The sequence below is a fragment of the Leucobacter komagatae genome, assembly GCF_000834055.1.
In the GTDB taxonomy this organism is placed as follows: domain Bacteria; phylum Actinomycetota; class Actinomycetes; order Actinomycetales; family Microbacteriaceae; genus Leucobacter; species Leucobacter komagatae_A.
Genome location: NZ_JXSQ01000017.1, coordinates 1 through 57,671, shown reverse-complemented (window position 1 = coordinate 57,671; position 57,671 = coordinate 1). Strand labels below are relative to the sequence as shown.

At 65.4% G+C, this 57,671-nt stretch carries 49 protein-coding genes and 2 tRNA genes (1 of these 51 running past the window's edge); 32 read left to right on the top strand and 19 right to left on the bottom strand.

The window, feature by feature from the left end; genetic code table 11:
* Both SD72_RS17995 and SD72_RS11890 read right to left on the bottom strand, forming a co-directional pair.
* A protein-coding gene (locus tag SD72_RS17995; protein WP_198141955.1) for a hypothetical protein crosses the window boundary here: on the bottom strand, positions 1-127 show its 5' portion. It extends 20 nt beyond the left edge of the window; 127 of the gene's 147 nt are visible here — the first part of the coding sequence; it begins with the start codon at positions 125-127; its stop codon lies off the left edge, out of view.
* Positions 128-353: 226 nt separating this feature from the next.
* Positions 354-2,324: a DUF7507 domain-containing protein gene (locus tag SD72_RS11890; RefSeq protein ID WP_042544681.1), complete on the bottom strand. Its 1,971-nt coding sequence runs from the start codon at positions 2,322-2,324 to the stop codon at positions 354-356.
* A gap of 532 nt (positions 2,325-2,856) precedes the next feature.
* On the opposite strand from SD72_RS11890, the gene SD72_RS11885 reads away from it, so the two are divergent.
* The gene (locus tag SD72_RS11885) at positions 2,857-4,023 is read left to right on the top strand and encodes an acyl-CoA dehydrogenase family protein (RefSeq protein ID WP_042544680.1); all 1,167 of its coding nucleotides are present in this window, start codon (positions 2,857-2,859) and stop codon (positions 4,021-4,023) included.
* 70 nt (positions 4,024-4,093) lie between these two features.
* Complete coding sequence (locus SD72_RS11880) at positions 4,094-5,785, top strand: amidase (RefSeq protein WP_042544679.1); 1,692 nt, start codon at positions 4,094-4,096, stop codon at positions 5,783-5,785.
* A 50-nt stretch (positions 5,786-5,835) separates the two neighbouring features.
* Here the strand turns inward: SD72_RS11880 and SD72_RS11875 are convergent, their stop codons facing one another.
* On the bottom strand, positions 5,836-6,384 hold the full coding sequence (locus tag SD72_RS11875) for a MarR family winged helix-turn-helix transcriptional regulator (protein WP_042544678.1): 549 nt from the start codon (positions 6,382-6,384) through the stop codon (positions 5,836-5,838).
* A gap of 128 nt (positions 6,385-6,512) precedes the next feature.
* Between SD72_RS11875 and SD72_RS11870 the strand changes: the two genes are divergently transcribed.
* The 3 genes from SD72_RS11870 (at position 6,513) to SD72_RS11860 (ending at position 9,210) form a co-directional block, all read left to right on the top strand.
* Positions 6,513-6,584 (top strand) — tRNA-Gln (locus SD72_RS11870).
* Positions 6,585-6,740: 156 nt separating this feature from the next.
* Positions 6,741-8,204: a bifunctional UDP-N-acetylglucosamine diphosphorylase/glucosamine-1-phosphate N-acetyltransferase GlmU gene (gene glmU / locus SD72_RS11865; protein ID WP_042544696.1), complete on the top strand. Its 1,464-nt coding sequence runs from the start codon at positions 6,741-6,743 to the stop codon at positions 8,202-8,204.
* A 28-nt stretch (positions 8,205-8,232) separates the two neighbouring features.
* Positions 8,233-9,210: a ribose-phosphate diphosphokinase gene (locus SD72_RS11860; RefSeq protein ID WP_042544677.1), complete on the top strand. Its 978-nt coding sequence runs from the start codon at positions 8,233-8,235 to the stop codon at positions 9,208-9,210.
* A gap of 226 nt (positions 9,211-9,436) precedes the next feature.
* On the opposite strand, the gene SD72_RS17020 is transcribed toward SD72_RS11860, so the two are convergent.
* Positions 9,437-11,368, bottom strand: a complete 1,932-nt coding sequence (locus SD72_RS17020) for a sensor histidine kinase (RefSeq protein ID WP_052492649.1) — start codon at positions 11,366-11,368, stop codon at positions 9,437-9,439.
* A gap of 175 nt (positions 11,369-11,543) precedes the next feature.
* On the opposite strand from SD72_RS17020, the gene SD72_RS11850 reads away from it, so the two are divergent.
* From SD72_RS11850 to mfd, 6 genes are all read left to right on the top strand, one after another.
* Positions 11,544-12,227, top strand: a complete 684-nt coding sequence (locus SD72_RS11850; protein ID WP_042544676.1) for a response regulator — start codon at positions 11,544-11,546, stop codon at positions 12,225-12,227.
* 153 nt (positions 12,228-12,380) lie between these two features.
* Positions 12,381-12,857, top strand: coding sequence for an aminoacyl-tRNA deacylase (locus tag SD72_RS11845; RefSeq protein WP_042544675.1), 477 nt, complete (start codon positions 12,381-12,383; stop codon positions 12,855-12,857).
* 66 nt (positions 12,858-12,923) lie between these two features.
* Positions 12,924-13,595 carry an NAD(P)H-binding protein gene (locus tag SD72_RS11840; protein WP_232299752.1) on the top strand — a complete coding sequence of 224 codons (672 nt, stop codon included), beginning with the start codon at positions 12,924-12,926 and terminating at the stop codon, positions 13,593-13,595.
* A 179-nt stretch (positions 13,596-13,774) separates the two neighbouring features.
* Positions 13,775-14,368, top strand: a complete 594-nt coding sequence (locus SD72_RS11835; protein WP_042544674.1) for a 50S ribosomal protein L25/general stress protein Ctc — start codon at positions 13,775-13,777, stop codon at positions 14,366-14,368.
* Positions 14,369-14,531: 163 nt separating this feature from the next.
* On the top strand, positions 14,532-15,119 hold the full coding sequence (pth, locus tag SD72_RS11830; RefSeq protein WP_042544693.1) for an aminoacyl-tRNA hydrolase: 588 nt from the start codon (positions 14,532-14,534) through the stop codon (positions 15,117-15,119).
* Positions 15,116-18,835 (top strand): transcription-repair coupling factor, encoded by a 3,720-nt coding sequence (mfd, locus tag SD72_RS11825; protein ID WP_042544673.1) that lies wholly within the window; start codon positions 15,116-15,118, stop codon positions 18,833-18,835. Before pth ends, mfd begins: the two co-directional genes overlap by 4 nt.
* Here mfd and SD72_RS11820 read toward each other — a convergent pair.
* On the bottom strand, positions 18,832-19,314 hold the full coding sequence (locus SD72_RS11820) for a hypothetical protein (RefSeq protein WP_042544672.1): 483 nt from the start codon (positions 19,312-19,314) through the stop codon (positions 18,832-18,834). The two genes, mfd and SD72_RS11820, sit on opposite strands and share 4 nt — an antisense overlap.
* Before the next feature lie 112 nt (positions 19,315-19,426).
* On the opposite strand from SD72_RS11820, the gene SD72_RS11815 reads away from it, so the two are divergent.
* Entirely contained in the window at positions 19,427-20,143 is a 717-nt protein-coding gene (locus SD72_RS11815; RefSeq protein WP_042544671.1) for a MazG nucleotide pyrophosphohydrolase domain-containing protein, read from the top strand.
* Positions 20,144-20,207: 64 nt separating this feature from the next.
* On the opposite strand, the gene SD72_RS11810 is transcribed toward SD72_RS11815, so the two are convergent.
* Positions 20,208-21,080: a LuxR C-terminal-related transcriptional regulator gene (locus SD72_RS11810; protein WP_042544670.1), complete on the bottom strand. Its 873-nt coding sequence runs from the start codon at positions 21,078-21,080 to the stop codon at positions 20,208-20,210.
* A gap of 110 nt (positions 21,081-21,190) precedes the next feature.
* Here SD72_RS11810 and SD72_RS11805 point away from each other — a divergent pair, with 110 nt between their 5' ends.
* The 3 genes from SD72_RS11805 (at position 21,191) to SD72_RS11795 (ending at position 25,311) form a co-directional block, all read left to right on the top strand.
* Positions 21,191-23,170 (top strand): AMP-binding protein, encoded by a 1,980-nt coding sequence (locus tag SD72_RS11805; RefSeq protein ID WP_232299750.1) that lies wholly within the window; start codon positions 21,191-21,193, stop codon positions 23,168-23,170.
* 126 nt (positions 23,171-23,296) lie between these two features.
* Positions 23,297-23,695 carry a DUF485 domain-containing protein gene (locus SD72_RS11800; RefSeq protein WP_042544669.1) on the top strand — a complete coding sequence of 133 codons (399 nt, stop codon included), beginning with the start codon at positions 23,297-23,299 and terminating at the stop codon, positions 23,693-23,695.
* The gene (locus SD72_RS11795; protein ID WP_042544668.1) at positions 23,692-25,311 is read left to right on the top strand and encodes a solute symporter family protein; all 1,620 of its coding nucleotides are present in this window, start codon (positions 23,692-23,694) and stop codon (positions 25,309-25,311) included. The genes SD72_RS11800 and SD72_RS11795 overlap by 4 nt, the downstream gene beginning before the upstream one ends.
* An 80-nt stretch (positions 25,312-25,391) precedes the next feature.
* Here the strand turns inward: SD72_RS11795 and SD72_RS11790 are convergent, their stop codons facing one another.
* Positions 25,392-26,117 carry a helix-turn-helix transcriptional regulator gene (locus SD72_RS11790; RefSeq protein WP_232299753.1) on the bottom strand — a complete coding sequence of 242 codons (726 nt, stop codon included), beginning with the start codon at positions 26,115-26,117 and terminating at the stop codon, positions 25,392-25,394.
* Positions 26,118-26,399: 282 nt separating this feature from the next.
* Between SD72_RS11790 and SD72_RS11785 the strand changes: the two genes are divergently transcribed.
* Positions 26,400-26,768, top strand: a complete 369-nt coding sequence (locus tag SD72_RS11785; protein ID WP_042544691.1) for a DUF485 domain-containing protein — start codon at positions 26,400-26,402, stop codon at positions 26,766-26,768.
* Positions 26,765-28,408 (top strand): solute symporter family protein, encoded by a 1,644-nt coding sequence (locus SD72_RS11780; RefSeq protein WP_042544666.1) that lies wholly within the window; start codon positions 26,765-26,767, stop codon positions 28,406-28,408. The genes SD72_RS11785 and SD72_RS11780 overlap by 4 nt, the downstream gene beginning before the upstream one ends.
* Positions 28,409-28,561: 153 nt before the next feature.
* On the opposite strand, the gene SD72_RS11775 is transcribed toward SD72_RS11780, so the two are convergent.
* From SD72_RS11775 to SD72_RS11760, 4 genes are all read right to left on the bottom strand, one after another.
* Positions 28,562-30,199 (bottom strand): OPT/YSL family transporter, encoded by a 1,638-nt coding sequence (locus SD72_RS11775; protein WP_084767173.1) that lies wholly within the window; start codon positions 30,197-30,199, stop codon positions 28,562-28,564.
* 83 nt (positions 30,200-30,282) lie between these two features.
* Positions 30,283-31,227, bottom strand: coding sequence for a DUF1177 domain-containing protein (locus tag SD72_RS11770; RefSeq protein WP_042544665.1), 945 nt, complete (start codon positions 31,225-31,227; stop codon positions 30,283-30,285).
* Positions 31,227-31,985: a dipeptidase PepE gene (gene pepE / locus SD72_RS11765; protein ID WP_042544664.1), complete on the bottom strand. Its 759-nt coding sequence runs from the start codon at positions 31,983-31,985 to the stop codon at positions 31,227-31,229. The genes SD72_RS11770 and pepE overlap by 1 nt, the downstream gene beginning before the upstream one ends.
* Entirely contained in the window at positions 31,982-33,184 is a 1,203-nt protein-coding gene (locus SD72_RS11760; protein WP_042544663.1) for an aminotransferase class V-fold PLP-dependent enzyme, read from the bottom strand. The genes pepE and SD72_RS11760 overlap by 4 nt, the downstream gene beginning before the upstream one ends.
* Positions 33,185-33,298: 114 nt before the next feature.
* Here SD72_RS11760 and SD72_RS11755 point away from each other — a divergent pair, with 114 nt between their 5' ends.
* The gene (locus SD72_RS11755) at positions 33,299-34,051 is read left to right on the top strand and encodes an IclR family transcriptional regulator (RefSeq protein WP_052492646.1); all 753 of its coding nucleotides are present in this window, start codon (positions 33,299-33,301) and stop codon (positions 34,049-34,051) included.
* A 19-nt stretch (positions 34,052-34,070) separates the two neighbouring features.
* On the opposite strand, the gene SD72_RS11750 is transcribed toward SD72_RS11755, so the two are convergent.
* Genes SD72_RS11750 through SD72_RS11740 form a run of 3 tightly spaced genes read right to left on the bottom strand, consistent with a single transcriptional unit; the run spans position 34,071 to position 37,564 of the window.
* Positions 34,071-34,973: an enoyl-CoA hydratase/isomerase family protein gene (locus SD72_RS11750; protein WP_042544661.1), complete on the bottom strand. Its 903-nt coding sequence runs from the start codon at positions 34,971-34,973 to the stop codon at positions 34,071-34,073.
* Positions 34,970-36,211: a CaiB/BaiF CoA transferase family protein gene (locus SD72_RS11745; RefSeq protein ID WP_042544660.1), complete on the bottom strand. Its 1,242-nt coding sequence runs from the start codon at positions 36,209-36,211 to the stop codon at positions 34,970-34,972. The genes SD72_RS11750 and SD72_RS11745 overlap by 4 nt, the downstream gene beginning before the upstream one ends.
* 27 nt (positions 36,212-36,238) lie before the next feature.
* Entirely contained in the window at positions 36,239-37,564 is a 1,326-nt protein-coding gene (locus SD72_RS11740; RefSeq protein ID WP_232299749.1) for an SLC13 family permease, read from the bottom strand.
* Positions 37,565-37,759: 195 nt separating this feature from the next.
* Between SD72_RS11740 and SD72_RS11735 the strand changes: the two genes are divergently transcribed.
* From SD72_RS11735 to SD72_RS11710, 6 genes are all read left to right on the top strand, one after another.
* Positions 37,760-38,512: an IclR family transcriptional regulator gene (locus SD72_RS11735; RefSeq protein WP_042544659.1), complete on the top strand. Its 753-nt coding sequence runs from the start codon at positions 37,760-37,762 to the stop codon at positions 38,510-38,512.
* Between the two features lie 45 nt (positions 38,513-38,557).
* Positions 38,558-39,853 carry a histidine--tRNA ligase gene (gene hisS, locus SD72_RS11730; protein WP_042544658.1) on the top strand — a complete coding sequence of 432 codons (1,296 nt, stop codon included), beginning with the start codon at positions 38,558-38,560 and terminating at the stop codon, positions 39,851-39,853.
* 95 nt (positions 39,854-39,948) lie between these two features.
* Positions 39,949-41,229, top strand: a complete 1,281-nt coding sequence (gene eno / locus SD72_RS11725; RefSeq protein ID WP_042544657.1) for a phosphopyruvate hydratase — start codon at positions 39,949-39,951, stop codon at positions 41,227-41,229.
* Between the two features lie 27 nt (positions 41,230-41,256).
* On the top strand, positions 41,257-41,718 hold the full coding sequence (locus SD72_RS11720; protein WP_042544656.1) for a septum formation initiator family protein: 462 nt from the start codon (positions 41,257-41,259) through the stop codon (positions 41,716-41,718).
* The gene (locus tag SD72_RS11715) at positions 41,715-42,197 is read left to right on the top strand and encodes a DUF501 domain-containing protein (RefSeq protein ID WP_042544655.1); all 483 of its coding nucleotides are present in this window, start codon (positions 41,715-41,717) and stop codon (positions 42,195-42,197) included. Before SD72_RS11720 ends, SD72_RS11715 begins: the two co-directional genes overlap by 4 nt.
* Before the next feature lie 208 nt (positions 42,198-42,405).
* Positions 42,406-43,746, top strand: a complete 1,341-nt coding sequence (locus SD72_RS11710; protein ID WP_042544654.1) for an NAD(P)/FAD-dependent oxidoreductase — start codon at positions 42,406-42,408, stop codon at positions 43,744-43,746.
* Positions 43,747-43,952: 206 nt separating this feature from the next.
* Here the strand turns inward: SD72_RS11710 and SD72_RS11705 are convergent, their stop codons facing one another.
* Positions 43,953-45,422, bottom strand: coding sequence for a helix-turn-helix domain-containing protein (locus tag SD72_RS11705; protein ID WP_042544653.1), 1,470 nt, complete (start codon positions 45,420-45,422; stop codon positions 43,953-43,955).
* 125 nt (positions 45,423-45,547) lie between these two features.
* On the opposite strand from SD72_RS11705, the gene SD72_RS11700 reads away from it, so the two are divergent.
* Positions 45,548-47,383, top strand: coding sequence for a phosphoenolpyruvate carboxykinase (GTP) (locus SD72_RS11700; RefSeq protein ID WP_052492645.1), 1,836 nt, complete (start codon positions 45,548-45,550; stop codon positions 47,381-47,383).
* Positions 47,384-47,525: 142 nt separating this feature from the next.
* Here the strand turns inward: SD72_RS11700 and SD72_RS11695 are convergent.
* Together SD72_RS11695 and SD72_RS11690 are read right to left on the bottom strand one after the other, a co-directional pair.
* Positions 47,526-47,602, bottom strand: a tRNA-Leu gene (locus SD72_RS11695).
* 151 nt (positions 47,603-47,753) lie between these two features.
* Positions 47,754-48,530: an IclR family transcriptional regulator gene (locus tag SD72_RS11690; protein WP_042544652.1), complete on the bottom strand. Its 777-nt coding sequence runs from the start codon at positions 48,528-48,530 to the stop codon at positions 47,754-47,756.
* Between the two features lie 145 nt (positions 48,531-48,675).
* On the opposite strand from SD72_RS11690, the gene SD72_RS11685 reads away from it, so the two are divergent.
* Both SD72_RS11685 and SD72_RS11680 read left to right on the top strand, forming a co-directional pair.
* Positions 48,676-49,383, top strand: coding sequence for a CoA transferase subunit A (locus SD72_RS11685; RefSeq protein ID WP_042544651.1), 708 nt, complete (start codon positions 48,676-48,678; stop codon positions 49,381-49,383).
* Positions 49,384-49,385: 2 nt separating this feature from the next.
* Positions 49,386-50,036 carry a CoA transferase subunit B gene (locus SD72_RS11680; RefSeq protein WP_042544650.1) on the top strand — a complete coding sequence of 217 codons (651 nt, stop codon included), beginning with the start codon at positions 49,386-49,388 and terminating at the stop codon, positions 50,034-50,036.
* A gap of 14 nt (positions 50,037-50,050) precedes the next feature.
* Here the strand turns inward: SD72_RS11680 and SD72_RS11675 are convergent, their stop codons facing one another.
* Both SD72_RS11675 and SD72_RS11670 read right to left on the bottom strand, forming a co-directional pair.
* A complete protein-coding gene (locus SD72_RS11675; protein ID WP_157000561.1) occupies positions 50,051-51,001 on the bottom strand; it encodes a helix-turn-helix domain-containing protein in 951 nt (316 codons plus the stop codon).
* Between the two features lie 34 nt (positions 51,002-51,035).
* The gene (locus SD72_RS11670) at positions 51,036-51,716 is read right to left on the bottom strand and encodes a HEAT repeat domain-containing protein (RefSeq protein WP_042544648.1); all 681 of its coding nucleotides are present in this window, start codon (positions 51,714-51,716) and stop codon (positions 51,036-51,038) included.
* A 252-nt stretch (positions 51,717-51,968) separates the two neighbouring features.
* Here SD72_RS11670 and SD72_RS11665 point away from each other — a divergent pair, with 252 nt between their 5' ends.
* The 5 genes from SD72_RS11665 (at position 51,969) to SD72_RS11645 (ending at position 57,634) form a co-directional block, all read left to right on the top strand.
* On the top strand, positions 51,969-53,219 hold the full coding sequence (locus tag SD72_RS11665; protein ID WP_042544647.1) for an alanine racemase: 1,251 nt from the start codon (positions 51,969-51,971) through the stop codon (positions 53,217-53,219).
* Complete coding sequence (locus SD72_RS11660; RefSeq protein ID WP_042544646.1) at positions 53,216-54,541, top strand: D-arabinono-1,4-lactone oxidase; 1,326 nt, start codon at positions 53,216-53,218, stop codon at positions 54,539-54,541. The genes SD72_RS11665 and SD72_RS11660 overlap by 4 nt, the downstream gene beginning before the upstream one ends.
* A 52-nt stretch (positions 54,542-54,593) precedes the next feature.
* A complete protein-coding gene (locus SD72_RS11655; RefSeq protein ID WP_042544645.1) occupies positions 54,594-55,163 on the top strand; it encodes a LemA family protein in 570 nt (189 codons plus the stop codon).
* Positions 55,164-55,189: 26 nt separating this feature from the next.
* The gene (locus tag SD72_RS11650; protein WP_042544644.1) at positions 55,190-56,062 is read left to right on the top strand and encodes a M48 family metalloprotease; all 873 of its coding nucleotides are present in this window, start codon (positions 55,190-55,192) and stop codon (positions 56,060-56,062) included.
* A gap of 114 nt (positions 56,063-56,176) precedes the next feature.
* Positions 56,177-57,634, top strand: a complete 1,458-nt coding sequence (locus tag SD72_RS11645; protein WP_042544643.1) for an MFS transporter — start codon at positions 56,177-56,179, stop codon at positions 57,632-57,634.
* Positions 57,635-57,671: the final 37 nt, after the last annotated feature.

The following is a 57,671-nucleotide window of genomic DNA, read 5'->3' as shown; positions in this document are numbered from 1 at the left end:
TGGCCAGCAGGCCGATGAGGGCGAAGAGCGCGATCACGCCGAACGCGAAGACGACATCGAGCACGATGAGCTCCGTTCTAGAACTGCCGGCCAGCGGGAGCTGGTGCCGGGCGCCGCGGTGGCGCATGCCCTGATTCAACACCCGTATTGGGGCGAAAAGTGGGGTCCTAACGGAATCCATACGGTCGCTGCGCGGTCCCTAACGGGAACCGAACGCCGCAAGCGGAGCGTGCGAGGCGATCGCCGAACGCGTGGCGAACCCCGCCCAATGACGACTGGGTCGTTTCACCCGCCAACAAGCGGGTGAACGACCCAGTCACGTTCCCCTCAGCGGGGCTGCCGAGTGCGCCTCGCTAGGCGAGCCGCCGCGTCCGCGCGAACATCCCGGCAGCTCCTGCCGCGATCAGCACAGCGGCGAGCACCAGCCACTCAAGCAACGATCCGCCTCCCGTGCGCGCCAGGGGCTCTGCCGGCGCTGGCTCCGGTGTCTTCCCGCCCGGCGGAGCAGGCGTGGTCACGGCGTGCTCGGTGAGCGCCACGCTCGCCTCAGCGGCGTCGACGACGGACGTTCCGAGAACGTCAACCGCGATTGTGTACGCGCTCGCCTCCGCGCTCGCCGCCGCGAGCTGCTCGGGGGTGATGGGCGAGGCGGCAGTGACGGTGACGCTTTCCCCTGCCTCGAGGGTGCCCTCGAGGTCGTTCTCCGCGAAGTCGCCTGGACCGAGTTCGAAGTCAACGATGACGTCGCTCAACGGTGCGTTGCCCGTGTTGGTGACGGTCGCGGTCCACGTGACGGTATTGCCCTCGACGATCTCGGCTGGGGCCGCCCCAACGAGCTCAATGCTGATATCGGACTCCACGGGTTCGGGGTCGACCCCCTCGATCACGGCAGAATCGCCCCGCCCCGCCTCGCTGTAGCCGGTGACACGGAAGCTGTATGCCTCCCCGCCCAAGCCCGTGAGGGTGCGGCTGTGTTCGGTGCTCGCTTCGCGCTGCACTATCTGCCATGTCTCGCCGTCATCCGTGGACTGTTCGACGACATAGTCGAGCAGTGGCGCCTGCCCTGATCGGTGCTCGGGTTCGTCCCACGAGAGCACGATGCTGCCCGGCTGGCTGCCATGCTCCGCGGAGAGGCCGGTTACCGGCGAGGGGCTCTCCGCAAGCAGTCGCACGCTGCTTCCGGTCTTCGCGGTCATCACGAGCCACCCCTCCTTGGTGATAGCGAGGTCGCGGGCTTCGTCGTAGGGGAGCCCAGCTGTCGTCACGGAGCCGAGGTGATCGCCCGTCGACGTGTAGTGCTCAATGTTGCCCGTTTTGGGGATCACGTAGAGGGTCGAGTCCGGCGCGACGATCGTCTGGTAGATCCGCTTGCCCGGGAAGGTCAGCGCGCCGTCGACGCCGAAATCGGTGTCGAGTGTCCAGCTCTCCGAAGCATCATCGATGAACCATCGTTGCACCATGCCGGCCTGCGGGCTCCGGGTATCGCCGAGGTCGGACGTGTAAAACGCCTCCCCGTCGGTTGAAACGCCGTAGACGTGGCTCAGGTTGCCGGGCCCGCTGGGGACTGGGCCGTTCGCAGTCTGCCCAACGGTCTGCCCTTCGCCCGTGAGCCGATACAGCGGCTCGCCACCAGGGACGCCGAAGACACTCACGACGTTGCAGTTCTCGTACGGGGCGAAGAGCCGGTCGCCGCGGACCGCGACGTACGGGCCCCAAGCGAGTTCGCCCTCCGCAAGCGTGGAGCAGGCGTTGTCGCCCGCGACGCCGGCGCTACCGATGCGTTCCTGCTGATCGTTGAAGAAGAAGACGGTTCCCGGGGGCACGGAGACGTTCCCGTTCGTATCGTTTACGGCGATGCCCCCGCCTTCCAACGCTTCGATGCCACGCGGCTCAGCCCATGGCTCGGTGCCACCGGCAGGGTTCTTGATCGTGCTGTCGCGGTTGGCGAAGCGGATCGGGTCGTGCCAGGCGGAGCCGAGGTATCCGGTGCCCTCAGCGTAGTCACCGTTTCCGCGGTAGTCCCCACCGTCTGGCGCGAACGTGCCGGGCCTGTAGACGTTCACGCCGTGTGCGCTCCCACCTGTCGCGGTGTACCAAATGGCGCCGTCGGAGTCTACGGTTACGCCGTACGTGGCGCTGTCGACCGCCGGATTCTCTCCGATGAGCCCGTACTGAGAACTTCCCGTCGCCTTTCCCGCTGGCAGAGCTGCGATTGCGTGGTCCGCTGTTTCTGCGGGGAGCTCGTGCTGCGGTATCGGCAGCGTGACGGACGAAGCAAGCAGCGATGCCGCCGCGAGTCCGCTGATTTTGGTCGTTAGGAACATGGTTTCCTTTCGGGAATGACCGAGGTGTCAGCGCGTGCGTAGGCTACGGGCGTTGCCTAATGCGCAGGAACCAAAGTATGCCCAGGCGCTCGGGGAGCAGGCCTTCGGAGTACGCCTCGCTCATGTTTGGGGGAGGTGGCCCGGGGATTTGAGTAGTCGGCACCCGCAGTGCGCGGGTGCGGCTGCCGCGGTCCGTGGGCCGGCACTACTTGCCGGTGCCACGGGCGCCCGTTGGTGGTCGGTTCGGGTTCGGCGGGACAGCTGATCGCAGCAGCGCCGGTATCGGCGTCAGCGGCCACCACACGCTGGCGGGGAAAAGGCGCGCGCGTTGTGGAGTTGTTACGCATGCCGCGCGGGCTTGGGGAGGGCAAACCTGGAGCTACGCAACAAATCGCTTGACGTTGCATTGGGGCGTCGTTCATGCTTGGGAGTACCCAATGCCTTCGATTAGCACGCCCTGAGCGCAGGACGCTGCGGACGGGGCGCCACTCACCACAACCGCTCAACGCGACGACGCGAAGGGAATACGCACATGGAACGCGATATTTACGAAGAGATCCACGACGATTTTCGCGAGCTGGTGAAGGAATTCATCAAGCGTTACGTCACCCAGGAAAAGATGGAGCAGTGGGAGGCAGACGGTGAGGTCGACCGCGCCACCATGCTCGCCGCAGCCGAACAGGGCCTCGTTGGTCTCTCCGTTCCCGAGGAATTCGGCGGAGCTGGCATGCTCGAGGACTACCGCTTCCGCTCAATCGTGAACGAGGAGCTCATCAAGTCGGGCACCGGCGCATCGCTCGCCGGGGCCGCAGGCATCCAGGACGACCTCGCGGTTCCCTACCTCGCTCGCTTTGGCACCGACGCGCAGAAGCAGAAGTGGCTGCCGAAGATGGCCACCTGCGAGGTGCTCGGCGCGCTCGCAATGACCGAACCAGGCACCGGCAGCGACCTCCGCGGCGTCACCACGACAGCGAAGAAGACCGACGGCGGCTACATCGTCAACGGCGCAAAGACCTTCATCTCGAGCGGCAAGACCGCAGACATGGTCGTCACCTTCGTGAAGACTGGTGAGGGGAACCGACCAGACGCGTTCAGCCTCATCATCATCGAGTCGGGCATGGAGGGCTTCGACCACGGCCGCAAGCTCAACAAGATGGGAGCGCACGGTCACGACACCGCCGAGCTCAGCTTCGTCGACGTATTCGTGCCAGACGAGAACCTCATCGGCGGCGTTGAGGGGCACGGCTTCGTGCAGCTCATGGAGAACCTGCCGCTCGAGCGCCTCTCCATCGGCGTCGTCGCAGCCGCGATCTCCGAGGCAGCGCTCGGCTGGACCCTTGAGTACACGAAGAGCCGCGAGGCCTTCGGTAAGCCGGTCGCCGACTTCCAGAACAGCCGCTTCCGCCTCGCCGAGATGGCGACGACTGTCGACGTCATGTGGGCGTTCATCGACCGCGCGATGCGACTCTTCCAGAAGGGCGAGCTCAGCGCAGACGAGGCAGCCAAGGTGAAGTTCTGGTGCACCGAGCGCGAGTGGGAGATCCTCGACCAGGGCGTCCAGCTGCACGGCGGCTACGGCTACATCACCGAGTACCCCATCACCCGCGCGTTCCTCGACGCGCGCGTACACCGCATCTACGGCGGCACCAACGAGGTCATGCGCGAGATCGTCGCGCGCGCCGTCACCGGCCGCAAGTAGGCGTCTCCCGCCGGCACGGCGGGACGATCCACCGCTCTCGACTCGCGCATGCCCCCACTAACATGGGGGCATGCGCGAGTCTTTTGATCTCATCGAAGCGAGCATTTCCGACGTGCTCGCAGCCTTCAGCTCCGGAGCGACAACCCCGACCGGCCTCACCGAGGAGTTCCTCGCCAGGATCGATGCCTACGACTCGGGCGATGCCGGGCTGCACGCGGTCGTCGTGCGCAACCCCGAAGCGCTCGCCCAGGCAGCCGAGTCCGACGCGCGGTGGGCCGCCGGAACGCAGCGACCGCTCGAGGGCGTGCCGTTCACGGTGAAGGACTCCTACATGGTGCGCGGGCTCACCGTCGCGTCGGGGTCTCCCGCTTTCCGCGACCTCGTCGCGCAGTGGGACGCGTTCTCTGTCGCGAAGCTGCGTGAGGCAGGCGCAGTGCTGCTCGGCAAGACGAACATGCCGCCAATGGCAGACGGCGGCATGCAGCGCGGGGTCTACGGCCGCGCGGAATCGCCCTACAACCGCGACTACCTCGCTGCCGCCTACGCCTCAGGCTCCTCGAATGGCTCCGCCGTCGCGACAGCCGCGAACCTCGCCGTATTCGGCATGGGGGAGGAGACCGTGTCGAGCGGCCGAAGCCCCGCCTCAAACAACGCCCTCTGCGCCTACACGCCGTCGTGGGGCGTGCTCTCGATCCGCGGCAATTGGCCGCTGTTCCCCGCCCGCGACGTCGTCGTGCCGCACACCCGCTCGATGCCAGACATGCTGCGGCTGCTCGACGTGCTCGTGCAGGACGACGCGGTCACCCGCGGCGACTTCTGGCGAGCGCAGCAGGTTGTCCAGGTGCCCGCGCCGAGCGAGCACCGGCCAGCCTCGTACCTCGCGCTCGCCGGCGACGGGGCGAGCGTCGGCGCGAACCCCACGCCGCTCGCTGGCAAGCGCTTCGCCGTGCCGAAAATGTACCTCGGGCTCGACCCCGCGTTCCCGATCACGGTGCGGCCCTCAGTGCTCGCGCTGTGGGAGCAGGCACGCGCCCGGCTCGAGGCGCTCGGCGCGGAGATCGTCGAGACCGGCTTCCCGCTCATCGAGCAGTACGAGGGCGACCGGCCGGGCCAGGAAAACGTCGGCGCACTCGGTGTGCTGCCCGACGGCTGGATGGACACCGAGTTCAACCACTTCCTCGCCTTTGGGTGGGACGACTTCCTGCGCGCGAACGGCGACCCGGCGATCCCGAGTCTCGGCACCGTCGATCCCGACACGATCTTCCCGCAGCCGCCCGGCACGCTGCCCGATCGCTACGAGGAGGTCGAGGACTACGAGAACCGTTACCGCGCCGTCGTCGCGTTCGCGCGGGAAGGCATCCCCGACCCGCGGGAGCTACCCGAGTTCGCGGACGGGCTCAGGGCCCTCGTACAGCTCCGTGAGCAGCTGTTCGAGTCCTGGCTCGCTGCCGAGGGCTTCGACGGAATCGTGTTCCCCGCGAACGCCGATGTCGGCCGGGAGGACGCCGAGCGCGACGTTGCCGCGGCGGATCACGCGTGGTCAAACGGGGTGTTCTTCTCGAACGGGAACTACGCGCTCCGCCATCTCGGCATCCCGACCGTGACGGTCGCGATGGGGGTTATGGCGGACATCGGCATGCCGGTCGGGCTCACCTTTGCCGGGGCAGCCTACGCCGACCCGGAACTACTCCGCACCGCGGCCGCGTTCGAGGCTGGCGCGGGGGAAGGGTCGCTCCGCGTCGCACCCGGTGGGCTCGCATAGCTTGACCCGGGGCGCGCCGCAAGAACGGCCGCCCCGGAACTGAGCGACAGCTACATCTCGACGATTTCGATCGCTTCCGAGACCGGTTCGAACCGGTCGACGCTCTTTGCGAGCTTGCGCAACAGAACAGCGAGGCGTTCGCGTTCAGGCTTGCTGATGGCGCCAAGGAGACGCTCCTCCGCGTCGGTGAGTCGCGTCATCGCCGCGTCGACAAGCGTTTGCCCGAGGGGCGTCATCTCGACGAGGACACCCCGGCCGTCGTTTGGGTCGGTGAGTCGTCGAACGAGCTCCCGCTCGACGAGTCGGTCAATTCGGTTGGTCATCGTGCCGCTCGACACCATCGTCTGCTGCACGAGCACCTTTGGGCTCTGCCGGTACGGAGCGCCACCGCGCCTGAGTACCGCGAGCACATCAAATTCCCACGACGTCAGGCCCGAACGCTCGAAGGCGTGCGAGCGGGCGCGGTCGAGGTGTTTCGCGATGCGCGAGAGCCGTGAGAACACGGTCAGGGGGGCGAAATCTAGGTCAGGGCGTGCCGCGCTCCATGACGCAATGATCCCGTCAACCTCGTCAAACGTGTCTTGGGTGCGGTCTTCCATTCACCTATTATCACGCGCGGGGACCAATTTTTCCCCGTGAACCCGCCGCAGTTTGGCCCGTTCGCCCGAAGAGGTGCGTAGAAGGCCCCGACGTCTGGCAGACTATATCCGTGCCGGTTTCGGCGCGGTCCGCCTTGGTGTAATGGCAGCACGACAGCCTTTGGAGCTGTTAAGTCTAGGTTCGAATCCTAGGGGCGGAGCGACCATCGGCGAAGCAACGCTTCGCTGAGTCGCTCCGAAACGGCGCCCACGGCGCCGCGTAGGGTGGGGGAGCAACTGTGCGCCGGGTCGCATCAGTCCTTGGTGCAGCTCCGCGCAGCGGTCGTTCGCTCGCGAACAGGAAGGGATACCCGATCATGACAGAGCGTTCACTCGCCGTCGTTATCCTGGCCGCGGGCCAGGGAACCCGCATGAAGTCCTCGCTGCCGAAGGTGCTGCACCGCATCGGTGGTCGCTCACTCATCGAGCATGTGCTCGATACGGCTGCCGCGCTGTCGCCCGAGCGGGTGGTCGCAGTGGTGCGCCACGAGCGCGAGCAGGTTTCCGCGGCCATCCTCGAGCACGCGCCAGACACCATCATCGTCGACCAGGACGAGGTTCCGGGGACCGGCCGCGCCGTTGAGCTCGCGCTCGCCGCGCTTCCGGCCGACTTCGACGGCTCCGTCGTGGTGCTCTCCGGAGACGCACCGCTCGTGGACGGCGCCTCCGTAACGCGACTCCTCGAAGGGCACTTCGCGCAGTCGCGCGACATGACCCTGCTCTCCGCGCTGCTCGACAACCCAACGGGTCTCGGGCGGATCCTCAGGGACACTGACGGCGGCATGACCGGCATCGTCGAGGAGAAAGACGCAACCGATGCGCAGCGTCGCATCGCTGAGATCAACGGCGGCGTCTACGTCTTCGCGCACCGCGCGCTCGCGCGTGCGCTCGCCGAGATCGACACGAACAACGCGCAGGGCGAGAAGTACCTCACCGACGCTGCGGCGCGGATCCTCGCGAGCGGCGGCGGCGTTGAGGCTGTTGCGACGAGCGACCCGTGGGTCGTCGCCGGTGTGAACGACCGCGCCCAGCTCGCAGACGCCGGCCGTGAGCTCAACGCCCGCATCATTCGCGAGCACCAGCGCAACGGCGTCACGATTGTCGACCCGGCTACGACGTGGATCGATGCCGACGTGTCGATCGAGGCAGACGTCGATATCCTCCCGGGCACCTTCCTGCACGGCGCAACGTCGATTGCGACGGGTGCTGTCATCGGACCGGATACGACGCTCACCGACTGCGAGGTCGGCGAGGGCGTGCGCGTACGGCGCTCAGAGGCGACGCTCGCGGCATTCCAGAAGGGCGCCGAGATTGGCCCCTTCGCATACATCCGCCCTGGCACCGAGCTCGGTGAGGGCGGCAAGATTGGTGCCTTCGTCGAGGCGAAGAACGCGCAGATCGGCGACGGGTCGAAGGTACCGCACCTGAGCTACGTCGGTGACGTCACCATTGGCAGGGATTCGAACATCGGCGCGGGTACGATCGTCGCCAATTACGACGGAGTGAACAAGCACCAGACCGTTGTCGGCGACGCCGTTCGCGTCGGCTCGAAGAATGTTCTCATTGCTCCGGTTACCATTGGTGATGGAACGTACACTGCTGCGGGAACGGTTGTGCGAAAGAACGTGCCAGCTGGCGCGCTCGCGATGACCGTAGCCCCCCAGCGCAACCTGGAGGGATGGGTCGAAACGAACCGCAAGGGGACGACCTCAGCCGCCGCAGCGGAGCGGGCTGCACAGCCCGCAACAGACTCACTCAACGACACACCTCACACAACGTAATTACCGAAGGGCAAGTGGGAAAGCACTGATGAGCAAAATCGAGATGACCGGGCAGAAAAAGCTCGTTCTCATTACCGGACGGGCCTACCCAGAGCTCGCCGAACAGGTCGCCGCTGAACTCGGCGCCGAACTCGTTCCCACCGATGCCCGCACCTTCGCGAACGGCGAACTGTACGCGCGCTTCGACGAGAGCGTCCGCGGATCCGACGCGTTCGTGATCCAGTCGCACACCAACCCCATCAATGAGTGGCTCATGGAGCAGCTCATCATGGTCGACGCGCTCAAGCGCGCTTCAGCGAAGCGCATCACGGTCGTCGCACCGTTCTACCCTTACTCGCGCCAGGACAAGAAGGGTCGTGGCCGCGAGCCGATCTCGGCACGCCTCGTCGCCGATCTGTTCAAGACAGCTGGCGCAGATCGCATCATGTCGGTCGATCTGCACGCCTCGCAGATTCAGGGCTTCTTCGACGGCCCTGTCGATCACCTGTTCGCGATGCCCGTGCTGCTTGAGCACTTCCAGAAGACGATCAACCGTGACGACCTCGTCGTCGTCTCTCCCGACATGGGCCGCGTGCGCGTTGCCGATGTTTGGAGCGACAAGCTCGGCGCACCGCTCGCGATCATCCACAAGCGCCGCGACCCGCTCGTGCCGAACCAGGTGAGTGTGCACGAGATCGTCGGTGACGTGAAGGATCGCTGGTGCGTCGTGGTCGACGACATGATCGACACCGGCGGGACGATCGCCAAGGCTGCTGAGGCACTCAAGGCAAACGGCGCGCGCGGCGTCACCATTGCGTGCACCCACGCGATCTTCTCTGGTCGTGCTATCGAGCACCTCTCACAGGACTTCATTGACCAGGTGGTGGTAACCGACACGCTGCCCGTTCCCGAAGAGAAGCGTTTCGAGAAGCTGACGGTGCTGCCGATCGCTCCGCTGCTCGCGAAGGCGATCCACGAGGTCTTCGAAGACGGATCGGTGACCTCGCTGTTCGAGGGCGCCGCCTAAACTCAACGCATCAGGTTGTTGCGCGGAGGTCATTCTCCGGCGTTAACTCAGGGATCTGCACAAGTCATGTCCGCATTCGCGGAAAACTCCATGACTTCTGCAGATCCCTGAGTTATTGCAGCTAGCGCAGGCCCGATTCAGCACAGGCCCGATTCAGCGCAGGCCCGAAGCCCGGATAGACCCTTGCAGCCCTTGCAGTCCCCGCACCCCCCCCGGAGACTGCAGCCTAGAGCGGCAGCACCGCGCGCACGGCGAAACCGCCGTCATCAGTGGGGCCGGCGTCGATGCTTCCGCCGAGCGCTGACACGCGCTCGCTGATCCCCGCGATCCCCATTCCTGATCCGGCCGACGCCCCGGGCGGCGTGCTCGCTGGTCCGTTCACCACAGACACGCTCAGCCCCGCACTGGATGCGGCGACGGTGACGTTGATCTCCGCGCCGGGGGAGTGTCGCATCGCGTTTGCGAGTGCTTCCTGCGCGACGCGGTACGTGGTGAGCGCTGTCGACGCCGGCACGGTCGTATTCTCGCCTGCCCCGAGCTCGTCGAGCCCGTCGTGTGCGTAGGTGATCGTCGCACCAGACTGCCTGCTCGCCTCGATGAGGGCGGGCAGATCGGCGAGCGTCGGCTGCGGCACGAGTGGGGCCGAGCCGTCCGGCGCGCGCAGCGTTGCGAGGAGGCTGCGCATCTCTGTGAGGGCCTGCCTTGAGGATTCGGCGATCGCGGCGAACTCGGCCTCAGCGGCGTCACCGAGCCCTGGTATGCGGTATTTCGCCGTGTTTGCTTGGATGCTGACAACTGACATGCTGTGGGCGACGACATCGTGGAGCTCCCTGGCAATGAGGTTGCGCTCAGCGAGCTCCTTCTGTTTCGCGTCAAGCTCCGCATTCGCGCGGCGCTCCTTCACGAGTTCGCCGCGATCCTCGGCGAAGGCCTGGATGACGATGCCGAGCAGCGCGATCCCGAGTGTGACCGACGACGTGACCACCATGTTCGTGACCGACGCAGACGTGAAGCCGCTTGCGCCCGGCTGCGAGATGAGTACGGCTGCGATCACGGCTGCCTGGGGGAGGCACCAGGCAGCAAGCACCCACTGCCATCCGCGCCGCAGCGCGATGATGAGCACGATTCCGGCCTGGGTGATGAGCATGCTCACTGGCCATGGCCAGGGCACCCCTGGGTCGAGCGATGAGATGAGCGTCGCCACGGCAGGGGCTGCCGCAGCGACCGCGATCGCGACCGCCGGGAGTCGGATCGCGAGCAGCAGCGCCGCGGCCTGCGCAATGACCAACACCATCGCGATTGCGACGTGAACCGAGTAGAGGTTCGCAAGGAGCGGCCAGCCGATCGCGACGAGGACGACGGCGGAGTAGCCAGCGAGGATCCACACCCATCCCCCATCTGCTCCGAAGCGTCGGGGCTTGGGCCAACCAGCCCGCGCTGTGATTGCGGTGGGCTGCGCAGGCGATTCGCTCGGGCTGCTTGTCGCATCGGGGCAGAGCGCAAGGCGAGCCACGGTTGCGTCGAGCACGGCTAAGCCGCGCAACACAGGGGGAAGAGATGCGATGGCGACAACACCAAACAGTGTGTAGAAGATTGCCTCAACCCAGTACGAGTGCGCGACCGTCTCGGGGATTGCGCCGTCGCTTATCGCAAGAAGGAGGTTCGCCGGAAATGTGTTGTCTTCTCTGGGGAGGAAGTAGCCCCACAGCACCCAGGTGATGCCGCCGATTGCCATGGAGAGCCAGGTGAGGGTGAAGACAAACGTAAAGATCCGCAGCGGAAAAGCGACGAGCATCTCAAATGCGAGGTCGAACCAACGGCGTGGATCGCGGAGCGCACGCAGCATGCCGAACGCGCCCGTGCCCTTGGGAAGATATCGCGGGGTGGCGCCGTCGCCGTCCCACCAGCGCAGGCGGGCGCGCGAGAGCTCGGCGAAGGTCGTCGCGAGCACCAGGGTGACGGCAAGCAGCGGAAGGCCAACCCACAGAATAAGCGTGCTGATTGATGCCGTCGCGAGCGTGAGCAGCAGTGAGAACGAGACGATCGCGATGGGAAACCCGGGGAGGATGTAGCCGAGATCCCTGCCGACCATGGCGGGCGAGTACAGGCCGCCCGTCTCGCGCACTACCGAGGCGGTCGTCGGAGTCTGTGTGTCCATACTGAGAGTGTTCCCTATCTGTCGGCCGTTGCCCCACTGTAAGCCTGGCATGGCCACCGCGACATCCCCCGCCAGAGTGAACGACGGTGCCGCTCGTGTAGCTCGCTGGAGTGAAGCTGCCGAGATCCGCCTGGCGCCTGTGCGCGCGCCGCCACCGCACGCCTATGATCGACGGATGAGCATGTCAGAGGCCGAAGAGCAACCTATTCGCGTGGCGATCATTGACGACCAGGAGATGGTGCGCCAAGGGTTCGGTGCGCTGCTGGGCGCTCAGCCTGACATCACGGTTGTCGGTGACGCTGCCGACGGCGACGCCGCGGTCGAGCTTGTGAGACGCACGCGACCGCACGTGCTGCTCATGGATATCCGCATGCCGCGGATGAACGGCCTCGATGCGACGCGCGCCGTGCTCGCTCGCCAAGGCGATGACAACCCGCGCGTGATCATGCTCACGACGTTCGACGCGGACGAGTACGTGTTCGCTGCGCTACGAGCCGGCGCAAGCGGGTTTCTGCTGAAGGACGCGAGCGCGGAAGACCTCGTGCAGGCGGTGCGGATCGTCGCAGCAGGCGAAGCGTTGCTCGCACCCTCAGTGACACGGCGTCTCATAGCTGACTACGCAGCGCGCCCCGAGCCGAAGCGGCGGGCGACGCTATCGCAGCTCACCGAACGCGAACTCGAGGTGATGCGCCTCGTCGCCTCCGGGCGCACGAACGCCGAGCTCGCCACCGCGTTGTTCCTGTCGGAGCAGACCGTGAAGACACACGTCTCACGGATACTCTCGAAGCTCGGGCTGCGCGACCGCACCCAGATCGTCGTTGCCGCGTATGAGTCTGGTCTCGTCACGGTTGCTGACTGACGCCAACGAAATAGTTTCCCCGGCTGCGGTGTTTCACGAAGAGGAACGTCGAGAGGAAGCGAGGCGACTGTGCAATCGGACAGTGCGACACATGCGCAGAGCGGGACTGCACCACACACCGAGGAGGAAGCAGACGCGCCTCGGCGGTCGGGCGTGACCGGCGCGCACCCTCCAGCCGCCGTCGCACGCGCTGCGGCGGACGCTGCGGCGCGCGGCCTAGCGGTTGAGTTCGTGGCACGCGAGGGCGCTGGGCGGCCGACGTCGCCGAGGGCTGACGGTGCGCTCATCGTGAAAAGTATCGTCGTGCAGCGCGGAACGTCGTATGTGTTTGTGCTCGCGCCACTCGACTCGCAATTCAGCTGGGCGAAGCTCCGTGCGCACCTCGGGGTAAACCGGCTGTCGCTGCCAGATGCCGCCGCCGCGTTCGCGGCCACGGGGTATGAGCGGGGCACGATCACGCCGCTCGGCTCAGCAACAGCCTGGCCTGTCATCCTTGACGCGAGCCTCGTTGGCGAGGAAATCCTGCTTGGGGCAGGAAGCCACGGGATCGGCGCTCGCGTGCTGGCAGACGAGCTCGCACAGGCCTTCGGGGCAGAAATCGTCGACCTGGCTGGCGAACAGGCCGCTTAATCTGGCCGCTGCGACACCGCAGGCTAGGCCACACACCGTATCGAAAGCACCACACTGGAGGACACCGTGACACAGGCAGAAGCACCCAAGACCATCGCGATTATCGGCGGGCACGGACAGATTGCGCTGCGCACCACCGCACTGCTCAGTGCAGCGGGGCACCGCGTACTCGGGGTGATCCGCAACCCCGATCACGCCGCCGACGTCGAGCGCGCCGGTGGCGAAGCGGTGCTCGCCGACATTGAGCAGGCAACGGCGGAACAGCTCGCGGCCGCGATTGGGGCCGCCGATGCGCTGCTCTTCGCTGCTGGAGCCGGGCCAGGGTCGGGCCCGGCCAGGAAGGAAACGGTGGATCACCAGGGGGCCCTCACAACGATGGGGGCAGCCAAGGCGCTCTCCGCTGCTGTCGTACAGATCTCGTACATCGGCGTTGCAAACACGCCGCCGGCCAGCGTTGGCGACGACTTTCTCGCGTACCAGGGCGCAAAGTACGCGGCTGACCTTGCGCTCGCCGCAAGCACGCTCGACTGGGTCATCGTGCGACCCGGCACGCTCACCGACGAACCAGGAACTGGGCGAGTTACTGTCGGAGAACTGGAACGCGGCCCGGTGAGCCGCGACAACGTCGCCGAGGTACTCGCACAGGTGCTCGTGCGCCCCGAGCTGAGTGGCTCGTCGTTCGATCTGCTCGACGGTGAGACGCCAGTGAGTGACGCCGTGAACGCGCTGGCGAAGTAGCTGCCCCGTATCGTGTAATATTAGAGGCTGTACTTCGGCGAGGGGTGCGCAAGCACCCGTTATCGACGCGGAACGACCTGCCTTTTGGGGCATCGCTGCGTCGCACGTTTAGAGTGCGAGACACCACGCCGGTGGAGAAATCCACCCGACACGGGGCGAGAGCCCGCAAGGAGAAACACATGAGCAAGATCGATAACCAGCTCGACGCAACCGTCCGCGAGAGCTTCGGCAAGGGCGCAGCCCGCAAGCTTCGCGCTGCTGGCAAGACCCCCGCAGTGGTCTACGGTCACGGCACCGAGCCCAAGCACGTCACCGTTGAGACTCACCCGCTGAGCCTCATCGTTCGTTACGCGAACCCGCTTGTTGAGGTCACCCTCGACGGCAAGAAGGACCTCGTCCTGATCAAGGATGTGCAGAAGGATCCGGTACGCCAGATCATCGAGCACGTCGACATGCTCATCGTGAAGAAGGGCGAAAAGGTCGAGGTTGAGGTCCCGATCCACATCATCGGCGAGTCCTTCTCGGGCACCACGCCGATCCAGGAGCTCAACACGATCCGCCTGCTCGTTCCCGCAACGTCGATCCCCGAGTCGGTTGAGGTGAACATCGAGGGCGCTGAAGAGGGCACTCAGGTGCTCGCTGACCAGCTCGATCTGCCGAAGGGCGCTGAGCTCGTCGACGAAGAGTCGCACCTCGTTGTGCAGGTCATCGTGCCGCGCGGATCCGCTGCTGACGATGAGGCAGATGCTGCCGCTGAGGCAGCTGCAGAGTAACCAAACGGTTTCTCGAAACCCGTCGGGCGGCGAATCACCGCCCGACGGGTTTCGTGCTGTGTGGGGCCGGGTTCAGCCGAGAGCAATTTCGGTGTGTTTCGTCCGGAATCACGCATAGGCTTAAGGGGTGTTCTGGTGGCGAAAGAAAAAGGACGAAGAGACCGTGGCGAGTGACAACTGGCTGGTCGTGGGTCTCGGCAACCCTGGCCCCAAGTACGAGACGACGCGGCACAACGTAGGGCAGATGGCCCTTGATGTGCTTGCGGACCGGATGGGCGCGAAGTTTTCGCCGCACAAGACGAACTCTCGTGTCGCCGAGGGCCGCACCGCCCCTGGCGGCCCCAAGCTGATTCTTGCGAAGTCGAACGGCTTCATGAACACCTCCGGCGGCCCGGTCTCAGCGCTCGCGAAGTACTTCGGCGTCGAGCCGGAACGCGTCATCGTGCTGCATGACGAACTCGACCTGCCGTTCGACTCGCTCAAGCTCAAGCAGGGCGGCGGGCACGGTGGCCACAACGGCCTGCGCGACATCGCCAAGGCGCTTGGCACCCCAGACTTCCTGCGCGTCCGCATCGGAATCGGGCGGCCGCCCGGCCAGCAAGACCCAGCAGACTTCGTGCTCAAGCCGTTTGGTTCCGCCGAGCGCGACACCCTGGCAGTGCTGCTTGAGGACGCGGCTGACGCGAGCGAAATGCTTGTCACCGACGGTCTCACCGCGACGCAGCAGCGCTTCCACGGGGGAGCTCGGTGAGCCTGAAAGGGCTCGACGGCCTCCTCGCACAAGCCCCTTCGTTCGCGCGAGCTCTCGATGCGGCTTCGGGGGACTCGGAGTTTTCGGTCGCCGACGGGTTGCGTGCCCCGCTGATCGCCGGCCTCATTCATCGCCGCCGCGCTGGCGGCGATCGCGGTGCGTACTTGCTCATTGCCGCGACGAGCCGCGAGGCTGACGCCATCCGCCAGGCTGTTGCCTCGCTCATTCCCGAGGCTCTCACCACCGAGTTCCCCGCATGGGAAACGCTCCCGCACGAGCGACTGAGCCCGAGCCCGGAAACGGTTGGGCGGCGGGCCGAGGCCCTGCGGATGCTTCGCGACTATGGCCAGAACCCGGAGCAGGCCGAGCGCGGACCGCTCGTGGTTGTCGCTTCGGTGCGCGCGGCCCTGCAGCCGGTCTCCCCGCACGCCGCGTACGCCGAACCTGTGGTGCTGCGCGCGGGAGAAGAGCCAACGGTCGGCGCTGCCGGACACGGCCTTGACGCGCTCTCACGCAGGCTCGTCGAGTTCGCGTATACGCGCGTTGATATGGTGACCAGGCGCGGCGAGTTCGCGGTGCGCGGCGGTATCCTCGACGTCTTCCCCCCGGCTGCCGAACAGGCAATGCGCGTTGACTTCTTTGGTGATGAGGTTGATCAGATCCGCCGCTTCTCGGTGTCTGACCAGCGAAGCGCAGGCGACCCGGTCGACGCGCTTGAGCTGTGGCCAGCGCGCGAGCTGCTACTCACGGACGACGTTCGCATGCGTGCGGCCGATTTGCTGCCGCAGTTCCCAGCGCTGTCGACGATGCTCGAGAAAATGGCCGAGGGCATTGCCGTTGAGGGGATGGAGAGCCTGCTGCCGCAGCTCATCCCCGATCTCGCACCGCTCACGGCACTCCTGCCTGCAGGCGGCGCCGTGCTCGTCGTCTCGCCCGAGCGAGTGGCTGGCCGTGCGGTCAGCCTCTCGGATACGAACAACGAATTCCGCGAGGCGGCCTGGCACGCGGCAACGGTCGGCGCAGAAACCCCGATTCCGACCGGTGACAGCGGCATGCTCACCGTAGCCGAGCTCAGGCGTGCCTCCCCGGCTCGGCCGTGGTGGAGCATGACGGGCTTCGTGCGTGACGCGGCGGACACCCCCGTGCCAGACCCTCAGAGCGCGGGTGAGAGCGGCGCTGACGAGCCGCGCGGCCTCACCGTGATCGACGGCGTCGACGACGCGATCGTTACCGTGCACGGCGGATCCGTGCGCAGAAGCGCCGGCGACGGCGATGCGACCGCGCACGCCCTCACCTACCTGAGCAAGCGCGTGAGCGAGGGGTGGCGGACGGTCGTCACCGCGCAGGGCGCCGGGCTCGTTGAGCGCGCCCGCGACCTGCTCGCAGAGGTGGGGGCCGCGGCGCGCATTGTCGATGAGCTCCCCGAGAAGCTCGAGGCCGGTGTGATCTACCTCGTCACCGGCATCGCCTGGCAGGGTTTCGAGAGCGAAGAAGCGAAGCTGCTGCTCGAGACGGAGACCGAGTTCTTCGGGCGGACGGTCACCTCGCAGGGGGCGACAGGGCAGAAGCTTGCGCGCCGACGCGGCAAGAACGTCGTTGACCCGCTCAAACTCGTCGCGGGCGACCACGTCGTGCACGAGACCCACGGCATCGGCCAGTTCGTTGAGCTCACCCAGCGGATGGTGCCGACCGGCATCGGCCGTGACGCAGGCAAGGCGCTGCGTGAGTACCTCGTGATTGAATACGCGTCGACGAAGCGCGGCATGCCACGCGACAAGCTGTACGTGCCGACCGATCAGCTCGACCAGCTCTCGCGCTATGTCGGCGGCGAGGCGCCGCCACTGTCGAAGATGGGCGGCAGCGACTGGTCAACCGCGAAGAAGAAGGCCCGCAAGGCCGTCCGCGACATCGCCGTTGAACTCGTGAAGCTCTATTCGGCACGGATGGCTTCCCCCGGCTTTGCCTTCTCGGACGACACCCCGTGGCAGCGCGAGCTTGAAGAGGCGTTCCCGTTCGCGGAGACCCTTGACCAGCTCACCACGATCGACGAGGTCAAGCGCGACATGGAGCGCCCCGTTCCGATGGACAGGCTGCTCGCTGGCGACGTCGGCTTCGGCAAGACCGAGGTTGCGATCCGCGCTGCGTTCAAGGCCGTGCAGGACGGCAAACAGGTTGCGATGCTCGTGCCGACGACGCTGCTCGCAAACCAGCACTTCGAGACGTTCCAGAACCGCTTCGCGGGTTTCCCCGTGCAGCTGCGCGCGCTGAGTCGCTTCCAAACCGACAAGGAAGCGAAGGAGACGCTCGAGGGGCTCGCCGCTGGCACCGTCGACGTCGTAATCGGCACGCACAGGCTCCTCGCCGACAGTGTGATCTACAAGGATCTCGGCCTGCTCATCATCGACGAGGAGCAGCGCTTCGGCGTCGAGCACAAGGATAAGCTCAAGGCACTCAAGACCGGCGTCGACATCCTCGCGATGAGCGCGACGCCGATTCCGCGCACACTCGAGATGGCGGTCACCGGCATCCGCGAGATGTCGACGCTTGCGACGCCGCCAGAGGATCGCCACCCGATCCTCACCTTCGTTGGGCCCCGAAGCGACCGCCAGATTTCGGCAGCGATCCGCCGCGAACTGCTCCGCGAGGGGCAGGTGTTCTTCGTGCACAACCGGGTGAGTTCGATCGCGCGCACCGCCGCGAAGATCGCGGAGCTCGTGCCGGAGGCGCGTGTCGCCGTCGCGCACGGCAAGCTGTCCGAGCACCAGCTCGAGCAGGTCGTGCAGGACTTTTGGGAGCGCAAGTTTGACGTGCTCGTGTCGACGACGATCATCGAGACCGGGCTAGACATCGCGAACGCGAACACCATCATCATCGATCAGGCAGACAAGTACGGCCTGAGCCAGTTGCACCAGCTTCGCGGACGCGTTGGGCGGAGCCGGGAGCGCGCATACGCGTACTTCCTGTACGACCCTGACAAGCCGCTCACCGAGCACGCAAACGAGCGGCTCGAGACTCTTGCGGCGAACAACGAGCTCGGCTCCGGCATGCAGGTCGCGCTGAAGGATCTCGAGCTGCGCGGCGCAGGCAACCTGCTCGGAGGGGAACAGTCGGGGCACATCGCCGGAGTGGGTTTCGACCTCTACCTGCGCATGATCGGGGAGGCCGTGAGCACGTTCAAGGGGGAGGACGTTCAGGCGAACCACGAACTCATCCTCGAGCTTCCGGTCGACGCGCACATCCCGGAGGAGTACGTCGAGAGTGAGCGGCTGCGCCTCGAGGCGTACCAGAAGTTCTCCGCTGCCTCGCACCCGCAGGCACCGGAAGAGAACGTCGGGCTCGTACTCGAGGAGCTCACCGACCGCTACGGCGAGCCGCCGGCCGAGGTGCTGCGTCTCGCAGGGGTCTCGGCGCTGCGGCGCCGCGCCTCGCTGCTCGGGCTGTCGAAGGTCGTCGCGCTCGGCCCGACCCTGCGCCTCGAACCGGTCACGCTGTTGGACTCGCGCCGCATGCGGATGAACCGCATGTACCCAGGCGGCAAGTACACGGAGACGACGAAGACGCTGCAGATTCCGTTGCCTGGCGGCACGGCGTCGGCCAAGAGCCCACTCGCCGGCGTCGGCCAGCGCGCGACACCGGACGACGGCGATATCGTCGCCTGGACGTCGAGCGTGATCGCGGCCCTACTCGAGCCGGATCCTTCGACCAACGCGGGTTAGGGCGCAGAGCAGAGCTGCTGCAGCGCCGTGCCAGCGTCGCGCAGCTGCGCGATCTGGCCGGTGATCTCCTGCACGTATCCGGGCGCCTCGAGCACGTTTCCTGGTGCGGGGATGTCACCGAACCCCGTGAGCGCGGTCTGCACGGCTTCGAGGGCGGCGAGCGCCTGTGGATCGGTGACCTCCTGCGTGAGCGACGCCAGGTCGCCCTCGAACGGGGCGACGAGTGCGGCGAGATCGGGAACCTCTCCGGCGAGGACAGACTCCTGCACGGTGCCAAGTTGGGCGGTTGCGCTGTCGAGAAGGCTTGTGATCCGCTCGGAGCTGATTCCGCAGCCCTCTGGGCCAATACGGTTGGGTACCTGCACACTGCCACTGGAGGCTGAGGGACCCAGCGGGATCGCCGAGCAGCCGGTGAGGGTGATGAGCAGCGCGGCAACGGCGACAGTCGCGGATGTGCGTCGATTCGTCAGGGGGCTCATGCGTGAGAGCTTAACGGCGGAAGGTGCTTGCCGGCTGGGATTCGGCCGGTGGTGGATGCGCAACACCGGAGCCTGTCAGCGAGCTGATCGGCTCACCCGTTAGGCTCAGACTATGGACGCTGGCTCTGACAGACCCAAACCGACACCCGCGAGCGAAGCAGTGCAGGGGGTGCTTGACACAGTGCGCCGCATGGTTGCGGACGGAGGCTGTGCCTGGCACGCTGCCCAAACGCACGAGACGCTCGCACCGTTCCTCATCGAAGAGACGGCGGAGTTTATCGACGCGATCGAACGCGATCTACCAGCGGAGGAGGTGCGTGGCGAGCTCGGTGATGTGCTCTACCAGGTACTGTTCCACGCGGTCATCGCCGAGCGTGACGGCGAGGGTTACGACCTCGCCTCGATAGCGGAGGCGCTCAACGCGAAGCTCGTTGCGCGGCACCCGCACGTCTTTGGAGATCGCGGGCACATGACTGTTGAGGAGCTCAACGCGGAGTGGGAGCAGCTCAAGGAAGATGCTGCGGGGGAGCAGCGTGGTTCGCGCTCCCCACTAGAAGGAATCCCTGCTGGGATGCCGACGCTTGCGCGGGCCGCGAAGGTCGTCGAGCGGTTGAAGCGGGCCCGCCTTGTCGATCCCTCCGCGGCTGAGCGATCTGCTGAGGATCCGCTATCTGCAGCCATCGGGCCGACCGAGACTGCGATGGCTGAGGTCGGCATTGGTGATGCGATGCTCGCGCTCATCATTCGCGCGAATGCGGCGGGCGTTGATCCCGACCGCTCCCTTCGGCTGGCAACGACACGCCTCGCTGAGCGGGTCGGCTGCGTGTAGCGACGCGATCCACGCACGCGGCCGCGCGGGCGGATCGTGCTGCCGCAATCGCGATCGCTGCGCGCTACGGAATGAGGCCGTGTGCGCGTGCGGTGGCCACCGCCGCGTGTCGCGTTGATGCCTCAAGTTTGCCCATCGCGGTCTTCATGTAGCTCTTCACGGTGCTCTCGGTGAGCTGGAGTGCGAGCCCGATTTCGACGTTGGTGTTGCCCCTGGCCACGAGCACGAGCACATCGATTTCGCGTCGCGACAGGTGCACGGGTGGGGCGGAGACGGCGCTTGCTGTGCCGATGCGGGCGAACCGATTGCCGAGCTCAGTGAGGCGCTCGCGCACCCGCGTGTCCGTCACCTCTGCTGTGAGGGCGCGAAGTTCGGCGTGTCCGCGGCGAAGTTCCTCAAGAATATCGCTCGGGATCTCGCCAATTCCGCCGCGCTCGGGCACACCAGCGACCGTATTCGCTTCGCGTGCGGCGACGCGGCGTTCGACCTCGTCCTGGATGCGGATCTCCTGCGCGAGCTCCTGCGCGATGGCTATTCCGGCGGGCATAGAGGCGCGCTTCGAGAGCGAATCGGTGCGGTTGCCGCCGTACAGGACGGCGCGGACGCGCCCGTCGAGGATCACGGGGACTGCGAGGAGCGTGACGATGTCTTCGGCGCCGATCTCGACGTCGTAGTCGTGCGTAATGAGCTGTGAGCGGGCGTAATCGGGCGTGAGCCGTGGCCGGCCCTCGCTCATGGCGCGGCCGCCGAGGCCTCGCGCGCGCTGCACCCGCAGGCCGAAAAGGCTGCGGGTGCGATTGCCAGAGACGGCGCTTACGGTCGTGGTGCCGTTGGACTCGAGACCGCCGAACGCGAGTGGAAACGAGGTTGCGCGCGCGAATTCGGACACAGCGTCGTCAACAACTGTGCTGAGGTTTGACTGGGTGAGTTTCATCATTGAAGCTACCAACTTTCGGGGGTATATCCATCGTATACGCGCTACATAGCATCAGTGAAACACATCGCAACGACGCAATGTGTATTGAGAGATCGCACAGGAGACACATCGTGAGAGAAGATTTGTCAGTTGTTCCTCGCGCGGGTTACCGGGAAGTCTGGGACCGCAGTCACTCGCAGCGAGACGAGTTTTGGCTCGAGGCAGCCGAACGCATCCACTGGGACACCGCACCGCGCACCGCGCTCGAACAGCGCAGCGAAACCGAATGGCGCTGGTTCCCTGACGGCACCCTCAACGTCTGCGAAAACGCACTCGACCGCCACGTTGCGGCAGGCCGCGGCGACACCACCGCGCTGATCGCCGACTCGGCAATGACCGGCACGCAGATCCGCCTCACGTACACGGAACTGCGCGACAAAGTCGCACTGTTCGCCGGGGTGCTCAGCGGCCTCGGCGTGACGCGAGGCGACCGTGTGCTCATCTACTGCCCCATGACGTCGGAAGCCGTCATCGCCATGCTCGCGTGCGCCAGGATCGGCGCGATCCACTCCGTCGTGTTCGGCGGGTTTGCGGCCAACGAGCTCGCCACCCGCATCGACGATGCAAAGCCCAGCGTCATTGTTACCTCCTCTGGTGGGCTCGAGCCAGGCAGGCAGGTTCGCTACCTCCCCCTCGTCCACCGCGCACTCGAGATCTGCGGCGAGTCAGCCTCGGGCGTGCGCGCCGTCGTCGTCGCAGACCGCGAGCATGTCCCCGGCTCCGCAGCCGACTACGCCGAGGACGGTGCGGGCGCGACCTGGTACGACTGGGAGACGCTCGTCGCAGGCGCGACGCCAGCAGCCCCCGTCCCGATGCGCGCAAACGATCCGCTCTACATCCTCTACACCTCAGGAACAACGGGAAGCCCGAAGGGCATCGTGCGCGACAGCGGCGGCTACGCCGTCGCACTGAGCTGGGTGATGCGCGGCATCTACGACTTCGGCCCTGGCGACACCATCTTCACGGCGTCAGACGTCGGCTGGGTCGTTGGCCACTCCTTCATTGTCTACGGCCCGCTCATCGCCGGCGGCACCACCGTGCTCTATGAGGGGAAGCCGGTCGGCACCCCCGACGCTGGCGCGTTCTGGCGCGTGCTCGCCGAGACCGGCGCGAAGATCCTCTCGACCGCGCCGACGGCGCTCAGAGCGATCCGCCGCGAAGACCCAGAACTCACCGAGCTCGCGAAGTACGATCTGAAAAACCTGCGAGCCATCTATCTCGCTGGCGAGCGGATGGATCCGGAGACCTGGCACTGGCTGCGCGACGGACTCGGCGTTCCCGTCGTCGACCACTGGTGGCAGACGGAGACCGGATGGCCCATCTGCGCGAATCCGCTCGGCATCGAAGAGCTGCAGGTGAAGGCCGGATCCACAACCGTGCCGATGCCCGGTTACGACGTGCGCATCGTCGACGCCGCCGGTGCCGACATCACCGCACCAGATGTCGAGGGCAACATCGCGATCAAGCTGCCGCTCCCACCCGGTGGAATGCTCGAGATCTGGGGGAGCAAGCAACGCTTCATCGACTCCTACCTCGCCGCGTTCCCCGGCTACTACGCGAGCGGCGACGCCGGCCACTTCGACGAAGACGGGCATCTGTTCGTGATGGGCCGCACCGACGACGTGATCAATGTCGCGGGGCACCGCCTCTCGACGGGGTCCCTTGAAGAGGTCCTCACACAGCACCACGCGGTCGCGGAGTGCGCGGTGATCGGCATCGCCGATGCCCTCAAGGGGCAGCGGGCGGCGGGTTTTGTCACCGTCGCGCGCGGCAACGACATCTCGAGCGAAGCGCTCGCCGCCGAACTCGTCGCCCTCATTCGTGAGCGGGTCGGGCCCGTCGCTTCGTTCCGCGACGTCACCGTGCTCAACCGGCTCCCGAAGACCCGCTCGGGCAAGATCCTCCGAAAAACGATGCGGCAGATTGTGGACGGTGAGACCTACACGGTGCCCGCGACGATCGAGGATCCCGGGGTGATCGACGAGTTCATCGCTGCGCTGTCGACCACGGTCTCAGCTCCGGCAACGAACGTGGTGACGCTGCCCCGATAGCGCGAGAGCGCAGTAGTACCCGGTGACCCAACGAACTGCTGAGGTCGCTGCCTGGCCGTGCCGAAGCGGCCAAGGCACACAAGTTTCGCAATGAAGAGAACCATCCCCGTGTGGCAAGGAGGCCCCATGAATGCTGTTCCCCCAGGTGTCGAAGGGAGCGCAGACGCGCGCCAAGACACCCCAATCGATTACGAAGCGTTTCAAGCGCAACCCGAGTTCCAAGAACTCAAATCCCGGTTCCGCCGGTTCACGTTCCCGCTCGCGGTCGCGTTCATCCTCTGGTTCCTCGCCTTCGTGCTGCTCGGCGCCTACAACCACGAGTTCATGGCCCGCCCCTTCCTCGGCATGAACGTCGGGCTCTGGCTCGGCCTCGCCCAATTCATCACCACGTTCGGGATCACCATGTGGTACGTCGCATTTGCGAATCGACGACTCGATCCGGCCAGTACGGCGCTCCGTGCTGAGCTCGAGGAGCTCGCAGCGCCTCACGACGCACCGAACACCACCGATGGGGGAATCCGATGAACCGCGCAGTCATGTTCGCCGCCGAAGCTTCGGCGGCGCAAAACCCCGTCCTCAACATCGCCATCTTCCTCGCGTTTGTCGCGGTGACGATGGTGATCGTGATCCGCGCTAGCCGCAGTAACAACAGCGCCGCGGATTTCTACGCGGGTGGGCGGTCGTTCACCGGGCGTCAAAACGGCGTCGCGATTGCTGGCGACTACCTGTCGGCAGCGTCGTTCCTCGGCATCTGTGGCGCAATCGCGATCTACGGCTACGACGGATTCCTGTACTCCATCGGCTTCCTCGTTGCGTGGCTCGTCGCGCTGCTGCTCGTCGCGGAGCTTATGCGCAACACGGCAAAGTTCACGATGGCGGACGTGCTCTCGTTCCGTCTCCGCCAGCGCCCGGTGCGGATGGCCGCGGCGCTCACTACGCTTGCCGTCTCATTCTTCTACCTCCTCGCACAGATGGCGGGTGCTGGTGGACTCGTGTCGCTGCTGCTCGGTGTCGAGGACAAGCTTGGTCAGTCGCTTGTGGTTGCGGTTGTCGGCGTCGTCATGATCCTGTACGTACTCATCGGTGGCATGAAGGGCACGACGTGGGTGCAGATCATCAAGGCCGTGTTGCTCATCGCCGGCGCCGGAGCAATGAGCATCTGGGTGCTCGCGCTCAAGGGATTCAACTTCGCAGCAGTGCTCGATGCCGCCGTGAACAACCCAGAGAACGTCAACGGGGACGCGATCCTCTCACCAGGCCTGCAGTACGGTGCGAATCCGCTTGACTTCGTATCGCTCGCCCTTGCGCTGGTGCTTGGCACCGCGGGTCTGCCGCACGTGCTCATGCGTTTCTACACCGTGCCGACCGCAAAGGAAGCCCGCCGCTCGGTGGTGTGGGCCATCTGGCTCATCGGTATTTTCTACCTCTTCACGCTGGTCCTTGGTTACGGCGCAGCTGCCGTGGTTGGTCCGGAGACGATTGCGAATGCTCCCGGCGGCCAGAACTCCGCTGCGCCACTGCTCGCCGCTGAGCTCGGCGGTCCGCTGCTGCTCGGGTTTATCTCGGCGGTTGCGTTCGCGACGATCCTCGCGGTGGTCGCTGGCCTCACCATCACGGCCTCGGCATCGTTCGCACACGACATCTACAACAGCGTGATCAAGAAGGGCAAAGCGACCGCGAAGCAGGAAGTGCGTGTTGCGAAGATCACCACAATCGTGATCGGCGCTGCCGCGATCCTCGGCGGTATCGGCGTGCAGGGGCAGAACGTTGCGTTCCTCGTTGCGCTCGCGTTCGCTGTCGCTGCGTCGGCGAACCTTCCGACAATTCTGTACTCGCTGTTCTGGTCGAAGTTCACGACCCGCGGCGCGGTGTGGTCAATGGTCGGCGGCCTGCTCGCTGCAGTGCTGCTCATCACCTTCTCGCCCGTCGTTTCGGGGAACGAGACGGCGATGCTCGGCGCCGGTGTCGACTTTGCGATCTTCCCGCTGAAGAACCCTGGCATCGTGTCGATCCCGCTCGGCTTCTTCCTTGGTTGGATCGGGTCGGTCACGGATCCGAAGCGTGAGTCGAAGAAGCTCGCAGCTGAGATGGAGGTACGCGCGCTTACGGGGTACGGGGCAGAACCGCCCGTCAACCACTAAGCACCGTCTGTTTCGCACGCACTCGCCGGCCCTTTGGGTCGGCGAGTGCGTTTGTGTGTGGCCTGCCGCGTGCGCCACGCCTAGGGAATGAGGCCACGCCCGCGCGCAGCTGCGACTGCCGCATGGCGGGTCGACGACTCGAGCTTTCCCATTGCGGTCTTCAGGTAGCTCTTCACCGTGCTCTCAGCGATGCCGAACGTGGCTCCGATCTCGGCGTTCGTCGCCCCGATTGCGGCTTGGCTGAGCACGTCGACCTCGCGTGCGGTGAGGTGCACGTCTACCTGGGGGAGCGGATCGTGGCCGATTCCGGCGAGGCGGGCTTCGAGCGCAGCGAGTCGTGCGCGTGCGACTGGGTCAGTGGTTTCTGCCGCGATGCGCCGCACCTCGGCGTGGCTGCTGCGCAACTCCTCGAGGACGGGGCCGGGGAGAACTGAGGGGTGGAGCTCGGTATCGAGCTGCTGGGAGCGTTCCCCGAGGAGGTCGCCTTCGTCGGCCGCAAGGATCTCACGCACGAGGTCGCGCCGCACGGCGGCTGCCGCGCGCATGAAGGTGCCGTCTGGGGAGAAGCCGCCGCGCGTTCCCCCGTAGAGCACTGCCCGCGTTTCGTCATTGACGACGACGGGGACCGCGACGAGCATCACGATGCTCTCGCTCCCGATTTCCGCGTCGTAGTCGTGGCTAATGTTGCGCGAGGCCATGTAGTCCCTTGTGAAGCGCGGGCGGTGCTCGACCATGGCCCTGCCACCGAGGCCACGGCTGTTCGCGACGCGAAGGCGCAGCAGGCCTTCTCCATGGGCGCCGCTCATCGCAGTCACAGCGGTTACGCCCTCGGATGCATAGCCTCCAAAGGTGACTGGGAACCCCGTCGCACGCGAAAACTCGGTCACGGCTTCTTGAAGGAGCCGCTGTCTCGGGTCAATTGCAGAAGACATCACCGGCTTCCCAACTTTTGGGGGTACTACATGCATACCACGGTTTCTAGCATCGGAGCCAGACCGCACAGTTGCGGTTCTCAAGGTTCGTGGAGAGCCGGGTTGCAGCTCTCGTTGGCGAGCCTTGAAATCTCGAGGCAGGGCAAGGAGGCCCAAATGTCCGATGCAGCATCCGAAGCGGTGGAAGGTATTTCCCCTTCCATCGACTACGTGGAATTCCAAGCCAGGCCGGAATTCCGTGAATTGAAGCGACGGCTGCGGCGGTTCGTATTTCCGCTCGCCGCGGCCTTTCTCGCCTGGTTTTTATTGTTCGTGGTTCTCGGCGCCTTTGCGCACGATTTTATGGCGAGGCCACTGCTCGGCATGAACGTCGGGATTTGGTTTGGGCTATCGCAGTTTGTCACCACATTCGCAATCACCACCGCCTACGTCATGTACACCAACCGTCGGATTGACCCGATTGCTGAGTCCCTGCGCGCCGAGCTGGAAACTATGGTCCCTAGGGCCGAAGGAGGCACATCATGAGCGCAGCTGAGTTGCCAAGTCTGGCGGCGAACGGGATAGTGAAGGCTGTCGATGCTGCGGATCAAAACCCGATCCTCAACATCTCAATATTCCTTGCGTTCGTCGCCGTGACCATGGTCATTGTGATCCGCGCAAGCCGCAACACGCGAACGGCCGCCGACTTCTATGCGGGCGGCCGCTCCTTTACCGGCAGACAAAACGGGCTCGCGATCGCAGGTGACTATCTTTCGGCGGCCTCGTTCCTCGGTATTTGCGGCGCCATCGCCGTGAACGGGTACGACGGGTTCCTCTACTCGATCGGGTTCCTGGTTGCGTGGCTCGTCGCACTGCTCCTCGTCGCCGAGCTCATGCGCAACACGGCGAAGTTCACGATGGCCGACGTGCTGTCGTTCCGGTTGAAGGAGCGCCCCGTTCGCATGGCGGCATCGCTCACGACGCTTGCCGTCACGTTCTTCTACCTGCTCGCTCAGATGGCGGGAGCCGGCGGGCTCGTCTCGCTGCTCCTCGGCGTCGACACGAGCCTTGGCCAGTCGCTCGTTGTCGCCATCGTCGGGCTCGTCATGATCCTCTACGTGCTCATTGGCGGAATGAAGGGGACCACCTGGGTGCAGATCATCAAGGCAGCGCTGCTCATCCTCGGCGCCGGCGCGATGACAATCTGGGTGCTCGCGCTCAAGGGCTTCAACTTTGCCGCAGTGCTCGAGGCCGCGGTGTCGAACCCGGAGAACACGAACGGTGATGCGATCCTCGCACCCGGAATCCAGTACGGTGCGCTCCCGATCGACTTCGTGTCCCTCGCGCTAGCTCTCGTACTGGGAACCGCGGGGCTGCCACACGTGCTCATGCGCTTCTACACCGTACCGACGGCAAAGGCAGCGCGGCAGTCAGTGGTCTGGGCGATCTGGCTGATCGGCATCTTCTACCTGTTCACGCTCGTGCTCGGGTACGGGGCAGCAGCGTTCGTTGGGCCGGACACCATTGTCTCCTCACCAGGCGGGGTGAACTCCGCGGCGCCACTGCTCGCAGCAGAGCTCGGCGGGCCTGTGCTGCTCGGCTTCATCTCCGCGGTCGCGTTCGCGACGATCCTCGCGGTCGTCGCCGGGCTCACCATCACGGCTTCCGCAGCGTTCGCACACGACATCTACTCGAACGTGATCAAGAAGGGCAGAGTGACCCAGAAACAGGAGGTGCGTGTTGCGCGGTACACCACCGTGGTCATCGGCATCGTTGCGATTGCAGGCGGCATCGGGGTGCAGGGCCAAAACGTCGCGTTCCTCGTGGCGCTCGCCTTCGCCGTCGCGGCGTCGGCGAACCTGCCAACAATCCTCTTCTCGTTGTTCTGGAAGCGGTTTACGACGCGCGGCGCGGTAGCGTCGATGATCGGCGGCCTCGTGACGGCTGTAGGTCTCATCGCGCTCTCGCCCGTTGTCTCGGGATCGCCAAACTCGATGTTTGGCGAAAACGTCGACTTTGCGATCTTCCCGCTGTCCAACCCGGGCATCATCTCGATCCCGGTTGGCTTCTTCCTCGCCTGGCTGTTCTCGGTCACCGACAAGACAGTCGAGTCGAAGAAGCTCGCAGCCGAGATGGAGGTGCGCGAGCTGACCGGTTACGGTGCTGAGCCACCCGTGAAGCACTGAGCGCGCGGCGAGCGGTTCAGTCAGAAACCAAACCTGAACCGCCGTTCCCCCAAACGCGAGGGCCCCGCCACCCAACAGGTGACGGGGCCCTCGCTACGTGCAAGCCGCGCAGCTGATGGCGCGGGTGCTGGCGGGGCGTGCGCCCCTACCGCGTCAGAACTTGATGACCTTGCCGACGTTCATGATGGAGTCGGCTGCGATGACACCCGCGCCGACGAGCGACAGCTCCTGCTCGCCCTGTTCGCCGCGGACCTTCGTCCAGACGATGCGGATGATGAGCGCGACGAGCACGAGCCAGCCGGCGTTCGGCGTTGCGACGAGCAGCCCCGTCGCGAACAGCACGCCCATCTGGCGCTTTGACCCGCCGAAGAACTGGATAAGCGCGCCTGGGATTGCCCACAGCGCCATCGTGAGCATGATCTTCGGGTCGGTCACGCCTGCCATGATCGTGTCGGCGAAGACCTTCGACGACGGGGGAAGCTTGCCGTCCGCGAAGAGCCCCTCCCAGGAAACGGCGACGACGCCGATTGCGACGGCGATCGCGATGATCGCTGCCTTGAGCTGCTCACGGCGGCCGATGAGTTCGGCAGCCTTCCACGGCTTGAGCTCTCGACGGAGGATCCACCCGGTCTTGTAGTCGTACCCCATGTCGGCGAACGCGGGGCCGGTTGCAGAGCAGTACGCCACGAGCATGACGAGCGGAACGGTGGGGATGTTCAGCATGAGGCCGAAGATCAGGAAGATGAGTGTCACCGCGAACGCGGGGAACCAACCAGCGTGCATCGCGGCGAGGCCGACGATGAGTTCGTGCACGATCGCGGCCACACCGGCGAACAGCACGAACCCGATGAGTCCCCACATGGTGAGGTCGTTCATCGCACCACCAATAAGCGCGATGAGTAGCGCCCCGGCAACGAACAGGATGTAGCCGAGACCGAGGGACTTCCCGAGCCTGGTACTGTCGATCGTGTACTGCAGCGTCTCGTCTTCTGCGACGGCCTGGATGCGCGCTGTCTCTGTGAGCTTCGCCTTCTTGGTGCGCGTACCGAGGATGAGCCAGATGACCTGGAGCAGTGCAACGATGCCTGCGCCGATCATCACGCCGTGCGCGACGTACATCTCGCCGAGGTTGACGTTCCAGAGCGCGGGTGCGTACTGCGACAAAAGCAGCCCGATGCCGAACATGAGGAGCGCCCAGAAGTTTCCGATAAGGGCGACGCCACCCGCAGCCATTGGCAGCGAGAACAGTGATCCGACGACGCCCACTCCCGCCCCGCCGAGCAGGATAAGCGCGCGCTTGCCACCCGATGCGCCGGCGCGGATGGTCTCTGCTGCAGCGACGCCTGGAGGCCACGGGGCTGAGGCGGGCATGAAGCGCGAACCGAAGGCTCGGTAGAGGATGAAGACGTCGATGATGATGCCGAGCGAGCAGCCGATGAGCATGGGCCATACGAGTTCGGGCATGCCCAGTGCGTATGGGATCGCGATCGGCGCAAGTAGACCGTTTGCCGCGGCGAATGTTGCCGTGGAGATCGCGGTCTGGATGATGTTTTGGCGGTGCGGGTCGCGGAACTTGCTGAGCCCAAGGAACGAGAAGCGGCCGATGAGCATCGCAATCACGGCCCCGATGACGCTCGTGTTCGCCGAGATGCCGAGCGTGGTGATCAGGTGGACGCCGATGACGGCACCGAGGAGACTGAGGAGTACGGAGACGAGGAGGGTGCCGACCTCGAAGGCTCGGGGATGCGCTGCGGCAACGTTGCCGATCCGCGCACCGGTTGGTGAATTCATGTTCTGTCTTTTCTCATGGAGGGATTCTCTCACCGCGCACCAGGCATGTCTGTTGGCTACGTGCGCGGTGAGAGCAAGGGGAGTTATTGCTGGAAAGTGGTCAATTCGCCGTACTGTGCGATGAGTGCAGCGTGTTCAGTCGTCTCGTAGAACGCGACCTCACCGCGCGCGAAGGTCTTCGCCACCTCGACTGCGAAGCGCGTCGCGTCGAGGAGCGGGCCCTCAAAGCTCGCTCCGGTCGACGACCCCGGAACAACGGCGCGCGCTGTGAGGGCGACCCCGACGACGGGGGCGGCGGTCGCGATCGTTGGCTGCATGATTGAGTTGAAGTGACGATAGCCGTTGCCGTAGGGGGTGATGTCCTGTTGCGCGAGCGGGAAAGTGCGAGCGGGCTCGCCCGTCGCGTACTCGAGCACCGTCACGAGATCGGGGGAGACGGGCAAGAGGTAGCCTGCCTTCGCGGTCGGGGAGATCGCGACGCCGCGGTGGTTGATGAGGCGGTTGCCCTTCGAAGTGTCGAAGGAGAGGATCGCGTCCATCCGCTCGTCAACCTCGAACTCGTTCATGCGCTCGGAGGAGACGGGCACGCCCATGAAGTCGACGGGCTCGCGCGGCGTGATGCTCACGTGGGTCGCGATGTGGGTCGTGATGATGACGTCGCCGCGGAGGCGCGCGCCTGCCGCGGTGAGGCGGAGCAGCCTGAGCGCGGCGGCGATCGCAACGATCGAGCCGTCGGCGTCGGAGACGTAGCCGATCCGCTCCGGCTGCGCCTGCTGCGCGCCGAGCCTGCCGATGAGCCCGAGCGTCGGGGCGTCGCCGCCCGCGATGCCGCCTGCCTCGCCAGGGATGACGACCTTCACGAAGTCGCACAGCTGGCTGGGGTCTTCCGGCGCCTCGTATGGCACGCTCGTGACGGTGATCTCGCAGCCCGGTGCGTTGGCGCTACGCAGAAGATCGGCGATCCGTTCGCCGGAGAGGCGCGGATCGTCCATCTCGTCGGAGACCTCAAGGATTTCGCGAATCGACATTAGATCACCGGCCCCGAGATCTCTGAGAGCTCGAAGCTCTCGCCCGCCGCGATCGTGCGCGGCTCGGCGGCGTTCGCGAAGACGAGCCCGTCGGCGGAGTGCGAGCCCGCGCTGTCGAGCGCCGCGTTGCTGAGGATGGTGCCTCGCGACCCTGTCACGTGCAGCGCAGTGCCCTCGACGATCGCGAGCACCTCTTCGCCCGGGTTGATCGCGGTGAACTCCGCGAGCCGCTCCTCGCGGCTCTCACCGTTGTGGCCGGCAGGCTTCCCCGAGATGAAGTGCGGGTTGATCTGGAACGGCACGAGACCGATGGCCGAGAGCGAGGGCGGCTCAACGATCGGCATGTCGTTGGTGGTGCGGATCGTTGGCGTCGCGACATTGGTACCAGCGCTCCACCCGATGTAGGTGGTGCCGCGCTCGGTGACCTGGGTGCGGATCTCTCGCACAAGCTCGGCGCCGTACAACCGGTTGAGCAGCGCGAAGCTGTTGCCGCCGCCGATCGCGATCACGTCAGCGGCGCGCACTGCGGCGACGGGGTCGTCGAAGCGGTGGATCGAGGTGAGCTCCGCGTCGACAGCGGTGAACGGCGGGGCCGCGAGATCCTCGTAGGTGTCGTAGGAAAAGGACACGGCAGCGTATGGGACGAAGAGCACCTTGCGGCTCGTGCCCTCGAGCACAGTGTTCAGTTGCGGTGCTGCGTGCTCCAGGTAGCCGAGGCTGCCCATCCGCGAGCTGCTCATGAGAAGTGCGTTGGTCATGCGTTGATTCCTCTTTCTGCGTCGATCGCTGCGACGAGCTGATCGATTTCGTCGATGGTGTTGAAGTAGTGGAGCGACACGCGGGCCATCCGCTCGACGCCGTACGCGGCGAGGATGGGGGTCGCCATGAAGTGACCTGCCTCGATGATGATGCCGCGGCGCTCAAGCGCGAGCGTGAGCTTCGCGGGGTCGCAGCCGTCGATGTTGAACGGCAGGATGCCGAGGCGATCAGCGTCGCGCTCCGGCCCGTAGATCTGCGTGCCTTGGATCTCGCGCAGCCGGGTTGCCGCGTATTCCGTGAGTTCGCGCACGCGGGTGTGGATCGCATCGACCCCAAGCCCCTCGGCTACCGCGATGGCGGCCCCGAGCGCGAGGATTGCGGGCACGTTCGGCGAGCCCGCTTCGAGCTTGCGTGCGGCGTGCATGAACGTGACGTCTTCACCGTCTCCGAGCCCCGCGTTCCACCAGCCAGCGAGCGTTGGCGTGAGTGCGTCGAGGTGCTGCTCGCGCACGGCGAGCACGCCAGAGCCTTCGATCGCGCGGAGCCCCTTGCGTGTGCATGCTGAGATGAAGTCGCACGGCCAGACGTCGAACCCGACAGGCATCATGCCGATGGCCTGCGCGGCATTCACGTGCACGAGCACGCCAGCGGCAGCCGCAACCTCGCACAGCTCGACGACGGGCTGCACGGCACCCGTCACGTTCGAGAGCGCCGCGAACGTCAGGAGCTTCGTGCGCTCGGTGATCGCCGCGCGCACCGCCTCGGGATCGAGCAGGCCGGTTGGGCCGCCGGCGACCGTGACGATTGTCGCACCAGATTCTGTGGCGACCATCCGCCAGATGGCGATGTTGGAGAGCATCTCGGTGTCGGGCACGATGATCTCGTCGCCTGGTTCAAAGCGTAGGCCGCGTGCGACGAGGCTGATCGATTCGGTGCCGTTGCGCGTGAACGCGAGTTCCTCTGGCGTCGCGCCCAAGAAGCTCGCGGCCCGGCCGCGGATCTCGTCGAGCTGCGCGTAGATCTCGGCTCGGAGGCTCGGCAGGTATGGACCCGTGCGCGTCGTCTTCCAGAGGTATTCACTCGCCGCCTCGACGGCCGCGATCACCGGGGGAGCCGCGGCCGCGGTGTCGAAGTACAGATAGGTTCCGCCGAGCTCAGTGCCCGCGCGGTTCGCTTCCTGGTGGGTCTGCCAGTCCATCGTTGGATTCGCCTCTTTCCTGATTCCACCTCGATGCTGAGGAGGTGCTCAATCAGAATTAGGTACGCGAGCCAACCGAACAAGGCTTATCCCGCTATGCGGGATAATTACAGCATGACCGAGACCCTAGACAGCGTTGAGCGCGCGCTCGAAGCGCTCCTGCTCTTCAACGCAGACAGGCGCGAGGTCGGGGTGACCGAACTCGCCCAGCTGCTCGGATGCTCAACGTCGAGCGCGCAGCGCACGATCCACACCCTCACCAAACTGCAGTTTCTTCGCCGCGACGACCAGCGCCGCGTCTACAAGCTCGGCCCAGGGGTGCTCCACCTCTCGCGCGCATGGCAGAGCACCGCCTCGCTCGCGAGCATCACCCGCCCAGTCGTCGCCAGCCTCGCAGAGCAGACGGGGCTCACAGCGACGTTCGCCGTCGCAGACCACGCGCATATGCGCGCCGTGATCTCGGTCGACGGGCCGGAAGGGCCGCTGCGCGGTTACCCGACAACGGGGGAGCTGTTCCCCGCGCACGTTGGGGCCATCTCGAAGGCCTACTATGCGCACCTCCCACGGGCGATGCGTGAGTACTTCACAAGCCAGCGACCTCTCGCGCGCTACACCTCTGTCACGAGCATGAACCCTGAAGCGCTCGAAGCGGAATTCTCGCGCATCCGCGAGCTGGGCTACTGCGTGACGCGTGGCGAATACGATGAACAGGTCTCCGCTCTCGCCGTGCCGGTTGCCCTCGGCAGTGAGCCACTCGGCTCGGTATCGGTGTCGACCCGCGAAACCCTCCCGGCGACCGAGACGCTCGTCGGCCACGTGCGTGAGACAGCCAGGAGGATCGGGCAGCTCCTCGGAAAGCGCAACTGAACGGCCCGATCGTCGCTGGCTACCGCTGACCGGGTGGCTCCCAAGGGAATACCGGAGTGTCACCGGCGAGAAATGCCGCGCGGCCCGCCAGCAGGTCGGGGTTTCCGGCCATCTCCGACCAGACCGCCTCCCAGTCGCCGTCGAGTTTGCTGGGGGCGCGGGAATCGCCGACCGGCTGCCCCTGCGCGCGAACCCCAGCGTCGATGAGGCGCTTTGTCGCGTGCACCGAGTACTGCGAGTTCCGCGCGATCCGCTCGAGTAGCGCGGCGACCGCCTGGGTGAACTGGGCGGCGGGAATCACCGCGGTGACCAGGCCCCATCGCTCTGCGTCGGCCGGAGACACCCGCGCGCCGCTGAAGAGGAGATACTTCGCTCGGTCGACCCCGACCGTGCGCACGAGCCTGTCGACGCCGCGCCGCGGATAGACAATGCCGAGCAGCGCTGGGGTGATGGCGATTCTCGCATCGTCTGCGCTGAGCACGATGTCGCAGGCAGAGGCGAGCTGCCACCCGCCCCCCATGCACACGCCGCGCACGAGGGCGACCGTTGGTTTGCGGGCCGCGCCGAACGCTTCGTCCGCTGCCGTCAGGTGGTCCACCCCCGCGCCGCTCCTTGGCGGGTCGCCAGCCTGCCCGTCGCGGGCTGACTGGTCGCCGGTGTCGAACAGCACGCGCGGAAGCTCGGCGATATCGGCCCCGGCTGAGAAATCTGCGCCAGCGCCCGTGAGGGCGATGACGCGCACCGCGGGGTCGCGATCGAGACGGGCAACGGTTGCGGCGAGCGCGTCACACAGTTCGGGCGTGAGTGCATTGCGCTTGGCCTGGCGGTCGATCGAGATGGTGCCAATCCCCGCCGCAACGGTCGAGCGGATCGCGCCTGCGGCGGTGTGTAGCGCCTCCCGCGCCGCGCCAACGGGGATCATTGCGCGCCCGGTGTCGCGGGGACCCCGACGAGGACAGCGTCGGCGATGAGCTGCGTCACCACGGACTCGGCCAGCCCCAGCTCGCGCAGCACTTCGACGCCGTGCTCGCCGAAGCCCGGCGGCGGCCGGTGCACGCCAGTGGGCTCGCCGTCGAGAGTGAGCGGCCCGCGGAGAAGCTTGAGCTCGCTGCCGTCGCCGCGAACGGTGTCGCGGATCATCCCGAGCGCAGCCGTCTGCGGGTGCGCCAAGACCTGCTGGTAATCCTGGATCGCGCCGCAGGGGATTCCGACGTCGTTGAGCGCGGCGATCCACTCGGCCGCACCACGCGCTGCGAGTAGCTCGGTGATTCGCACGTTGAGCGACTCGCGGTGCTCCGTTCGGCCCCTGCTCGACTCGAATCGAGGGTCGGCGAACAGTTCTTCCGAGCCGAGCGCAGTGCAGAAGCTGCGCCAGTGGCTCGCGGTCGTAACGGCAACGACGATCGGCTCGGTCAGCGTGTCGAACACCCCGTACGGCGTGATGCTTGGATGGTCGTTGCCCTGCGGCTGGGGAATAGTGCCGTTGGTGAGCGCCGCCTGCCCCTGAAATACCGAGAGGCTGAGCGCGGTCTCGTACAGAGACGTGGCGACCCTGTCGACACTTCCGCCCTGCTCGCCGCTCCCGGTTGGAGTGGCTTGCCGCTCGCGGCCAAGGAGTGCCGCGAGCAGGCCGATTGCCGCAGTCATGCCGCTCGTGAGATCGACGATGGGCAGGCCCACTCGGTAGCCGCTCGAACCGGCTGGGCCCGTGACCGAGGTGATCCCGGAGACGGCCTGGATGACCTGATCCAGGCCGGGGCGGTCGCTCAGCGGGCCGGTGGTGCCGTACCCCGTCACGGATGCGACGACAAGGCGCGGGTTGAGCTGTCGGAGCCGCGCCTCCGTGTATCCCATAGCGTCGAGCGTGCCTGGTTTGAAATTCTCGACGAGCGCGTCGGCCCCCGCGATGAGCCTGTCGAGGATCGCGGTCCCAGCTGGGCTGTAGAGATCGAGCGCGATGGATCGTTTGTTGCGGTTCACCGAGTCGAAGTAGAGGCTGTGTTCCGCCTCGAACGGTGGCCACGCCCGCGCAGGGTCGCCGCCGCGGCCTGATTCGACCTTGATGATGTCGGCGCCGAGGTCTGCGAGCAGTGCGGTGCAGAGCGGGCCTGCGAGCGCGCGGCTGAGGTCGATGATGCGGAAAGAACTCAATGGAAGCATGGCGTGATCCGTTTCGGGTTGGTGCGCTTAGAGCATCGTGGGGAGGACGAGGGTGCCGATGAGCAGTACTGGCCCGACGATCACCATCGAGAGGCCCCAGCGGGTGAGGAGTCTGTTCATGCGGGGCCGCTCGTCTTCGTCGACCGTTGCGACGAGCGTCGCGCCGACCGTCGAGAAGGGCGACACATCGACGATGGATGAACAGACGCCGAGCGCGGCGATGACGGCCCAGCCCGCGATGTCGCCGGAAGCGACGAGAGGGATCGCGAGCGGCACGAGCGCCGCGAGCATGCCGGTCGTCGAGGCGAACGCGGAGATGAGCCCGCCGATGAGGCAGATGACGAAGGCCGAGAGCAGGGGCGTGCCAACGTTGCTTGCAGCCTCGCCGAGCAGGTCAACGGCGCCCATGTGCTCGAGTACGCCGACGAACGTGATGATGCCGCCGACCATGAGCACGGTCGACCAGTCGATCTTTGCGACGGCCTGCTTGCCAGCGCTGGGGTTGATGAGCGTGAGCACGGTGCCGAACGCGAAGCACAGCACACCAATATCGGGGCTGAGATCGAGCGCGGCCAGTACGATGACGCTCGCGATGAGGCCGAGCATGCACATCACCGTTGCAACCTGCACCCCGTTCATTCGGGCCGTGGTCGGCTTGTTCACGCTCGGATCCTCGAGTGTCTGGATGCCTGAGGTGACCGCGTGCCTGCTCTGTGCGGTGTGTCCCTCGCGCTCGAACGGGTGCTGTGGTCCTGGCTTTGTCACGCTGAGCTGTGGCAGGCTCTCCGGGAGCAGCCCGGGACCACGTCTGCGAAACAAGGCGAGGCCGCCGAACATGACGTAGGCGGCGAGGAGTAGCAGCAGGTTCGCTCCGACTGCGACCGCAAAGAGGGTGAGCGGGTTGAGGTCAATATTTACCGAGTGTGCCGTGCCGTAGGTGACGATGCCGAAGAGGCTGGTGGGGGCGAACGCGCCAGCGCTTAGCCCGGAGCCAATCGCGAGCCCCATCAGCATCCGGTCGATCCCGTATTTCTTCGCGAGCGGCATGCCAACGGGGGCCATCACGAGGCCCGCGAGTGGTGAGCCCATCGCGCTGATTCCCGCGGTGAGCACGAAGAAGGCGAACGGTAGCAACGCGGCGCGGTCACCGACGACGTTGACCGCCCTCTCGATGATGATGTCGACGGTGCCGTTTGCCTGGGCTATGCCGAAGAAGTATGTGACACCGACCAGGAGCACGAGCAGTGACACTGGGAAGCCTGCGATGACATCGGGCAGGCTCATCTGGGCGAGCCAGAGCCCCACAGCGCGCGCGGCCGCGAACATAATGACGCCGAGGTGGACCTTACGCAACGTGCGAGGACAAACACTCCGACGAACAACAGTAGTGCGATGATTTGGGCCGTCATTGGCCAACCTTTCACTCAAGAGTTCGGAACGAGGAATTCACTCCGGTTCATCTAATAAACCACTGGTTCATTTCTCGTTTCGACCAAGCTATGGCTTCGTTGGCTTTCCGTCAAGGCCTGCACCGTGGATGATTAAGGCATGAGTACGCAAAGTGTGGTGACCGCTATCCGCGTGATCGAAGCGGTCTCCGAGGATCAGCCCGTCGGTCTTTCTGAGGTAGCCCGCGAACTGGGCGGGTCCAAAGCTACGGTGCTGCGTGCCCTTACGACCCTCGAGGAACTGCGGTGGGTCGAGCAAGACGACTCGAGCAAGCTGTGGTCGCTCACCGCGCACGCCTACGCTGTCGCGGTGAGGAGCGGCGCCATGAGTACGCTGCGGGACATTGCGATCGCGCCAATGAACGCGCTACAACTGGCGACAACCGAGACCGTTCACCTCGCGATTCCAGACGGTGACATTCTCATTCTCGCCGAACGGTTGGACACGCCGCACGTTCTGCGCGCCTTCCTCCCGCTGGGTAGCAAGATCCCACTGCATGCCTCGGCAACGGGGCTCGCCTACCTGGCCGCATCGGAAGAGACGTACGTCGAACGCTACTGCGAGAGTTCGCTTGACAGCGTAACCGAGCGGACGCTCACCGACCGAGGGATGTTGCTCGAGGAAATCAGAGATGTTCGGGCGAGGGGATACTCGATTAACGAGGAGGGCCTCAGTACGGGAATCACCTCGCTCGGCGCGGCCATCCTGGGCCCGGGGGGAGATCCACTGGGCAGTGTTTCAGTCTCAGGGCCGTCAAGCCGAATCGTTCCAGAACGCTACGCCGAATATGGGCATGCTGTGCGTGAGGCTGCGCGAGCTATTGGCCGTGCTGCCGCAAGGGTGGGGCATTGACGTAGTCGTGCCTCAAGCGGTCGGCATCATGGAAGAATAGAACCCATGGCTAACCCTGTGAACCCGCCGCGCGGCATGCGCGACTTCCTGCCAGAAGATAAAGCGCGCCGTGAGCGCGCACTCGGCATCATCCGACGCGTATACCGCAACCACGGTTTCGACGAGATCGAGACCCCGGTCGTGGAGGACCATGCGCGGCTGCACTCCGGGCTCGGGGGAGACAACGAGAAGCTGTCATTTTCCATCCTCAAGCGAGGCATCAAGCCGGAAGCGCTCGCCGCAGCGGTTGCCGCGGGTGACGCCGAACAGCTCGCTGATCTGGGTCTGCGCTTCGACCTCACGGTGCCGCTCGCACGCTTCTACGCCACCCACCGCGCCGAACTGCCACCCGTGTTCCGGTCGATTCAGATCGCGCCGGTCTGGCGCGCTGAGCGCCCGCAGAAGGGCCGCTACCGGCAATTTGTGCAAGCGGACATTGACGTCATTGGCGAGGCGGGCGTCATCGCGGAGATCGAGCTGATCACTGCGACGTCGCAGGTGCTTGCGCAGCTCGGTCTGAAGGACTGTGTCATTCGGGTGAACGACAGGCGCATCCTGTTCGGCCTGCTCGACCACTGCGGCTTCGCGCCAGAAGAACACTCGGCGGCGCTCATCACCGTCGACAAGCTCGACAAGATTGGCGTTGAAGGTGTCGTCACCGAACTCGCCGAGAGGAATGAGGCAGGGGCCGAAGCGATGCGCGGCATCCTTGCTGGCGTCGATTCCGCACTCGCTGCAGGGATCCCGGTGACCCGCGAAGCTATCTCCGGGGTGCTGCCAGAGGGCGCCGCAACGGAGGGCGTCGAGAGTCTTGTGACGCTCGGTGAGTCGCTCGCTGGCGGGTTGCCCGAGGGCGTCGAGATTCGCTTTGATCCCACCCTTGTGCGCGGGATGGGCTACTACACCGGCACGATCTTCGAGATCGCCCACCCCGGTTCGGGATCCTCCGTTGGCGGGGGCGGGCGCTACGACGGAATGATCGGCCGCTTCCTCGGCCAGGACGTTCCAGCGGTCGGATTCTCTATCGGGTTCGAGCGCGTTGTCGACCTCATCGAGCTTGACGCGAACGCAGGGCCTGAGTCGGTCGCGCTCGTGGCTGACGCAGACACACCGCTCGAGGAGCTCATGGTGCTCAAGCGCGCACTCGTTGCGGACGGCTTGCGGGTGCGCCTCGAGAAGCGACAGAAGAACATGAAAACGCTTGTCGCGCGGCTCGAGGCCGAGGGGTTCGCGCGCTTCGCAAACGTGCGGCCAGGCACTCGCGACGCAGCCGAGCTGGCGTGGCGCGATCTCGGCGAGTAATGGCCTGATCTCTCGGGGAGCAGAACCCGGCACCCTCTACACTGTGAAGAGGCGCGGAACACGCGTCTCATGACTTCCACCACAAGGAGCAAACTGTGGCATTTATCGACGCGGTGATCGCACGCGAGATTCTTGATTCGCGCGGAAACCCGACCGTTGAGGTCGAGGTTGGACTGACTGACGATTCGGTCGGACGCGCTGCTGTGCCCTCGGGCGCATCGACGGGCGCTTTCGAGGCGTACGAGCTGCGCGACGGCGACAAGGGACGCTACCTCGGCAAGGGCGTACTCAAGGCAGTGGATGCGGTATTCGACGATCTCGCCCCAGCCATCGAGGGCTTCGCCGCTGACGACCAGCGCATCATCGACACCGTGCTTCGCGAGGTCGACGGAACCGACAACAAGTCGCGCGTTGGGGCGAACTCGATCCTTGGCGTGAGCCTCGCTGTCGCGCACGCCGCTGCGGCCTCAGCCGAGCTCCCGCTCTACCGTTACCTTGGCGGCCCGACGGCGAGCACGCTTCCCGTGCCGCTCATGAACATCATCAACGGTGGCGCGCACGCCGACACCGACGTCGATATCCAGGAGTTCATGGCGGTGCCGCTTGGCGCCGAGAGCTTCTCGGAGGGGCTCCGCTGGGGCGTCGAGGTCTACCACGCCCTCAAGGCGCTCCTCAACGAGAAGGGCCTCTCGACCGGCCTCGGCGACGAGGGCGGCTTTGCCCCGAACCTCGAGAACAACGTTGCGGCACTCGACCTCATCGTCGAAGCTATCAAGCGTGCAGGCTTCGAGCCAGGCCGCGACATCGCGCTTGCGCTCGACGTCGCATCGTCCGAGTTCTACGAGAACGGCGTCTACAAGTTCGAGGGCCAGGACCGCACTGCGGCCGAGATGACCGCGTACTACGCTGATCTCGTCGATCGCTACCCGCTCGTCTCGATCGAGGATCCGCTCGACGAAGACGACTGGGACGGCTGGAAGCACCTCACCGACCAGCTCGGTGCGCGCGTGCAGCTCGTCGGCGACGACCTGTTCGTCACGAACCCGGAGCGCCTTGCGGACGGCATCAAGAAGGGCGTCGGCAACTCGATCCTCGTGAAGGTTAACCAGATCGGCACCCTCACCGAGACCTTCGACGCCGTGCAGATGGCGCAGCGCGCCGGTTACACCGCCGTCATGTCGCACCGCTCCGGCGAGACCGAAGACGTCACGATCGCTGACCTCGCGGTCGCGACCGACTGCGGTCAGATCAAGACCGGTGCACCGGCACGCTCGGACCGCGTCGCGAAGTACAACCAGCTCCTCCGCATCGAGGAAGAGCTTGGCGGCGCGGCTCGCTACGCAGGGCGCGGTGCATTCCCGCGCTTCCAGGCGTAACGATCCACCCATTCTGAGGAGTACACGGTGAAGCACTGGGGCGCAGATATCGCGGCGTGGGTCGCGAGTCTGCGGTTCAGTGTCTTCACCGTGATTGTCGTCGTATCGGTGATTGCCGGTGCGCTGATTCTGAGCCCCAACATCTCAACGTTCGTGCAGCAGCAGCGGGAGATCGCGCAACTGCGTGAGAGCGTGAGACAGCACCGCGAAGCGGTGGAATCCATCGATGCGGAGCGTTCTCGGTGGAAAGATCCCGCATACGTCCGTGCGCAAGCGCGTGACAGGCTCTCATATGTGCTGCCGGGCGAGACCCAACTGAGCATCATCTCTGACGTCGTGCTCCCTGTCGAGTCGCAGGAAGAGACGAGCGCCGATCTCACCCTCGTTGAGCGAAACTGGGCCAAGGATCTTGTTGGATCCGTTATCGCCTCAGGAACCGCTATCCCAGACACCCCAACCGAAGACGAAGCCGCAAGGAGCACCAAGTGAGCCGGCCACCATTTCCCGCACCGACCGCTGAAGATATCGCGGCGGTGAGCGAGCAGCTGAGCCGTGAGGCGCGCGGCGTCGTCGGTATCGCCGCACGCGCAGCCGACGGGAGCCCGACAGTGGTTGCGACCTCGCCGCGCCTGCCAGACGGCTCGCCGTTTCCCACCTTCTACTACCTCTCGCACCCCGAGGTCGTCGCCGCGGCGTCGCGCCTTGAAGCCGTCGGCATGATGGTCGAGTTCAACGAGATGCTTGCCGAAGACGAGGAGCTGCGCGCCGCGTATGCTCGTGCGCACGAGCAGTACATCGCCGATCGTGACTCCGTCGGGGAGGTGCCGGAACTCGCTGGGATCAGCGCGGGAGGCATGCCAACCCGCGTGAAATGTCTGCACGCCCTCATCGGTCACGCCCTCGCGGCGGGGCCCGGGGTGAACCCGATCGGCGATCTCGCGCTCGAGCGTTCTGGTTGGGTTGGATAATTCCGAACAAGTTTCGGAAATGGTCGCTGACCGGCGAATATTCGTCGGTTTGAATGCGGCAACTCGTCGTTTGCGACGATTAGTGGCAAGTTTACAGGTAGGGTGTACTGGGTTGGGTGGAGATTGCCCAGCTTGGCTTCCCGCGCACATGCGGGCGCACGCTGCATCCTGCATGTAGTGCATATTTGAGCATCAAGGAGATCGCTTCGTGGCGAAGAAGATTCTGATCGTCGGCGGCGGCTACGCCGGCTTCTACACCGCATGGAAGCTTGAGAAGCTGCTCCGCTCGGGCGAGGCCGAGGTCACCATTGTTGACCCGCTGCCCTACATGGCGTACCTGCCGTTCCTTCCCGAGGTAGCCGCTGGCTCGATCGAACCGCGTCACGCGGTCGTCGCACGCCGTCGTCACCTCAAGCGCACCGCGAACATCGCGGGCAAGGTCACCGGCATTTCACACGCGACCAAGACGGCGACCATCACGCCTAACACTGGCGAGGTGTACGACTTCGAGTACGACCAGATCGTCATCACCACCGGTTCTGTTTCGCGCACCTTCCCGATCCCGGGAATCGCTGACAACGCAATCGGCATGAAGACGATCGAAGAGGCCGTCGCGATCCGCGATCGCATGGTCGGTAACTTCGAGCGCGCAGCATCGCTCCCGAAGGACTCGGCTGAGCGCGCACGCCTGCTCACCGTCACCGTCGTCGGTGGCGGCTTCGCTGGCATCGAGTCGGTAGCCGAGCTCCGCTCGTTCGCGACCGCCCTGCTGCGCCGCTACCCAGAGATCACCTTCGACGAGACGAAGTTCCACCTCGTTGAGGCCATGGGCCGCATCATGCCCGAGGTCACAGAGGGGCTCGCTGACTGGGTTGTGAAGGATCAGACCCGTCGCGGCGTCGACATTCACCTCGACACGCAGCTCTCCAGCGGAGAGGGCGGCAACATCGAGCTCTCGACTGGCGAGAAGTACGAATCAGACCTCATCGTCTGGACCGCGGGTGTCATGCCCAGGCCATTCCTCCGCGGAACCGACCTCCCGATCGGCCAGCGCGGCCACGTCGTCGGCACCCCATCGCTCCGCGTCGCAACCGAAGACGGCGACATCGTCGAGGGTGCCTGGACCGCTGGCGATACCTCACAGGTTCCAGACATCTCCTCGACCCCCGGCCCCGGCGGCTTCTGCGTTCCCAACGCACAGCACGCCGTCCGTCAGGGCAGGCTGCTCGCGAAGAACATCGTCGCCAGCCTCCGCGGCGAGGGCGTTGTTGAGTACAACCACAAGAACCAGGGCGCCGTCGCAGGCCTCGGCATGAACACCGGCGTATTCCGCTCGGGCAACTTCACGCTCAAGGGCTACATTGCGTGGCTCGCGCACCGCTTCTACCACGGCATGGCGATCCCCACGTGGGAGCGCAAGTGGCGCGTGTTCGGCGGCTGGGTCGGACACTTCTTCCTCGGCCGCGACATCGTTAACATCGAGGCGACGCAGCAGCCCCGCGAGATCTTCGAAGAGTTCGCTTCGCGTCCTCGCCCCGCTGCTGACTAGGTAGCGCACGCGAAAGGCCGCGGGATCCACATGGATCCCGCGGCCTTTCGCGTTCCCGCAGCCCTCGGTGCAAGCCGCGGTGCGTTTTGCTTAAACTTCCCGGGCCGGTGGGCCCGGCGCCCGAAGTGCAAAACGCGGTGCGTTTTGCTTAAACTTCCCGGGCCGGTGGGCCCGGCGCCCGAAGTGCAAAACGCGATGCGTTTTGCTCAGACTTCGGGCGCATGCTTGGAGAGGAACTCGTACATCGACGTGTCGTCGACGCCGGGGAACGTGCCCGTCGGCAGGGGCGACAGCACATGCTGGTGCATGCGGGCACTCGGCCACGCCTTTCCCTCCCAACGCTCGCGAAGGGCTGGGGCGGCCGACCTGCAGCACGATTCGTCCGGGCACGTCGAGCGCTTGCGAACGTGGGTGTCACGCCCGCGGAACCAGCGCGCGTCGTCAAAGCGAACCCCACAGGCGATCGCAAACGGGCCGAGCTCAGCGTCTCCGGTCTGCACACTTGTCCAGAACGTCCCATTGGGGGTGTCGGTGAACTGGTAGAACTCGCTCGTACGGTTCTGCCGGTTGAAGGCGGTGCGGCCACCCCACTTGGCGCAGAGCAGCTCGCCTTCGATGGCGCCGCCCTCATCCATTGGGAACGGCAGCCCATCGTTCTCGTAGCCACGTACGAGGGTGCCTGCCCCGTCAGTGCGGTAGTGGTGCACTCGCAGATCAAGGTGCCGCGTCGCGAGGTTCGTGAAACGATGCGCGGCTGCCTCGTGGGTGACCCCGAACGCATCACGCAGGTCCTCGATGGCAAGATTCCGATCGCGTTTAGCCTGCTGCAAGTATTCGACAGCCCGCTCCTCGGGGAGCAGGCAGGCGGCCGCGAAATAGTTGATCTGCAATCGCTGTTCGAGAAATTGCGCATAACTTCTCGGCTCGGAGTGCCCGAGAACGCGATGGGCCATCGCTTGAAGTGCTAGCGAACGCAGTCCGTGGCCACCAGGAATCGACGTCGGCGGTAGATAGATGCGGCCATTCTCGAGGTCCGTAATGCTCCGCGTGTTCTGCGGCAGGTCGTCGACGAAGATGAGCGTGAAGCCGAGAATCTCCGCAAGGATTGCCACGTCACGGTGGGTCACTGCGCCGACCGTGTGGCCGATTCGCTGCATGAGTTCAGTGGCGATCTGCTCGATGTCGGGGAGGTAGTTGTCGAGCTCCTGCATCTTCATTCGAATCGAGGTGTTCGCGCGCCGCGCCTCCTCCGAAGTGGTCGCCGCAGCGCGGGTTCTGCGTGCGAGTTCCCGATGGAGGCCAATGAGCGACTCAAGTGTGTCGTCGTTGAGCGATCGCGGGGACTTGATGCGGGGGAGGTTGAGCTGCTCGTACCCCGGAGTACTTTGCGCGCGTTCGAGCTCGATCTCAAGCTCGCTCCTGCGGTCGGGGGCCTCGGTGTTCAGCAGCTCACCTGGGTCGATGTCGAGGGCCCGAGCGATCGCCTGAATGAAGGTGAGCTTCGGCTCCCGTTTCCCGTTCTCGATGAGGGAAAGCTGGCTCGCGACCACGCCGACCTGGTTGCCGAGTTGCTCGAGCGTAAGCCCGGCCTCCGTGCGGAAATGTCTGAGGCGCTTACCGAGCACCAGACGATCGATTGTCGCGGCGTTGAGTGAAGGCACAGAAACCTGATCCATAATTTGACTATACGGCAATAAGTCGAAATATTGACAGGCTGTTTGGTAAATGTTTACCTTTGGCCGGGCCCAGAATGGGAATACAAGCCAACTTCGACGGCACCACTTAGGGAGAATCCGAAGGCATGAGCACGACAACCCTCGCTCCGATCGCTGAGCTCGTCCGCGAAAGCGCGACTACGTCCAACCCCGAGATCCTGCAGTGGGTCACCGAGGTTGCCGAACTTACCCAGCCGGACGCGGTCTATTGGTGCGACGGCTCGCAGGACGAGTGGAACCGGATCACCAGCGAAATGGTGGAATCCGGCTCACTCATTCCGCTGAACATGAACCTGCGTCCAGGTAGCTTCCTCGCCCGCTCGAACCCGAGCGACGTCGCACGCGTTGAGGATCGCACCTTCATCTGCTCCGAGAACGAAGCCGATGCCGGCCCGACGAACAACTGGGTAGCTCCCGACGCTATGCGTGCAGAGCTCATGCCCAAGTTCCAGGGCTCCATGCGCGGGCGCACCATGTACGTCGTCCCGTTCTCGATGGGCCCAGTCGGTGGCGCCATCACGCAGCTCGGTGTGGAGATCACTGATTCGCCGTACGCGGTGCTGAACATGCGAATCATGACGCGCATGGGACAAGCAGCGCTCGACGGGATCCTCCCCGGCGGCGAGTGGGTCCGTACCGTTCACTCGGTTGGCGCTCCGCTCGAAGCCGGCGAAGCCGACGTTGAGTGGCCGTGCAACGACCTGAAGTACATCACCCACTTCCCCGAGACCCTCGAGGTCTGGTCATACGGTTCGGGCTACGGCGGAAACGCACTGCTCTCGAAGAAGTGCTTCGCTTTGCGCATCGCGAGCGTCATGGGCAAGAACGAGGGCTGGCTCGCGGAGCACATGCTGCTCCTCAAGCTCACAAACACCGAAACCGGTAAGGATTACCACCTCTCCGCTGCCTTCCCGTCTGCGTGCGGTAAGACCAACCTCGCAATGCTGCAGCCCACCATTCCGGGCTGGAAGGTTGAGACCATTGGCGATGACATCGCTTGGCTCCGCCCTGGCACTGACGGGCGCCTCTACGCCATCAACCCAGAGGCCGGTTTCTTCGGGGTCGCACCCGGTACGGGCGAAACGACAAACCCTGTTGCGATGGACACCCTCTGGGGAAACACCATCTTCACGAATGTGGCCCTCACTGACGACGGTGACGTCTGGTGGGAGGGGATGACCGACTCGGTTCCCGCACACCTCACTGACTGGCAGGGCAACAGCTGGACGCCCGAGTCGGGTCGCCCAGCAGCGCACCCGAACTCGCGCTTCACGGTGCCGATTCAGCAGACTCCTACGCTTTCGCAGGACTGGTTCGAGCACGATGGTGTTCCGCTTGACGCGATCCTCTTCGGCGGACGCCGGGCAACCAACGTGCCGCTCGTGGCCCAGTCGCGCTCGTGGAACCACGGCGTATTCATGGGTGCGACGATCTCCTCTGAGAAGACCGCAGCCCAGGAGGGCACAGTCGGCGAGCTCCGCCGCGACCCGTTCGCGATGCTCCCGTTCTGCGGCTACAACATGGCCGACTACTGGGGCCACTGGCTTGAGATGGGGGAGCAGCTCGGCGAGCAGGCCCCGAGGATCTTCCAGGTGAACTGGTTCCGCAAGGGCGACGACGGCCGCTTCCTCTGGCCTGGCTTCGGCGACAATTCGCGCGTCATCGACTGGGTTATCCGCAGCGTAGAGGGCGAGTACGAGGGGCGCGAGACGCCGATCGGTATCGTCCCGGCCGACGGCCAGCTGAACCTCTCCGGAATCGAAGAAGTTGCTGACGACCTTGACGAGATCTTCGAGATCGACCCGAAGTCGTGGCTCGCTGAGGCAGACATGACCGAGGAATTCTTCGCACAGTTCGGCGACCGCCTCCCGGCTGCTCTGAACGCCGAGCTCGAGGGGCTGCGAAAGCGCCTGGGCGCCTAACCTCAGCGAACAGCAAACGCCCCCTGGCCGGACCAACACCGAAGGTGTCGGATCCGCGCCCGGGGGCGTTGTGTTGTCGCTGCGCGTGGAACGAGCCCGCTTCGTGCAGTTGCTGAAGCCAGGGACTCATCCGTAACTCGAGTGGTCCCCCCACAGGGATTCGAACCCTGACTGAAGAGATTTTAAGTCTCCTGCCTCTGCCAGTTGGGCTATAGGGGGTGGGATAATCTTCCCACAATCGACCGGTCGATCGCGCCCTGGTCTGGCCGTGTTGTTCGGCGGCTCTGCGAGGCACACCTGCCCGCGTGCGCTGGGAGAGAGGCCGCTCCGACCGGGGGACAGAGGGCCAGGTGGCCTCTGTCGCGTGCCGCTACTTGCGAGCGAGCTGCTCGGTGAGCTGGTGCGCGTGCTCGAGGAGAAGTCTCCCGAGCTCCGGGATGCGTTCCGGGGAGAATCTGGATTCGACGCCGGTGAGGGAGAGCGCCCACGCTGGTTGCCCTGACCCGGAGAACACTGCTGCACCGAGCCCCCAGCTGCCTGGCACGATCAGCCCTGGATTGACGGCGTACCCCGTCCGCCTGGTCTCGCTGATGCGCGCGCGGATGGCCGTCTCGGCGTGCTCCCCGCCGAAGTCGTCTTCGAGCCTGGACTCCGTCAGAAAGGCGTCGACGGCGTGCGGAGTGAGGAAGGACAGAATCGCGAGCCCGGCCGAGGCGACTCCGAGTGGGAACCGTTTGCCCTCGTGCAGCACGAACGAGCGAATCGGGAAGTTGCCGTCTTGTCGCTCAAGGCACACGGTCTCGCCGCCTCGTCGGACGGAAAAGAACGCGCTCTCGCCGGTCGCTGCTGCGAGCGCTGCGACGTGGGTGCGCGCGATGTCGGTGACATCGTAGCGGTCGGCCGCGACCGTTCCCATGAGATAGAGCTCGGGCCCGAGGAGCCACTTTCCGCTCTGCGGGTCGCGATCGACGAACCCCTCTGAGGTGAGCGCTGAGAGGAGCCGGTGCGCCGTTGGCCTGGTGAGCTGGGCGGCGCGCGCGAGCTCGGTGGTGTTCTCGCCGTCGGGCATAGCGGCGCTGAGTGCTCGGAGCACGGCAGCAACGCGGCTCACGACCTGGGCTCCGGGCGTGCGCGACGTGTCGTCCATATAGTGAACGATAGCATGGAGCCGATTCATGACGTGACCGGTTCTGTGGCGACTCGCCAGCAGGCCTTGCAAGGGGGAGCGCAACGGTTCTACGCTCGCAGGAACGCGGTGTTTGTGACCGCATAGTGAACGGAGGGTGGCAAGGATGGCATCAAAGACCTGGAAGAGTGCAGCCGAGGCGGTGGCCGACGTCGCACGCGACGGCATGACTGTCGCTGTCGGTGGCTTCGGCCTGTGCGGAATTCCGCACAACCTCATCGTCGCGCTGCGCGACACCGGCGTAAAGGACCTCACCGTCGTGTCGAACAACATGGGTGTGGACGGGCAGGGGCTCGGCTTGCTGCTCGAGAACCGGCAGGTGCGCAAGGTGCTCGGATCTTATGTCGGCGAGAACAAATTGTTTGCGGAGCAGTACCTCAGCGGCGAACTCGAGGTCGAGTTCGTTCCTCAGGGCACGCTCGCCGAGCGGCTGCGCGCTGGCGGATCGGGGATCCCCGCGTTCTACACGCCGACCGGAGTTGGCACCCCGATCGCTGAGGGCAAGCCAGAAGCCGAGTTCGATGGCAAGCGGGTGATCCTGGAGCGTGGGATCGTCGCGGATCTCGCGCTCGTTCGCGCACACACTGCAGACGCCGAAGGTAATCTGCGCTACCGTCTCACAGCGCAGAACTTTAACCCGCTCGTCGCGATGTCCGGCCGCGTTACCATCGCTGAGACCGAGCACCTCGAGAGTGAGTACCTCGACCCAGAGCGCATCAACACGCCTGGCGTCTTCGTGCAGCGGCTTGTCGCAGTCGAGGACACCCACAAAGTCATTGAGCAGCGCACCGTGCGCACCCGAGAGGCGGTCTAACCATGTGGACGAGAGACGAGATGGCCGCGATCGCCGCGGAAGAGCTCGAGGACGGCCAATATGTGAACCTCGGAATTGGGATCCCGACGCTCGTCGCGAATCATCTTCCCGCTGGTGTCAGCGTGATGCTGCAGAGCGAGAACGGGATTCTCGGCATGGGCCAGTTCCCCTTCGAGGGCGAGGAGGACGCTGACCTCATCAACGCAGGTAAGCAGACCGTCACGCTCGTCCCCGGGGCATCGATTTTCGATTCGGCGATGTCGTTTGGCATGATCCGCGGCGGACACGTGCAGACCGCGATCCTCGGCGCGCTCCAGGTCGCCGGCAACGGCGACCTCGCGAACTGGACGATCCCCGGGAAGCTTGTCAAGGGAATGGGTGGTGCGATGGATCTTGTGGCAGGGACCCCGCGCGTGATTGTCATCACCGACCACGTGTCAAAGGACGGTTCGCCTAAGATCGTCGCCGAGTGCGACCTCCCGCTCACCGGGGCTGGCGTTGTCGATCGGATCATTTCTGATCGGGCGGTGTTCGATGTCGTGGAGGGTGCCCTCGTGCTGCGCCGCATCGCTCCTGGGCACAGCGAAGCCGAGCTGCGCGAGCACACCGGTGCGGCGTTCACGGTGGATCTCGAAGCCGCGGCGGTAGCGTAGCGCACGCCCGGCCGCTAGTCGGTGCGGGAGCTGAGGTACTGGGCGACCCTGGCGACCGCCCGATCCGGGTCTCGAGCGAGCGTGGCGAGAAGGGATCGGGCCTGATCCGTGTCGAACTCGCCAAGGGCCTGGGTGATTCGGGCGCGGGCGCCGGCCAGATCACGATCTGCCTCGAGTCGCACCGCGAGGTCGGCAACGATCCGCTCCGCTGCAACGGGATCCTCAGCGATCACCCCGAGCGCTTCAGCCGCCTCGACGTCGCGTGGGCCACGGGCAACGAGTTGCATGAGTTCGGCTTCCGCGGCCTCGTTGCCGCGCTGCCCGAGAGCGAGTGCGGCAGCCGAACGCACTTCGGCATCGTCATCGGCGAGCGCGTGCTCGAGCATCCGCGCTGCTTCGGCGCCGGGGAACACCGCGACCGCAAGGATCCCCCGCATCCGACGCGACGCAACGGGGTCAGTGACGGCGGCGGCGAGCGCCCCAGGCCCATCCGAGCTTTGTGCGAGCGCCCAGCGAAGCGCGCCGGCAGCATTGAGGTCGCTCTCGTCAAGCAACGCGGACACGAGCGCTGGCTCGGGGAGCGCACCGGGGCCGCCCGCCGAAAGTGCGGCCCGAATCCGTTCGTCTGGGCGCGGGGATTCGAGGCCGCGGGCGAGCCGCATCACCGCGAGCGCGTCATCCCAGTCGTTTGGGGTGGCCGAGCGCAGCTGCTCGAGTCGGTCGAGCAACTGCTGCTCACGCTTAAGCCGACTGCGGCTCTGCGCGATGAGGTCGGTGATCAGCTCCTCGGGTTCCGGTGCGCTTGCTGCCAGCGCGGCAGCCACCTGGTGCAGGGTGAGTCCGAGCGCGCGCAGCCCCTCAACACGGAGCAGTTGCACGAGATCCTCTTCTGAGTACTCCCGGTATCCAGACGCTGTTCTCCCAGCCGGGGTGAGCAACCCGAGTTGCTCGTAGTATCTGAGCATGCGCGAGCTCACCCCGGCGCGACGTGACACCTCGCTAATGCGCACCGCGAGCTCCGGAGTGTGCACGCCCCAGACGGGCCGCGTCAGTGGGGTCGAGGGCAAAGCTCGCTTCGGGGTCTGCGAGCAGGCGCTCGGTAGCCTCGGCGTGAGTGAGCACCGACGCGTCGCCGGTGGCTTGCGCCGCGAGCCGTGCTGCAGCGATTGGCGCTTCGGCCTCGGCGCCGAGGGCGACGAGGGCGCGGCTCAGGCTACGCATGATGTCGGTGTCGCCGCGACCGAGCTGCGTGCTCAGCACGGCGGCGAGGTCGGCTCGGTCACCGGCAGGGGCGCACGCTACCGCAGCGCGCCACGCGGTGCGGGCGAGCTCATCATTCTCCGACAGCAGCAGCTCCCCGGTGATCGCCGGCCACGCGCGCTCGTCGCCAAGTTTTGAGAGCGTGTGCAGCGCCTGGGTCTGCGCCTGTTGGGACCCCGCGCGAAGCTCTGCGATCACGCGCTCAATGACCTGCTCCCGTGGGAGCTGGAGGAGAGCCCACGTGAGCATCTCACGCACCCCAAAGTCTGGTTCGATGCCAGCGCGCTCGATTAGCGGCTCAACATAGCTCGGGTCGGGAGAGGTGCCTGCGGTCATGGCGGCCTGCAGCCTGCCGGAGTTGCTGGGGGCTGCGAGAGCGATAGCGAGTCGCCGCGCTGGGGTCGTGTCTGTGGGGTGCATAGTGTGTCCTTTCAGGACTACCTAACACCTTGACACCGTGTCAAGGTCAAGCACGCGTGTGATGGAGTCCGTGATCGCTTGCTGGCACTACGCTTGGGCTATGGCATTCGCGAAGGCTCTCCTCGTCATCGTGATCCTCTGCGCAGTGTGTGCGGGACTGTATACCCGGTTCAGGCTATGGCGACGTAACCGCACCACAGACGAACCGTAGTTCCTCCCTCGGCTCGGCGTAGGCGGGACTAGAATGCAGCCATGACTCTCGATCTCGCAGCACCGGCGCTGCGCGCGGCGGCGAACGCGCAACCCTGGCTTGACCCGGCACGCTACTGGGGTAACCTCACCGATGCAACGGCCGAGCTCTCTGCCCCAGTGATTGCCCTCAGTGCAGAGGCGTTGAGCTACAACGCCAACGACATGCTCAGACGAGCAGGCGGCTTGCCGATCCGCGTTGCTTCGAAGTCCGTCAGGGTCCGCGGCGTGCTTGACGCGGTGCTCGCGCTCCCAGGGTATGCGGGGGTACTCGGCTACTCGCTCGCCGAGGCCGTGTGGCTCAGCGAGACCATCGACGACATCGTCGTTGCCTACCCGACGGCGGATCGGGCGGCGATTGCCGCGCTCGCCGCAGACCCGCGCGCCGCGGAGCGCGTGACCCTGATGGTTGACAGCCCAGAGCAGCTCGACCTCATCGACTCGGTTGTGGCGCCGGGAAAGCGCCCGAGTATCCGAGTGTGCCTCGACTTCGACGCATCGTGGCGGAGCAAAGCTCTAGGTCACATCGGGGTGTTCCGGAGCCCCATATTTACTGCTGCAGGCCTGCGCGAATTCGCGGAGCACATCCTCACACGCGAGGGCTTCACGATCGCGGGTGTGATGTCGTACGAGGCTCAGATCGCCGGCGTTGGTGACGCGCCTGTGGGTAAGCCGGCCGCTGGAATCGTGATGCGCGCAATGCAGCGCGCGAGCCACGCAGAGCTCGTTGATCGCCGGGCTGAGGCGCTCGCAGCGGTGCGCGCACTCGTCGACCTCGAGTTCGTCAACGGCGGCGGTACCGGATCCATCGAGCGCACCGTCGCGGAGGGTGGGATCACGGAGGTCGCAGCCGGCAGCGGGCTGTTCGGGCCGCACCTGTTCGACAACTACCGGTCGTTCACCCCGGCCCCAGCCGTCGCCTTTGCGCTCGACGTTGTGCGCAGGCCGAACGAGGAGACTGCGACGCTTCTCGGTGGCGGATGGATCGCTTCTGGGCCGGCCGCAGCCGACAGATTGCCGCAGCTCGCGTGGCCGCAAGGACTGCGATACGCCCCGCGTGAGGCCGCCGGGGAGGTGCAGAGTCCCGTAATCGGCGCCGCAGCGAGCTCGTTGCGAGTCGGTGACCGCGTCTGGCTCAGGCACACGAAATCGGGGGAGCCGATGGAACACGGCAACGCGGTCGTTCCGGTTACCGGTGCTGTTGCCGGTGACCCGATGCCGACCTATCGCGGAGAAGGGAAGTGCTTCCTATGAGCCCACGCTGGCACAATTGGGCGCGCACCGAGACGTCGACCCCTGCCACCGAGATCTTCCCGCGTAGCGCTGAGCAGATTGTCGCCGCCGTTGAGCGTGCTCGCGACACGGGCCACACCGTGAAACCGATCGGGGCTTCTCACAGCTTCACAGCAATCGGCGCAACCGACGGGATTCGGCTGCAGTTGAGCCGGATGCGCGGACTCGTGTCGGCTGATCCAGCCGCTTCGCGGGTGACGCTGTGGGCGGGCACGCATCTCTGGGAGCTGCCGGCGATCCTCGGCCCGCTTGGCCTTGCGCTCGCGAACATGGGCGACATCGACAAGCAAACGATCACGGGCGCAACCCAGACCGGCACCCACGGCACCGGACTCGGCCTCGGAGGGCTCTCGACGGCGGTCGTGGGCGCGACGCTGGTTACGGGAACGGGGGAGCTGCTCACCGTTTCGGAGACGGAGAACGCTGAGCTGTTGCCGGCCGTCGCGCTTGGCCTTGGGGCGCTCGGCGTGCTTGTCACGATCACGGTGCAGTGCGTGCCGCAATACCTGCTCCACGCCGTGGAAGCGCCAGACTCGTTCGAGTCGGTGCTCGACAGCTTCCTCGATCGGACACGGGAAGCTGATCACTTCGAGTTCTACTGGTTCCCCCACACGACGGGAGCCCGCACGAAGACCAACACGCGGATTGCGGTGGATCCGCAGCTGGGCGTCGCTGGGAGCGGTGCGCGCCCGCTGGGAACCGTCGCGCGCTACGTCGACGAGGAATTCATCAACAACGCGATGCTCGGAGTTGTCGTCGGGTTCCAGCGCCTGCTCCCCGCGACAACGCCGCGCATCAACCGGGCGGTGCAAACGGTGTCGAGCGCACGAGACTACGTTGACGAGTCGCACCGCGTCTATGTCACGAACCGGCGGGTGCACTTCCGCGAAATGGAATACGCCGTGCCGCTCGAGGCCGTGCCAGCTGCGCTCCGGGAACTGCGTGCGCTCATCGAGCGACGCGACTTCAAGGTGTCCTTCCCGATCGAGGTGCGCTCAGCGGCAGCAGACAATCTCATGCTTTCGACGGCGCACGGGCGCGAGAGCGGCTACATCGCAGTGCACCGGTACTGGCGCGACCGCGACGACGGATACTTCCGTGAGGCAGAGGCAGTGCTCGCCGCACACGCCGGGCGGCCGCACTGGGGGAAGATGCACACGCTCAGCGCGGAAGACCTGAGCGAGCGCTACCCGCGCTTCGACGATTTCCGTGCGGTGCGCGATCGGCTCGACCCCGACCGCCTGTTCCATAACCCGTACCTGCACCGCGTGCTCGGGGCGTAAACTTCTTGCACCTTCACAGCGGAATCATCAGCTGTCGCGCTAGGATTTAGCTATGTCAACCGGATTGGTCATCACACTCGTCGTTGTCGCCCTCGTTGTCCTCGTTGTCGGATACCTGTGGGCCACATACAACTCCCTCGTCACCCTTCGGGTTCGAGTCGATGAGGCGTGGAGCGACATCACGGTGCAGCTGAAGCGGCGCGCGGATCTGATCCCCGCGCTCGTGGAAACCGTGAAGGGGTACGCGGCGCACGAGAAGGGCGTCTTCGAGTCCGTCACGCGCGCCAGGGCTGAGACGCTTTCTGCGCAGGGACCAGCCGAAGCCTCGGCCGCTGAGAACCACATGCAGTCAGCGCTGAAGAGCATCTTCGCCGTCGCGGAGGCTTACCCGCAGCTGCAGGCGAGCCAGAACTTCCTGCAGCTCCAGGGCGAGCTGGTTGACACCGAGAACAAGGTGCAGGCTGCCCGCCGCTTCTACAACGGCGGCGTTCGCGAGCTGAACACCAAGATTCAGGTCTTCCCGAACAACATGATCGCTGGGCCCTTCGGGTTCACACAGCGCGACTTCTTCGAGGTCGATGACGCGGCGGCCATCGCAGAGCCACCGCGCATTCAGTTCTAATACGTTGAACCCCGGAAGGAGGCCGCGTGTATAGCGCCATTCGCCGGAATAAGATCAACAGCGCCCTCATTATCGTGCTGTTCCTCGGCATCGTCGGGGGTCTTGGCTGGTTGGCCTCGGCGATCTATCAGTCGCCAGGCATCGTCATTGCTGTCATGGGCTTCGCGCTCGTGTACGCGCTCATCCAGTACTTCGCGGCAGGCAAACAAGCCGTGTCGATGAGCGGCGCTGTGAAGATCGAACAGCAGGACAACCCGCGGCTGTATCGCGTGGTCGAGAACCTGGCGATCACCACGGGCATGCCAATGCCTGAGGTGTATATCGTGCAGGATCCAGCCCCGAACGCGTTTGCGACCGGGCGTGACCCCGATCACGCCATCGTCGCAGCGACCACGGGTCTGCTCGACATCATGACCGACGCGGAGCTCGAGGGCGTGATGGCCCACGAACTCGGCCATGTACGCAACTACGACATCCGTGTCTCGATGATCGTCTACGGTCTCACTGTCGCCGTCGGCATGATCGCAGACATGCTCATGCGCATGGCCTTCTTCGGGCGCAATAACAGCAACAACAACCCAGCTGTAATGATCTTCGGGTTGGTCGCCATGCTGGTCGCGCCGCTCGTTGCGAGCATGGTGCAGCTTGCAGTCTCGCGACAGCGCGAGTACCTCGCTGACGCGACAGGCGCGCTCACCACGAGGCATCCTGAGGCGCTTGCGAGCGCCCTCCACAAACTCTCCGAGTACGGCAGGCCGCTGCAAAAGCAGCAGTCGAGCATGGCGCACCTCTGGATCGCCGATCCGTTGAAGCCCGGCATGATGCAGCGGCTGTTCGCGACGCACCCGCCGATCCCTGAGCGTATCCGCCGGCTCCTCGACATGGGTGGAAAGATGTAGCGAGCCGCACTCGCCACGGACATACGGTGCTGAGACACGCCTCAAAATACGAAAACCCGTAACCGAACCGTAATAGGCGTAGGGTAGAGGCAGTCAAAGGGGGTTGTTCACGTAGTGTCAAGCACGTTCCGCTCCCTGTCTATCCGAAATTACCGCATTTGGTTTTTCGGAGCGTTCATCTCGAACGTGGGAGCCTGGATGCAGGCAACGACACAAAACTGGGTCGTGCTCACAGAGCTCACAGAGAACAACGCTTCAGCCGTCGGTATCACCATGGCGCTGCAGTTTGGGCCGCAGCTGCTGCTCGTGCCCTTTAGCGGCGCGGTCGCGGATCGACTCGACCGCCGCAAGGTGCTGTTGGTTACGCAATCACTGCTCATGCTCCTCGCCGCGGGGCTCGGCGTGCTCCTCGTCACCGGGCAGGCGGAGCTGTGGCACCTCTACTCGTTCGCCCTCGGCCTCGGCGTTGTCAACGCGTTCGATGCGACGTCGCGGCAGGCATTCGTTTCCGACCTCGTGAGCAACAACCAACTCTCGAACGCTGTCGCGTTGAACTCGGCATCGTTCAACTCCGCCAGGCTCGTAGGGCCTGCGGTCGCCGGGCTGCTCATCGCAGCAATCGGCTCGGGCTGGGTGTTCATCATCAATGCCGCCTCGTTCCTCGCGATGCTCGGCGCCCTCACAATGATCACGACGACGCACGTGCGAGCGGACTCAAGCGTCAAGCGTGAGTCGCAACTCCGGCAGCTCTCGGCGGGGTTCCGCTACGTGATGGCAAGACGCGACATTCTTGTCATCTTCGTCATGGTGTTCCTCGTCGGGGCATTCAGCATGAACTTCCCAGTGATGTCCTCAACCATGGCCGTCGAGTTTGGTCGGGGAGCCGCCGACTACGGCTTGCTGTCGTCCATTCTTGCGATTGGTTCTCTCACCGGGGCGCTGTTGGCGGCACGCCGTCAGGCGGCGCGCATGCGCGTTGTCATCATCTCGGTTGGCGGGCTTGGCATCGTGAGTCTGCTCGGCGCGGTGATGCCGACGTACTGGCTGTTCGCGTCGACCCTCGTGTTCTTTGGACTGGCAACGTCGACGATGCTCACGACGGCAAACGGCTTCGTGCAGACGACGTCGGATCCGGCGGTTCGCGGGCGGGTGCTCGCGCTCTACATGGCGATCCTCATGGGCGGAACCCCAATCGGGGCACCGCTTGTTGGGGCTGCCGCGGACGCGCTCGGCCCGCGCTCAACGTTTGTGATTTCCGGCGTCGCGGCGCTCATCGCGTTCGCGATCGGGATGACCTGGTTGATCTCGGAGCGGCAGCTGCGCGTGCGATGGGACCACGGACTGCAGTTCACCCATGCCGGTCGCCCAAATGTGGGCGACGATCGCGGGCAGCAGGTGGAAACCCTCACCGCCCCCATCGACGTGCTGCGCCGCGAACCGGAACTCGAAGACCCGCTGAAAACTCACTGGGACTCGGCCCCGCAGGAGGGTCCGCCAACAACCGGCGTGATTCCGCTGCCGAAGCCGAATATTCCGCGTGATGACGAGGAATCCGACGGTCGCGAGGGGTAGGCTAGAGGCGATGTGCGGGTATGCCCGCGGAACCCTC

Bases quoted from the DNA above. Each gene is read 5' to 3' on its own strand.
- SD72_RS11780 (WP_042544666.1), top strand. From the start codon at position 26,765: ATGAGCGCAGCTGAGTTGCCAAGTCTGGCGGCGAACGGGATAGTGAAG.
- SD72_RS11815 (WP_042544671.1), top strand. From the start codon at position 19,427: ATGGACGCTGGCTCTGACAGACCCAAACCGACACCCGCGAGCGAAGCA.
- SD72_RS11850 (WP_042544676.1), top strand. From the start codon at position 11,544: ATGAGCATGTCAGAGGCCGAAGAGCAACCTATTCGCGTGGCGATCATT.
- SD72_RS11880 (WP_042544679.1), top strand. From the start codon at position 4,094: ATGCGCGAGTCTTTTGATCTCATCGAAGCGAGCATTTCCGACGTGCTC.
- SD72_RS11755 (WP_052492646.1), top strand. From the start codon at position 33,299: ATGACCGAGACCCTAGACAGCGTTGAGCGCGCGCTCGAAGCGCTCCTG.
- SD72_RS11655 (WP_042544645.1), top strand. From the start codon at position 54,594: ATGTCAACCGGATTGGTCATCACACTCGTCGTTGTCGCCCTCGTTGTC.
- SD72_RS11685 (WP_042544651.1), top strand. From the start codon at position 48,676: ATGGCATCAAAGACCTGGAAGAGTGCAGCCGAGGCGGTGGCCGACGTC.
- SD72_RS11700 (WP_052492645.1), top strand. From the start codon at position 45,548: ATGAGCACGACAACCCTCGCTCCGATCGCTGAGCTCGTCCGCGAAAGC.
- SD72_RS11820 (WP_042544672.1), bottom strand. From the start codon at position 19,314: ATGAGCCCCCTGACGAATCGACGCACATCCGCGACTGTCGCCGTTGCC.
- SD72_RS11690 (WP_042544652.1), bottom strand. From the start codon at position 48,530: ATGGACGACACGTCGCGCACGCCCGGAGCCCAGGTCGTGAGCCGCGTT.
- SD72_RS11795 (WP_042544668.1), top strand. From the start codon at position 23,692: ATGAACCGCGCAGTCATGTTCGCCGCCGAAGCTTCGGCGGCGCAAAAC.
- SD72_RS11745 (WP_042544660.1), bottom strand. From the start codon at position 36,211: ATGCTTCCATTGAGTTCTTTCCGCATCATCGACCTCAGCCGCGCGCTC.
- SD72_RS17020 (WP_052492649.1), bottom strand. From the start codon at position 11,368: ATGGACACACAGACTCCGACGACCGCCTCGGTAGTGCGCGAGACGGGC.
- SD72_RS11665 (WP_042544647.1), top strand. From the start codon at position 51,969: ATGACTCTCGATCTCGCAGCACCGGCGCTGCGCGCGGCGGCGAACGCG.
- SD72_RS11810 (WP_042544670.1), bottom strand. From the start codon at position 21,080: ATGATGAAACTCACCCAGTCAAACCTCAGCACAGTTGTTGACGACGCT.
- SD72_RS11860 (WP_042544677.1), top strand. From the start codon at position 8,233: ATGAGCAAAATCGAGATGACCGGGCAGAAAAAGCTCGTTCTCATTACC.
- SD72_RS11775 (WP_084767173.1), bottom strand. From the start codon at position 30,199: ATGAATTCACCAACCGGTGCGCGGATCGGCAACGTTGCCGCAGCGCAT.
- SD72_RS11875 (WP_042544678.1), bottom strand. From the start codon at position 6,384: ATGGAAGACCGCACCCAAGACACGTTTGACGAGGTTGACGGGATCATT.
- SD72_RS11800 (WP_042544669.1), top strand. From the start codon at position 23,297: ATGAATGCTGTTCCCCCAGGTGTCGAAGGGAGCGCAGACGCGCGCCAA.
- SD72_RS11835 (WP_042544674.1), top strand. From the start codon at position 13,775: ATGAGCAAGATCGATAACCAGCTCGACGCAACCGTCCGCGAGAGCTTC.
- SD72_RS11885 (WP_042544680.1), top strand. From the start codon at position 2,857: ATGGAACGCGATATTTACGAAGAGATCCACGACGATTTTCGCGAGCTG.
- SD72_RS11660 (WP_042544646.1), top strand. From the start codon at position 53,216: ATGAGCCCACGCTGGCACAATTGGGCGCGCACCGAGACGTCGACCCCT.
- SD72_RS11670 (WP_042544648.1), bottom strand. From the start codon at position 51,716: ATGCACCCCACAGACACGACCCCAGCGCGGCGACTCGCTATCGCTCTC.
- SD72_RS11785 (WP_042544691.1), top strand. From the start codon at position 26,400: ATGTCCGATGCAGCATCCGAAGCGGTGGAAGGTATTTCCCCTTCCATC.
- SD72_RS11890 (WP_042544681.1), bottom strand. From the start codon at position 2,324: ATGTTCCTAACGACCAAAATCAGCGGACTCGCGGCGGCATCGCTGCTT.
- SD72_RS11705 (WP_042544653.1), bottom strand. From the start codon at position 45,422: ATGGATCAGGTTTCTGTGCCTTCACTCAACGCCGCGACAATCGATCGT.
- pepE (WP_042544664.1), bottom strand. From the start codon at position 31,985: ATGACCAACGCACTTCTCATGAGCAGCTCGCGGATGGGCAGCCTCGGC.
- hisS (WP_042544658.1), top strand. From the start codon at position 38,558: ATGGCTAACCCTGTGAACCCGCCGCGCGGCATGCGCGACTTCCTGCCA.
- SD72_RS11680 (WP_042544650.1), top strand. From the start codon at position 49,386: ATGTGGACGAGAGACGAGATGGCCGCGATCGCCGCGGAAGAGCTCGAG.
- SD72_RS11760 (WP_042544663.1), bottom strand. From the start codon at position 33,184: ATGGACTGGCAGACCCACCAGGAAGCGAACCGCGCGGGCACTGAGCTC.
- SD72_RS11750 (WP_042544661.1), bottom strand. From the start codon at position 34,973: ATGATCCCCGTTGGCGCGGCGCGGGAGGCGCTACACACCGCCGCAGGC.
- SD72_RS11735 (WP_042544659.1), top strand. From the start codon at position 37,760: ATGAGTACGCAAAGTGTGGTGACCGCTATCCGCGTGATCGAAGCGGTC.
- glmU (WP_042544696.1), top strand. From the start codon at position 6,741: ATGACAGAGCGTTCACTCGCCGTCGTTATCCTGGCCGCGGGCCAGGGA.
- SD72_RS11675 (WP_157000561.1), bottom strand. From the start codon at position 51,001: ATGCTCAGATACTACGAGCAACTCGGGTTGCTCACCCCGGCTGGGAGA.
- SD72_RS11770 (WP_042544665.1), bottom strand. From the start codon at position 31,227: ATGTCGATTCGCGAAATCCTTGAGGTCTCCGACGAGATGGACGATCCG.
- SD72_RS11790 (WP_232299753.1), bottom strand. From the start codon at position 26,117: ATGAGCGGCGCCCATGGAGAAGGCCTGCTGCGCCTTCGCGTCGCGAAC.